The organism is Subtercola boreus (genome assembly GCF_003399635.1).
Lineage (GTDB): Bacteria > Actinomycetota > Actinomycetes > Actinomycetales > Microbacteriaceae > Subtercola > Subtercola boreus_B.
Genome location: NZ_NBXB01000021.1, coordinates 1 through 56,923, shown reverse-complemented (window position 1 = coordinate 56,923; position 56,923 = coordinate 1). Strand labels below are relative to the sequence as shown.

Below are 56,923 nucleotides of genomic sequence, written 5' to 3'. Positions count from 1 at the left end.
GCCTCGTGCGCCGTGTAGAACTCGGTGCGCTTCAGCGCCTCGAAGTCGGCGCCGCACGCGATCATGAACCGGATGGCGCGGTCGATCTCCCGCGCCAGGTCTTCGTAGCGGGCGTTCGCCGGGTTCGACGTGAACCCCTTGTTCCAGTGGTGCACCTCGCGAAGGTCGGCGAAACCGCCCTGCGTGAAGGCCCGGATCAGGTTCAGCGTCGACGCGGAGGTGTGGTATCCCTCGACGAGCCGCGCGGGATCGGGCGTGCGGGATTCCGGCGTGAAGTCGTAGCCGTTCACGATGTCACCGCGGTAGGCGGGCAGCGTCACGCCGCCCCGTGTCTCGGTGTCGCTCGACCGGGGCTTCGCGAACTGCCCGGCCATCCGGCCCATCTTGATGACGGGCATGGAGGCACCGTAGGTGAGAACGACCGCCATCTGCAGCACCGTCTTGATACGGTTGCGGATCTGGTCGGCGGTCGCACCAGCGTAGGTCTCGGCGCAGTCGCCGCCCTGCAGAAGGAAAGCCTGGCCCGAGGCGGCCGTGGCGAGGCGGTCGCGGAGCGTGTCCACCTCACCGGCGAACACCAGCGGCGGGAACTTCGACAGCTGCGCCGAGGCGGCTTCGACCGCGCCGCGATCCGGCCATTCGGGCTGCTGCTTGGCCACGAGGCCCCGCCAGTTGTCGAGACCGTCGATGACCGATGCTTCAGCTTCGACGACACGTTCAGACAGATCTATCACGACAACACTTTTCTCGAATTTTGCCCACAGGTCGGCCCTCGGGCCGTTCACCGTCGCGCCCGCGTGCGCTTGTCCTTCACAGAAGTCGCATACACATCGGAGTATTCCTGACCGCTGATGCGGTGCAGTTCGTACATGATCTCGTCGGTGATCGAACGAAGTACGAACCGGTCGGATTCCATGCCTTCGAACCTAGAGAAATCTAGTGGCTCGCCGAACACGATGCCAATCCGGCGGATGTGGATGCCCGATCCCACCGTCATCACCTTCTCAGTGTCGATCATGGCGACCGGGATGATCGGCACCCCCGCCTCGAGCACCATGCGTGCCACGCCGGTGCGGCCGCGGTACATCTTCGCGTCAGGGCTCCGCGTGCCTTCGGGGTAGATGCCGAGCAGGTCGCCCTTGCCGAGAACCTCGAGCCCCGTGTTCAGGGACGCCTCGGAGGCCTTGCCGCCCGAACGGTCGATCGGCAGCTGCCCGGTGGCTGTGAAAAACAGTTTGACGAGCCGGCCCTTCAGGCCCTTACCCGTGAAGTACTCGCTCTTCGCCAGAAAGCTGACGCGCCGATCCATCATCAGCGGCAAAAAGACGGAGTCGGCGAAAGAGAGGTGGTTGCTCGCGAGGATGGCACCGCCCGTCTGGGGAATGTTCTCGGCGCCCCGCACCCACGGGCGGAAGACGGCCTTCACGATCGGGCCGGCAACTATGTACTTCATGAACCAGTAAAACATCGTCGTCCTTGCGTCTGGCCCCGATTCTACGGGACGCCGACCGGTCAGATGGACTCGGCATACAGCCGCGCGAGGTCGGCGGCACCGACCACTCCGGCGTCGTTGACCAGCTCCGCGATGCGGAATTCGGGTTCCGGGTGGAACCCCCGCGCCGGCAGCACGTCGAGGTAGGCCGAACGGATCGGGTCGAGCAGCAGCTCCCCCGCCTGCGCGACTCCCCCGCCGATGACGAACAGCTGTGGGTCGAGAACGGCGCCGAGACTGGCCGACGCCTGCCCCAACCAGTGCCCGAGGGTGCGAAGAGCCAGCAGCGCACCCGGGTCCCCGCTCTGGATGAGCTCGCTCACGTCGAGCCCGGTCAGGGTGCCGACCCGGGCCCGGGCATCCGCGAGGCCGATGCCGACGCCGCCCGCATCGGCGAGTTCGTTCGCGGTGCGGAGGAGGGCGCGGCCCGATCCATACTGCTCGATGCAGCCGCGCGCGCCGCAGCCGCAGGGCAGTCCGTCGGGGACGACACGCAGGTGGCCGAGTTCGGCGGCAGCACCGAAACCACCGCGGAACAGCTTGTCGCCGGAGACGATCGCCCCGCCCACGCCCGTGCCGATGGTGAGGATGACCATGTCGCTCACGAGCCGGCCCGCACCGAAGCGGAACTCCGCCCAACCGGCGGCATTCGCGTCGTTCTCCACGATGATGTGTTTGTGCAGGCGCCGTTCGAGCTTCTCCCGGAACGGCTCATTCCGCCAGGCGATGTTCGGCGCGTAGTAGACGGTCGACTGCGCGGCGTCGATGAACCCCGCCGCGGCAACACCGACGGCTTCGACCTCCGCACCTTCGGAGAGTCGTTCGACCATCGCGACGACGGCGTCTTCTATGAGCTGCGGACTGCTGGCCGAGGTCGGCTGCCGGTCGGAGCGCAGGATGGTTCCCAGCTCGTCGACGAGCGCGCCCGCGATCTTCGTTCCGCCAATGTCGATTCCTATGGCTTGCACAGAGACATCTTCGCTGTCGCGGGGGGCCTGTGTCGAATCATCCGTGCAGCGAAGGCTGACGATCCGCCCACAGTCGGCTGTGATCGCCCACCGATAGACTCGGCGGGTAAGGAACCGAAGGAGTCACCGTGGACCAGTTTGTCGCCCCCGCCGTCGTCGCGGCCGATCCCGAGGCCAACGCGACCGACCTGCTGGTGAAGCGGGTCGCGCTCACGCCCGACGCGCCGCTGTTCGCCGTGCCGTCGGGCACCGGCGGGTGGACGGATGTCTCGGCCACCGAGTTCCTCAATCAGGTGCGGGCCCTCGCCAAGGGGCTCATCGCAGCCGGAATCGGGCCGGGCGACAAGATCGGCCTGATGTGCCGCACGCGCTACGAGTGGACCTTGATCGACTTCGCGACCTGGTTCGCCGGTGCGGTTCTCGTGCCTGTGTACGAGACGTCCTCTCCCTCACAGGTGCAGTGGAGCCTCAGCGACTCCGGGGCCGTCGCGGTGCTCGTCGAGACCCCCGACCACTTCGCCCGCTTCGACGAAGTCGCGGCCGACCTCCCCCTCGTCTCGAAGGTCTGGCAGGTCGGCCTCGGCGACCTCGACAAGATCGTCGCCGGCGGAACTGGGGTCGACGACGCCGAGGTGGAGCGTCGCCGCTCCCTCGCGAAGGGAAGCGACCTCGCCACCCTCATCTACACCTCGGGCACGATGGGGCGCCCGAAGGGCTGCATCCTGACGCACTCGAACTTCGTGGAGCTCTCCCGGAACGCCGCGGTCAAACTCGCCGATGTCGTGAATGACGGCGCCTCCACCCTCCTCTTCATCACGACCGCGCACGTGTTCGCCCGGTTCATCTCGATCATCTGCATCCACGCGGGTGTGAAGGTGGGGCACCAGGCCGACACCAAGCAGCTGCTGCCCGCCCTCGGATCGTTCAAGCCGACCTTCCTGCTCGCGGTTCCGCGGGTGTTCGAGAAGGTCTACAACTCGTCGGAGCAGAAGGCTGAGGGCGCCGGCCGCGGCAAGATCTTCCGTCAGGCCGCCGCCGTGGCGATCGCGCACTCTGAGGCACTGGATGCCGGCAGCGTGCCGCTCGGCCTGAAGCTCCGCTTCGCGCTCTTCGATCGCCTCGTCTATTCGAAGCTCCGTGCCGCGCTCGGCGGTCGCACGAAGTACGCCGTCTCGGGTTCCGCGCCGCTCGGCCACCGCCTCGGCCACTTCTACCGGAGCCTCGGCATCACGATCCTCGAAGGTTACGGCCTCACCGAGACGACGGCACCGGCGACCGTGAACCTGACCGACCAGTTCAAGATCGACACGGTCGGTCCGCCCCTGCCGGGGGTGGGCGTCCGGATCGCTGAGGACGGCGAGATCCAGGTCTCCGGCATCAACGTGTTCGCGGGCTACTGGAACAACGAGAAGGCCACGGCCGAGGCGATGGACGGTGAGTGGTTCCGCACCGGCGACATCGGTGCGCTCGATGACGACGGCTTCCTCACCATCACGGGCCGCAAGAAGGAGATCATCGTCACCGCCGGTGGCAAGAACGTCGCGCCTGCCGTGCTCGAAGACCCCATCCGCGCGAACCCCCTGGTCGGCCAGGTCGTCGTCGTCGGCGACCAGAAGCCCTTCATCTCCGCGCTCGTCACGCTCGACACCGAGATGCTGCCCGTCTGGCTCGGCAACCACGGCGAGAAGAAGGACATGACGCTCGCCGAGGCATCGCAGAACCCGGCGGTGCTCGCCGAGATCCAGCGGGCGGTGGATGCCGCGAACGCCACGGTCTCGAGGGCCGAGTCGATCCGCAAGTTCATCGTGCTGCCCTCAGACCTCACGGAGGAGAGCGGTCACCTCACGCCGAAGCTCACCATCAAGCGGAGCGTGATCGTCTCGGACTTCTCCGACGTGATCGAGCGCATGTACTCCAGCGCCCCGGCGACCGAGGGCATCTCCGTCGCGCACTGAGTCTTCGCGCACTGAGTCGTCGCCGCGCACTGAGCCGTCGCGCGCGCTGAGTCGTCGCGCGCACTGAGCGCCAGCTGGCGCGACGTGAGACGGTTGCGGCCAAGTGAGACCGGCGTGCGCGTCTCACCTGCGCGCGGGCGTCTCACGAACAACGGGGGGCCGGGGGCGAATGAGGCTGCGGATGCGCGCAGCCGTCTCACGGACGACGGGGCCGGGCGGGAGCACGGGCCGGGGGTGGGGGGCGGGGACGGTCAGAACCAGTCGGACTCGCGCACCTCGCGCATCGCCTGCCGACGGGTCTCCTTCTCGAGACGGTCGAGGTAGAGCATCCCGTCGAGGTGGTCGGTCTCGTGCTGCAGCGCCTGCGCCATCACACCTGTACCTGACACCTCGACCTCCTCGCCGTCGAGATTCAGCCCGACGGCGCGGGCGAACGGGTAGCGGAGCGTCTTGAACCACAGGTTCGGCACCGAGAGGCAGCCCTCGTCCATCAGCACGGGCTCGCCCGAGACCTCCACGAGGCGCGGGTTCAGCAGGTAACCGAGCTCGCCGTCGACGTTGTAGCTGAACGCGCGGAGGTTCACCCCGATCTGCGAGGCGGCCACTCCGGCACGGCCCGGCAGGCGAACCGAGTCGAGCAGGTCATCCACCAGCGCCCGCACCCGGTCGTCGATGACGCCGATCTCGTCGCTGACGGTCTTGAGAACGGGATCTCCGAAGATTCGGATCTCGCGGGCAGTCACAGGGGGCACTCCTCGTTGTAGGGCGGAACCGATTTTACCGGTTCAGCCCCGCCCCGGATGCCCCACCGCGCCCGCTTACCCCTCGACGACCACCAGCAGGTCGCCCGCCTCCACCTGCTGCGTCTTCGGGATCGCGAGCCGCCTGACGGTGCCGCCCACGGGCGACGTGATCGCCGCCTCCATCTTCATCGCCTCGATGGTCGCAATGGCGTCGCCGGCCGCGATGACCGAGCCCTCCTCGACCTTCAGCGTCACCACGCCCGAGAACGGTGCCGCGACGTGGCCGGGACGGGACGCATCCGCCTTCTCCGCCTGGGTAACGGTGACCTTGACGTTCGCGTCGCGCACCTGCACCGGCCGCAGCTGGCCGTTCAGGATGGTCATGACCGCGCGCATCCCCTTCTCGTCGACCTCGCCGATCGCCTCGAGGCCGATGAACAGCTGCACACCGGGTGAGAGCTCGACGACGTGCTCGTCGCCCTGGTTCAGGCCGAAGAGATAATCGGCGGTCTCGACGACGCTCAGGTCGCCGTAGGTCTCACGCTGCTGCTCGAAGGCGGCTGTCGGGCCCGGAAAGAGCAGCCGGTTGAGCGTCGAGCGACGGTCGGCGGATGTCGCGGCGGGACCGATGAGCGCCTTGTCGTCGTCGCTGACCTCCGTCACTCCGATGGTGATCTTCTTGCCTTCGAGCACTTTCGAACGGAAGGGTTCTGGCCAGCCGCCCGGCAGGTCGCCGAGCTCGCCGGCCATGAAGCCGATCACCGAGTCAGGGATGTCGTAGTTGCCCGGATGGGCTTCGAAATCGGCCGGGTCGGCTCCGACGGCCGCGAGGTGCAGGGCGAGGTCTCCGACCACCTTCGAAGACGGTGTGACCTTCGGGATGCGGCCGAGGATGCTGTTGGCGGCGGCGTACAGGTCTTCGATCTTCTCGAAGTGGTCGGCGAGGCCGAGCGCGATGGCCTGCTGGCGGAGATTCGACAGCTGGCCGCCCGGGATTTCGTGCTTGTAGACGCGCCCGGTGGGGCCCGGAAGTCCGGACTCGAACGGACGATACAGCTCCCGCACGGCCTCCCAATAGGGCTCGAGGTCGCTGACCGCCTGGAGGGACAGGCCGGTGTCCCGCTCGGTGTGGGCCAGCGCCGCGACGAGCGCGGAGGCGCTGGGCTGCGAGGTCGTGCCCGACATGGGGGCACTCGCGACATCCACCGCGTCAGCGCTCGCGCGGCTCGCCGCAAGCAGGGTCGCGAGCTGGCCGCCCGCGGTGTCGTGGGTGTGCACGTGCACGGGAACGTCGAAGTTCTCCCGGAACGCCGCCACCAGCTTCTCGGCCGCGTAGGGCCGGAGGAGCCCCGCCATGTCCTTGATGGCGAGGATGTGCGCACCCGCCCCGACAATCTGCTCGGCGAGCTTCAGGTAGTAGTCGAGGGTGTAGAGATCCTCGGCCGGGTCGAGCAGGTCGCCGGTGTAGCAGACCGCGACCTCCGCCAGAGTGGTGCCGGTGGCGAGCACGGACTCGATTGCGGGTCGCATCTGGCTGACGTCGTTCAGTGCATCGAAGATGCGGAAGATGTCCACACCGGTGGATGCCGCCTCCTTCACGAACGCGTCGGTGACCTCCGTCGGGTACGGCGTGTAGCCGACGGTGTTGCGGCCTCTCAGCAGCATCTGGATGTTGATGTTCGGCAGGGCCTCGCGGAGCGCTGCGAGGCGCTCCCACGGGTCCTCGCCGAGGAACCGCAGGGCGACGTCGTAGGTTGCTCCGCCCCAGGCTTCGACGCTCAGGAGCTCGGGCGTCAGGCGCGCGACGTAGGGCGCGACCGTCAGCAGGTCCTTCGTGCGCACTCTCGTTGCGAGAAGGCTCTGGTGGGCATCCCGGAACGTCGTCTCGGTGACGCCGAGCGCCGTCTGCGCGCGGAGGTCTGCGGCGAAGCCGACGGGGCCCAGGGCGAGCAGCCTCTGCCGCGATCCATCCGGAGCCGGCGTCGTGATGTCGATCTCGGGAAGCTTCGCGACAGGGTTCACCGTGCCGACGCGCTTGCCGTTCGGCTGGTTGACGGTGACGTCGGCCAGCCAGTTGACGATCTTCGACCCACGGTCTTTCGACACATGCGTCGCGAACAGTTCGGGCCGCTCCTCGATGAAGGCGGTGCTGAGGTCGCCGGCCGCGAACGACGGGTCTTCGAGCACGGCCTGCAGGAACGGGATGTTCGTGCTGACGCCGCGGATGCGGAACTCGGCGAGGGCGCGCTTCGAGCGGCGCACCGCGGCGGGGAAGTCGCGCCCGCGACAGGTGAGCTTCACGAGCATCGAGTCGAAGTGGGGGCTGATCTGCGCGCCAGCGGCGACCGTGCCGCCGTCGAGCCGGATGCCCGAACCACCCGGTGAGCGGTAGGTCGTGATCTTGCCCGTGTCGGGCCGGAAACCCGCGTTCGGGTCCTCGGTCGTGATGCGGCACTGCAGGGCGGCGCCGCGGAGCACGATGCGATCCTGGGTCAGACCGAGCTCTTCGAGGCTCGACCCTGAGGCGATCAGCATCTGCGACTGCACGAGGTCGACGTCGGTGACCTCCTCGGTCACCGTGTGCTCGACCTGGATGCGCGGATTCATCTCGATGAAGACATGCTCGCCCGCGCGCTCCCCCACCGTGTCGACGAGGAACTCGACCGTGCCCGCGTTGACGTAGTTGATCGACTTCGCGAATTTGATGGCGTCGCTGTGCAGCGCCTCGCGGAGCTCGTCGCTGATATTCGGGGCGGGAGCGATCTCGACGACCTTCTGGTTGCGGCGTTGCACGGAGCAGTCGCGCTCGAACAGGTGCACGGTGTTGCCCTGCGTGTCGGCGAGGATCTGCACCTCGATGTGGCGCGGCCGGAGCACTGCCTGCTCGAGGAACATGGTCGGGTCGCCGAACGCACTGTCGGCCTCGCGCATCGCCGCTTCGAGGGCGCTGCGGAGTTCCTCTTTTGTCTCGACCCGGCGCATCCCCCGCCCGCCGCCGCCGGCGACCGCCTTGGCGAAGATCGGGAAACCGATGTCGTCGGCTCCCGCGAGCAGTTCCTCGATGTCGCGAGTGGCAGGGGTGGATCGCAGCACCGGCACGCCGGCCGCGATCGCGTGCTCCTTCGCGGTGACCTTGTTCCCCGCCATCTCGAGCACATTGTTCGCCGGGCCGATGAAGGTGATGCCCGCCTCTGCGGCGGCGGATGCGAGCTCGGGGTTCTCGCTCAGAAAGCCATAGCCGGGGTAGATCGCGTCGGCGCCCGACTCCTTCGCGACGCGGATGATCTCGCTCACGTCGAGGTAGGCGCGAACCGGATGCCCGATCTCGCCGATCTGGTAGGCCTCATCGGCCTTCAGGCGGTGCATCGAGTTGCGATCCTCGTAGGGGAAGACGGCGACCGTCTTGGCTCCGAGTTCGTACGCGGCGCGGAACGCGCGGATCGCGATCTCTCCTCGATTGGCAACCAGAATCTTGGCGAACATACGGTCCTTCCGAAGCAGTGCAGCACCCATGCGGCATACAGGAGACAGTTAGGTTCTCCCAGCCTAGTGAAGGTAACGTAGTCGATTGTGCATGTACTCAGCGTCAGCTCACTCAAGGGCGGGGTCGGTAAGACAACCGTCACCCTCGGCCTGGCTTCCGCGGCGTTCGCGAAGGGTCTCCGCACGCTCGTGGTGGACCTCGACCCGCAGTCGGATGTCTCGACCGGCATGGACATCAACGTCTCCGGTCACCTGAACGTCGCCGATGTGCTCGCCTCGCCCAAAGAGAAGATCGTTCGGGCGGCCATCGCCCCCTCCGGCTGGACCAAAGACCGGGGCGGCACAATCGATGTGCTGATCGGATCGCCTTCGGCCCTCAACTTCGACGGGCCGCATCCGTCGATCCGTGACATCTGGAAGCTCGAAGAAGCACTCGCCACCGTCGAGAGCGACTACGACCTCGTTCTGATCGACTGCGCGCCGTCGCTGAACGCCCTCACGCGCACCGCGTGGGCCGCGAGCGATCGCGTGACCGTCGTGACCGAGCCCGGGCTGTTCTCGGTGGCCGCTGCCGACCGGGCGCTCCGGGCGATCGAGGAGATCCGACGCGGTCTCTCCCCCCGGCTCCAGCCGCTCGGCATCATCGTGAACCGCGTGCGGTCGCAGTCACTCGAACACCAGTTCCGCATCAAGGAGCTCCGCGACATGTTCGGGCCCCTCGTGCTCTCGCCTCAGCTGCCGGAGCGCACGTCGCTCCAGCAGGCGCAGGGTGCGGCAAAGCCGCTGCACGTCTGGCCGGGTGAGGGTGCGCAGGAGATGGCGCGCAACTTCGACCTGTTGCTCGAGCGCGTCATGCGCACCGGCCGCATCGGCGACTACGCCGACGCCGCGGCCACGGCCGGCCGCACCCCCGCCGACCACTAGCCGTCCGGCGCCCTCGGGCATGCGCCCGCCGACTACTGAGGTGTCCCGCGCCGTCTCGTCGATCCACCGTTTTTTGTCGCTAAACAGTACCCAAACCGACAAGAAACGGTGGATGGATGGCGACCTGCAGGCTACCGGGTCAGAGAACTGTGGCTCAGGCGGAGCGAGCGGCGCGACGGGCCGCGAGTTCGTCCATCGGGTCGGCCACATCGGTGCCGAGCTCGACGAGCGAGGATTCGACCTCGCGGAGCACCTTGCCGACGGCGATGCCGAACACACCCTGGCCGCGGCTGACCAGGTCGATGACCTCGTCGTTCGACGTGCAGAGGTAGACGCTTGCGCCATCGCTCATGAGCGTGGTCTGGGCGAGGTCGGTGACGCCCGACTCCCGCAACTGCTCGATAGCGGTGCGGATCTGTTGCAGCGAGATACCGGTGTCGAGCAGCCGCTTGACGAGCTTCAGAACCAGGATGTCGCGGAATCCGTAGAGGCGCTGCGAACCTGATCCGGCTGCCCCACGAACGGTGGGCTCGACGAGGGATGTGCGAGCCCAGTAGTCGAGCTGGCGGTAGGTGATACCCGCAGCGCGAGCAGCGACGGCACCGCGGTAGCCCGCTGCGTCGTCGAGCTCGGGCAGACCGTCGGTGAAGAGCAAGCCCTGGTCGTAACGAGCTTCCTCGCCGTGGACATGCTCACTCATCGTCTGCCTTTCTCGTACTTCTCGAAGTCCACGCTATCGACGTGAGGTGATGCGGGCAACGACATCCGCCCAATCGCCCCGGCGTGTCGTGTGAACCCTATCCGTTCTACGGAGCGAGCGTGCCGAGAGCCGCCCGGATCAGGCTCCCGCGCACGATCTCGAGCTGGCCGGAGATCTCGGCCGCCCGCTCGGCGATCTGGGCCCGACTGGAGACGGTGTTGCGCCGGGCGATGGGCAGCAGGGCGCTCTCGATCAGCCCGACCTCGCGGTCGGCTGCCGCACGGAAGCCCCGGAGGTGCCGGGGCTCGATGCCGACCTTCTGCAGCTCGACCAGCGCCTTCAGCACGCCGACCGCACCATCACCGTAGGTTTCCGTCGCCGTCACCAACGAGGCACTGATGGCGTCGTTCAGCAACTGCGCCGTGGCCCCCGTCTCGCTCAGCAGGTCGTTCCGGGAGAACCGCCGGGCACCGCCCAGCATCGAGGGAACGGTGGCGGTGGTGCCGCCCGGCATCGGTGGATTGAGCCCGGCGTCGACGTCGTGCAGATACTGCTTGATGACGTTCAGCGGCAGGTAGCAGTCGCGCTGCATCGCCAGCACGAGGCGCAGGCGTTCGACGTCGGCGTTCGAGAACTTGCGGTACCCCGACTGGGTGCGCGCCGGTGAGACCAGGCCTCGCTCCTCGAGGAACCGGAGCTTTGACGGGCTGATGTCGCTGAACTCGGGGCTGAGCTGCGAGAGCACCTGCCCGATACTGAGGAGCCGGGCGGCCGAACCGCCCGAGCTGGCGCCACCCGGCAGGGAGTTGGAACCGCCCGGCAGAGTACGAGCAGGCGAGGCGCCCACTAGGCTTCTGCGTTCGCCGCCACGTCACGACGTGAGGGATAGAAGGTGAGCCTGAACTTGCCGACCTGGATCTCCGAGCCGTCGGCGAGAAGGGCGTCGTCGACCCTCACCCCGTCGAAGTAGGTGCCGTTGAGGGAGTGCAGGTCGCGCACGGCGAAGGTCGTGCCGGAGCGGGTGAACTCCGCATGGCGGCGCGAGACCGTCACGTCGTCGAGGAAGACGTCGGCGTCGGGGTGGCGGCCGGCGATCGAGGAGAGCTTGTCGAGCAAGAACCGCGCGCCCGCGCTCGGGCCCCGGCGGACGATCAGCAGGGCCGATCCAGAGGGCAGCGCAGCGATGGCGTCGAGCTCCTCGGGCGTGACTCCGCCTTCGAGGGCCGCCATCTGCGCGGCGAACTCGCCGGTGAGGTTCATCGTGCTGTCGGTGCCCGCCGTACCGATGGCGCTGGTACCGGGGTCTGCCGCCGTTCCCGGTGTTGCGGAAGCCGCCTCGCCCGTGCCGGGGGTGCGCACAATGCTGTGCGATCGAGTGAACTCTGATTCGCTGTCGTCTGGCATGGTGATGGCCTCCTTACTCGGTGTCCAGCGTAGCCGATAGCCCCTCGTGAGAATGCTGGGTGTGTACAACTCGTGGGGCCAATCTGAACGCCGTTCCGCGTGTCGCGGCGAGCCCACGGCGACCCACCGTGCCGCTCCCGGCCGCTCGTCCGTGGGTCGACTAACGTCGTCCGGGTGACCTTCGACCGCTACAGCTCAGACGTTCTCGCAGATTTCTCACGCCGGCCCGTGCGCGAGAAGCCGCCCACGAGGGAGGCCACCTTCGACCTCGTCGTCGAGGATGTGGCCAGTGACTTCTGCGGTTCCGTCGTGAGAACAGAGGGAAAGATGGTCGAACTCGAAGACCGGCGGGGCCGACGCCGCATGTTCCCGCTCGGCGGCGGCTTCCTGTTCGAGGGCACACAGGTCATCCTCGTCGCCCCGTCTGCGGCCCGGCCGGCCGGGGCACTCCGCACGGCGTCAGGCTCGGTGAAGGCTCCGGATGCCCGTGCAAGGGTCGCCCGGGCCAGCCGCATCTTCGTCGAGGGCCGGCACGACGCCGAACTCGTCGAGAAGGTCTGGGGCGACGATCTCCGCGGGGAGGGCGTGGTCGTGGAGTACCTCGAGGGCGTCGACCACCTCGACGCCGTTCTGAAGGAGTTCAAGCCGACACCGGCCCGCCGCGTCGGAGTGCTCGTCGACCACCTGGTGAGCGGGTCGAAGGAGACCCGGATCGCCGATGCCGTGATGCGGGCGCAGGGCGAGAACGCCGTGCTCATCGTCGGGCATCCCTACATCGACATCTGGCAGGCCGTCAAACCGGGGCGCCTCGGCATCGAGGCCTGGCCGAACATCCCGCGGAACATCGAGTGGAAGCACGGCATCTGCGCCTCGCTCGGCTGGCCCCACGACGACCAGGCCGACATCGCCGCGGCGTGGCAGCGGATCCTCGGCCGGGTGCGGAGCTACACCGACCTCGAACCGGAACTGCTCGGCCGGGTGGAACAGCTGATCGACTTCGTGACGAGCGGCGAGGGGGCACGCTGATGACCACCAGGACGAGTCCTGTTCTGCTGGTGCTCGGCTCGCCCAGCCAGGCGGAGGCCGAACGGCACGGAGCGCCGGCCGACCATTTCGCCGATCCTCTGTCACCGGTCGCGAACGCGCTCGACCTCGGCATCACCCGGGGTGACGGCATCTTCGAGACCATCACGGTGGTGGGCGGAATTCCGCAGGCTCTGGATGCCCACCTCGCCCGTCTCGAACGCTCCGCCTCGATGCTCGACCTCCCGGCTCCCCACCTCGCGGCCTGGCGAACGAGCGTGTTCGCCGCCGTCGACCGGCACACCGAGGTGCCCGAGGCCTTCGTGAAGCTGCTCTACACGCGTGGTGTCGAGGGTTCGGGCCGGCCGACCGGCTGGGTCTGGATGCAGCCGAGCGGAGACTTCAGCCGGGAGCGCACCGACGGGATCGACGTGGTGCTGCTCGACCGCGGGTACCCCAGCACCGTGGCCCAGACGTCGCCGTGGCTGCTGCAGGGCGCGAAGACGCTGTCGTACGCCGTCAACAAGGCGGCCCTCCGCGAGGCCCATCGCCGGGGCGCCGACGATGTGATTTTCGTCTCGAGCGACGGGCTGCTGCTCGAGGGGCCGACCTCCACGGTCATCCTGAAGCTCGACGGCCGGCTGGTGACCCCCCGACCCGACTTCGGCCTGCTGCCTGGAACGACGCAGGAGAGCGTCTTCGAGATCGCCGCCCACAACGGCTACAGGACGGGGTACGAGGCGCTGACGCCCGCGGACCTCCGCCTCGCCGACGCCGCCTGGCTGGTGTCGAGCGTGCGGAATGCGGCGCCGATCCGGTCGGTCGACGGCGCGCCGCGGGCGGTGGATGCCCCCCTGACCGATTCGCTCAACGCCGGCCTCGCCTCGCGGACGACCTGACGGTCGGGGTGACGGTCGTGAAGCGAACGGTCGCCCGGCTGTACTCGATCGCCGACCACGCGGCCACGGCGCTGTTCGCCATCGAGGGGGCACGGGCAGGTGTGGCGGCCGGACTCGACCTGCTGGGCATCCTCGTCGTCGGCTTCTGTACCGCGCTGGTGGGCGGCATCCTCCGCGACCTGCTGATCGGGGACGTGCCGCCGGCGGCGTTCCGCTCCCCCTCGCGCATCGTCGTGGCGCTGGCCGGCGGAGCACTGGTGTTCGTGGGCTCCCGGGTGTTCGACACGTTCCCGGCGGAGGCATTCGTGCTGTTCGACGCGGCGGGGCTCGCCCTGTTTGCTGTGACCGGAGCCCAGAAAGCGATCGAGCACCGATCGAACGGCGTGGTGGTGGTCATCCTCGGCACCCCCACCGGCGTGGGCGGCGGAGTGGTGCGTGACGTGCTGCTGAATCGCGTGCCGGCGGTGCTCGCCGGGGACATCTACGCCACGGCTGCGGCCCTGGGCGCTCTCGGAGTGCTCGTCGCGACGCGCCTCCGCGTCCCGGGCGTGGTCGCGCTGGGGATCGGTTTCGTGCTCTGCTTCGGGCTGCGGATGATCGCCGTGACGCTCGGCTGGCAGCTGCCGCACGTGGCCTGACCCGCGCCCTGCCCTCCCCCTCCTCCTCGCCCCTCCTTCCTCCCCACCTCCCGCACGCGACGAAGGGACCCATATCGCTTCAACACAGAAGGCCTGGCGCGATATGGGTCCCTTCGGCCACCGCCCGGGGGGGTGCAGGGCGCGGGGGTCAGGCCGCGGGGCCTGCGATGAGGGTCGCGGTCACGGTCTGGCTGGTGCCCGCGGCATCCGTGTAGGTGAGGGTGACGGTGTCGCCGACCTTGTAGGTCTTCAGCGTGCTGGTGAGCGCGCTTTCGCTGGCCACGCTCGTGCCGTCGACTGCGGTGATGACGTCGCCCGCGGTGAGGCCGGCGGTTGCCGCCGGGGTGCCGTCGATGACGCCAGCGACCGTGGCGCCCGCAACCGTGCCGGCGCTCGTGCCCGAGCCGGCGCTGCCCGAGGTGCCCGATCCGGGGTACGTGCTGGAGGCGCCGCCGCTGGCGACCTCGATGCCGAGGAAGGCGGGCAGGCCGATGGTGATCGTCGACGTGGCGACACCCGAGTCGATCTGTTTGGCGATCGAGATCGCATCCGTGATCGGGATCGCGAAGCCGGTGACGACGCTGCTTCCGCTCGAGGCGGCGGTGTCGATGCCGACGATCTCGCCGTCAGCGGCGTAGAGGGGCCCGCCGGAGTCGCCCGACTGGATGTCCGCTGCGACCTGGATCATGCCGTCGAGCGTCTCGCCAGCACTCGATCCCTCGGCCTGCGTGGTGACCGACTGGTCGAGACCCGTCACGGTTCCGGCTGCTGCCGAGAGCGTTCCGGTGCCGCCGGCGTTGCCGACACCCGTAATGGCGTCACCGACCGCGAGGCCTTTAGTCGTATCGAGGGTGGCGGGCGTGAGGCCGGAGGCCCCTTCGAGCTTGAGCACGGCCACGTCGTGGGTGGCGTCAGTGCCGACGACCTTCGCCGTGTAGGTCTTGCCGGTGGAGGCGATGGTGACCGAGATGCTGGTCGAGCCCTCGACGACGTGGTTGTTGGTGAGGATCTCCCCGTCGGAGGTGAGGATGACGCCGGTGCCAGCGGCCTCCGCGCCCTCATACTTCAGCACGGTGTTGATGAGCACCACGCCGACCGCCTGGTCTGCCGTGGCGGTGGTGGCCGACTGCGTGGCCGTGCCGGTGCTGCTTCCGGCCGAACCGGATCCGGTGCTGCCCGATCCGGTGCTGCCGCTGCCGGTCGAACCGCTGCCGTAGCCGTAGCCGCCGTAGGGAAGGGTGGCGGTTCCGCTGCCGGACGAACCGGAGCCCGATCCGCGGGTGTCGAGCAGGCTCGACGATGAGCTGGTTCCGGATATGGCGGACGCAGCGTTCAGCGCGAGGGGAACACCCACGCCGAGCGTCACACCGACACTGGTGCAGGCGACCGCCAGGGCTGCGGCGGACGCCCCGAGAATGAGGAAGTTGCGGGGACGCCAGATGCGCCTTTCACGAGTTGCCGTTCCAGCGGCAGCAGGTACTGCCTCGTGGAACTCGGGCTGCGGCTGGCTTTCGGGCGTTTCCATGATTTCCTCTCGGTGCCCCCTGTGGGCAAGATCCAGAGAACGCCCAGAGGCTATGAGGAAGCTATGCGCAGCTTTCGGACAACCTGAGAACTGACTGTCCAGATCCTGAGGGTGTACGCCCCGGGCTTTCTGTAGTCTGGAGACATGACTGACGAGACCCAGAACACCGCCGACGAGGCCCCTGCCCGGGTGCCAGCGGCTGAGACGGGTTACGTGCTCACCCGCCGTGACCGTACAGCCATCCACTTCATCGACTGGGCCGTGCGATTCGGCACTCCCGAGTTCCAGGAACGCTACCGGCCCGTCACCGACGAACTCTTCACGCACGTCTACATCGACCCCACCGCAAAGCCGGCGTTCGTGCCGCCCGCTCTGGCGAGCATCCAGAGCCTCGACGAGGCGAGCGATCCGCTGGAGATCGTGAGATCGCACCTCGCTGCCGTGATCGACGACCGCAAGGAGCGCGACAGGGCGCGGGTCGAGCTCCAGGTGCACTACGAGGAGTCCGAACGGAACCTCGCCGAACTGCGCGAGCGCGCGGCCGACCTGCAGCAGAACCTCACCGAGACCACCGGCAGGCTCGAAGCTGCGGATGCCCGGATCGTCGCACTCGGCGAACAGCTCGAAGCGGAGGTGTCCGGTCTCCACTCGAGCCACGCCGCAGAGCTGGCCGGGGCGCTCGCAGGGCACGAGGCGAGCATTGCCTCCCTCACCGAGGAACGCGATCGCGCGCTCGCCGAACTCGCTGCCGACCGTGATGCGGCCGTGGCCGCCCTCACAGAGGAGCGCGACTCCGAGGTGGCCCGACTCGAAGCGCAGCTCGCCGGCGACACGGCCGCCCAGCGCGCCGAGCACGAACAGCAGATCGAGGCCCTTCGGGCCGAGCACGACCAGTCGGTCGAGGCGCTCGGAATGGCCAACACGCAGGCCGGCGACGAGGTGCGGGCGGAGCACCATCTCGCCCTCACCGCACTCGAGGCCGCCCATGCTGCAGCCGTCACCGCGCTGAACGCCCAGCTCGCCGCCTCGGCCGCGACCGCCGAGGCGACCACGCAGCAGTTGAGAGATGCCCGGCTCGAGGCCGGCAGCCTCACCGCCCAGCGCGACCGGGCCATCGCCGAGGGATCCGAGTGGCGCAACCGCCTGCAGCAGACCGTTGCGGCCCTCGCCACCACGCTCGACGTGGGCGAGTGGACGAACGACAATGCTCCGGATGCCCGCCTCGTGGACTTCATCTCGGAGTCGCAGCTGGCCCTCGCCAGCGAACTCGAGCTTGCCCGCGCCACGATCGACGAGATCGAGGAGGTCGCGACTGCCCAGCTCGTCGATGAGTCCGAGACGGGTGACTACGCGATCGGCGCGAACGATGCCGCTGTGCTGGTGCTGAACTCGCTCTACGGCACCGACGACGCGGAGGTCGGAGACGGCGACGACGACGCTGGCGACGGGGCCGTTGCTGGCGTTGCCGACGCCTCGCCGGATGACGACAGCGCCCAGCTGGCCGAGATCGAGGAGGCGGACGCCGAATTCGCAGCAGAACTCCGCGACGAGGTCGACGTTCCCTTCGAGGAAGCCGCCGAACGCGAGGCCGAGCGTGAGCCCCACCCCCATCACGATGCGGCCATCGGTCACACGGCGGTCATCGAGCACACGATCGTGCGCGACGAGACGCCGGAGATCGACGACGTCGACAAGCTCGGGAGCCTGTTCTCCGACGAGGAGCCCGAGGCGAATTCGCGGGGCGGCCGGGAGCACCGACGAGCATCCTGAGGCGGGGCATCCGGGGGCCTGCCGATGGCTGACGTCACGGCGGCGCGCGTCGACAGCTGGGCGTGGGCGGTGCGACTGTTCAAGACCCGGTCGGCTGCCACCACGGCCTGCCGGGCGGGCCACGTTCGCATCAACGGCGAGAAGGTGAAAGCGGCCCAGCCCCTACGGATCGGTGACGAGGTGCGCGTGCGGAGCGACGGTTTCGACCGCATCGTGGTCGTGAGCCGCCTCGTGGTGAAGCGGGTGGGCGCGGTCATGGCCGCGGAGTGCTTCGTCGACAGGACTCCCCCGCCACCTCCCCGCGAGACTGTCGCGCTGGTCGCCACGCGCGACCGCGGTGCGGGGCGACCGACCAAGCGGGAACGGCGCGAAGTGGACAGGTTGCGCGGGCGCTGACGCCCCGCGGCGGGTGTTGTCAGAGCAGGCGGGCGTGCTCGATGATGTCCACGATGTCGCGGCGCAGCGCATTCGAACGCTCGGCGAACCGGCGCTGCTCAGCGGCATAGCTTTTCTTGCCCTCCGCTGTCTCGATACGAACGGCCTCGAGGCCGAAGGCCGAGACGTCATACGGTGATGCCTGCATGTCGAGCTGCCGGATGTCGCGGGCCAGCTCGAAGCTGTCGAGCAGAACGTTGCCGGGCACGAGAGGGCCGAGTTTGATCGCCCACTTGTAGACGTCCATGCCGGCGTGCAGGCAGCCGGGCTGCTCGAGCTGCGGCTGCGACTCACGGGTCAGCTGCCGGTCGTTCGCGGGCCGCGCCTCCGGGGTGAAGAACCGGAACGCGTCGAAGTGCGAGCACGTGATGCGGTTCTGCTCGACGACCTCATCGGTCTGGGCGGCGGTCAGTCGCAGGGGAAGCGCCTCGTGGCGCACCGCATCGGCTTCGACTTTGTACACCATCGCCCATTCGTGCAGCCCGAAGCAACTGAAGCGTGCCGGTCGTGCGGCTGTGTGGCCCAGCAGGTTCTGGATGAACGCGACCGTCGACGATTTTGTTTCCAGAAACCCCCGGGCATCCACTCTGCTCGCACCCACCGGGATCGCCTGGTCCGCCCCGACTCCGCGGCTGTACCAGCGCCACTCGTGCCGGTCGAGGCCGACGGTGCCGTCGAGAACCACACCCGCGCCGGGATGCCAGCGGCGGAGCAGGCTCGGCCGGAACGGGTAGTACGTGAAGAGAAAGTCGTCGACGGGGTGGGCCTCGCCCGTCTGGCGGCGCGCCCGCCAGGCTGCGCTGAGGGCATCAGCCCGCCGCTGATGATCGCTCTCGAGTGCGGTCCACGCGTCTCTGTCGAGGAGCGTCGCCTCCGTTCGCCCGGTGGGGGGCACGGCGGTAGCGATTGAGGGCATGCTCCGAGCCTATAAGACGGGGGTGGTGGCCCGGTTGAGACGGTGGGCGCGGTGGGTGCGGTGGGCGCGGTGGGTGCGGTGGGTGCGGTGGGTGCGGTGGGTGCGGTGGGGTCACTGTGCCCGGGTCACGGGTTGCGGGTCCGGGCTCACGGCACCCGGAGCTCCCGGAGCGGATCCCGCGTCGAGGCGAAGACGGCCGGCAGCAGGGCAGCGACCAGACTGGTCGTCACGGCGAGGATGGCCACGGCCGCCGCGAAGGCCGGAGGGGGCAGGGGCTGCCGGAGAAGTGCCAGCAAGGCGACTGCCACCCCCGTGCCGAACACCGATGCAGCGCCGGCGGTGAGGCCGACCTGGCCGAGCAACAGGGCGACGATGAGCGACCGGGTTGCACCAAGGGCGCGCCGGCGACCGAAGTCCCGCCGACGCATCATGACCAGAGCGAACAGGATCGCCGCCACCAGCGCCGACGAGCCGGCGAAGGTCGAGAGCACCAACGTGCGGCCGAATTCACCGAGCTGGTTCTCGACCTGGTGACGCACGGCGGCAAGACGCTCGCTCGTCTGCACCGTCACGGTCGTGGGGTCGTCGACCCCGAGCACCGAGGTGACGGCGGCGGCGACCGCCCCGACGATCTGCGGGCTGTCGGCGCGGATGACCAGCGCCGCGACCGGTTTCTCGTGCGACGCGGCGAGGTTCTCGTGCGGCGCGGCGGGATTTTCGTGCGGCGCGGCGGGAAGGAGCACAACGGGCTCCAGGAAACGAAGGTCGGGCGAGAGGTCGACGAGTCCGTCGATGTCGACGGATGTACCGGACTGCCGCGACACCACTGCGCCCACCCCGTCGGCGAGCCCCAGCTGCCCGGCGGCGGCCCGCGAGGCGCGGCCGCCGGGTGCGGAATGGCTCCCCTCGGGGCCGGAGAGAAGGTCTGCCCCCTCGGGGCCGGAGAGAGGGTCTCCCCCGGCGATTCCGACAACGGGTTCAACCCCATAGAAGAGCCGCGCTGACACGGGCAGGCCTCCGTCGATGGCGGCGTTCGTCACGTCGTCCGCCGCTCCGAAGGCCCCGAACCATTCGATGCCGCCGAGGGTGCGCAGTCGGTCGAGCACTTCCGTGTCGAGCCCTGAGCCCGCTTCGGCACGCACGATGATCGACCGCGTACCGGAATCGTCGAGGCTCGACAGCACCTCGTGGGCACTTCCGTCTGCGCGTCCGGCGGTCAGCAGTACGGCCACGCACACGGAGGCGACCACAGCGACCGTCAGCAGCGACGCGAGCCTCTGGGTGACCGCCGAGACGGCCGCCTCCCGTGCCAGTGCCCCTGCACGACACCATCCGCCCGCACCCGCGCCACCGCCCGTCTCGTGAAGCCCCATCAGAGCGTCACGACCCGGTCGGAGCGACTGACGAGCCAGGGGTCGTGGGTGGCGACGAGCACCGCCGCGCCGCCCTCTGCAGCTTCGCGGAACGCCCCGAGAACGACCGCAGCCGACTGCGCGTCGAGGTTGCCGGTCGGTTCGTCGGCGAGCAGGATGCCGGGGCGGTTCATCAGCGCGCGGCAGAGGGCGATGCGCTGGGCCTGCCCGCCCGAGAGCTGGCCAGGTCGCGCCTCAGCACGCTGCTCCACACCGAAGCGCGCCAGGAGTTCGTGGGCGCGGCGCACGGAGACGCGGCGGGACTCCGACCGGTAGAGCGCGGTCTCGAGCACGTTGTCGAGCACCGTGCGCCCCGGGTCGAGCAGCGCATCCTGGAACACGAACCCGAGGAGCCGCGCGCGGAGCTCGGCGCGGCGGTCGTCGGGCAGGGCGTCTGCCGGCACACCATCGACCAGGATGATCCCGCCGTGCGGACGGACCATCAGCCCGAGGAGGTAGAGCAGGGTCGACTTTCCCCGCCCGGAGGCCCCGGTGAGGGCCACCAGTTCTCCCGCCTCGACACCGGTGCCGCAGTGCTCGAAGAGGGGTCTGCCTCCGCGGTACCCGAAGGTCAGGTCTCGCGCTTCGACTCGGAAGACGGTCATGGGCCATCGCCCGCCGGCTCCCCCGCGCTCGAGGGTGTGTTCGGAACGCGCACGACCAACCCGGGATCGACGCCCCGCACCACGGACATGCCGCGTGCCGAGGCGAGCACGGTGACCGGATGCCGCGCCCCGGCACTGTCGACGAGCAGAAGGCCCTGTTGCGCATCCGATTGCAGGGCCATCGACGGAACGACGGAGCCGTGCACACTCTCGACCGTGATGATCCGGGCGGCGAGCAGGGTCTGGCCGGTGGCGGGGATCTCGCTGCACGATGCGCCGCAGATCGGAGCGGGGGCGGAGGGAGTGGGGGCGGAGGGAGTGGCACCGGATGGCGCAGCCACCGTCGGCACGGGATCGAGCGTGAGCACCACCGTGCTGCCCGTCGCCGCCGCGGTTCGGCCCGCGACCACGGCCTTCCACTGCTGTCCCGAGGCCGACGTGAGTTCGACTCGTGCGCCGGTCACGATGCCGGCCGCCTGGGCAGGGCCGACAGGCACGGTGAACTGCGGAGACGATCCGATCCCCACCACGACCTGCTCGCCACCGGCCAGGCGGGCCCCGCGTGTGACGACCCCGTCGAGGGTCAGGCGAGCGGGCAGCGATGGCACAAAGACCACGTCGCCGAGCGCAACCTCGCCCGAGGCTGGTTCGCCGAGGGACTGTTGCCACCGCTCGATGGCTGTGCGGGCATCCGCGCCCAATGCTCCGTCGACCTCCCCGGTGAAGAATCCCGCGTCGCTCAGCAGCTGCTGCAGCTGGCGGGCATCGTCACCGGAATCACCCGTAGAGAGTGGGCGGTAGGCGGGGATCTCACCCCGGGCCACGATCACGGCCCGCCCGTTGACAGAATAGAGTCGGCTCCCCTGCCGCGCGTCGCCGCCCTGCGCGGAGTCGACGCTGGTGACGACCCCGGCCGCCTCGTTGCGGGCCACCGGTGCAGCCTGCCACTCGGCGGCGGCGTTCAGCGACAGCTCCGAGCCGACCTCCCCCAGCATGACCGTCGCCGTGGCGAAACCGCCGGGCTCTGCCGCGTGCCCGGGCGGCGACAGCAGAACCGTCGACGCCCAGGCCGCGAGAGCCAGGCCGACCACGAGCGCGACCACACCCGGCACCGTGAGGGTGGTCATCCGGAGCCTGCGGGTGTGGAGGCCTCCCGTGCGTGCGCCGCCCCGGGGAAGGCGGCGCACCCAGCGCGAACGGGTCCGGCCGTTCACGCGACCTGCCTGCCGGCACGCCGGATGATCGACGCGATCACCCAGACCGAGTCGCCGTCGAGGTCGGCCAGCTCGTCGAGCACCCGGGTGTCGAAACGGCCGAGCGAGACACCGGCCTCGGCGCAGGCGAGCAGAAGGGTGTCGACACCCCTCACCCGCCCGAACGCCATGGCGGTGCGGGCATCGGCCAGTGTTTCGAATGGACCCGTGACCGAGGCCCGACCGTTCGACATTCGTGTTCCCCTCTCAGTTGCCGTTGACGACGTTCCGGTAGCCGGTTCGCCGTTCGCTCGACGGGTCGGTCAGAACGAGCCGTTCGCGCACGAGAAGGCGCGGCCGGTCTCGGTACCCGACGGGTAGGCGATCTGCATGCTGACCACGCCGTTTCCGCTCGAGAACCGGTGGAAGCCCGAGCCGAACGTACGGCTCGTCCAGCTGACACCGTTCGCCTGGTGCTGGTGCACGCTCGTGGCACTGACATAGGCAGTGGATGCGGCCGAGGGACCACCCCAGCCGCAGACCTGCGAACCGAAGTCGACAGTCGTTGCGGAGGCGCCGACGGCATTGGCGAAGACGAGGCCGGCGGCCACGACGAGGGTTGCTGCGGTAGCGGGGAGAGACTTCACTTCTGGCTTCCTTCTCCCACCGGATCCCGTTGACGCGGGAGCCTCTCGGTGGGAATGTTGTCGATGAGTGATTCTCACTATATGCCCCATGCTCCGAGGCCACAACGACCCGTCAGAACTCTCAGAGAAGGAACCCGGATGCCCGTGATCCACCGATCGACGATCGCTCGGCTGGCCGTGCTGGGCGCCGTGGCGCTGGCCTCGCTGGGAGCGCTCAGCGCGTGCAGCGGCGACCCCGGGCATCCGGAGACCACAACCGAAGCGCCCCTCAGCCAGTCCCCCGTCGCCGATGCGCTCTACCGCTGCATCACCGAGAGCGGCTGGGAGGTGACCCTCACCGATGACGGCGGGATCGATGCATCGAGCGACACGATCCCGGCCGAACAGTACGATCGCTACCTCGCCGACACCTGGGCCTGCAATCAGACCGTCTCCGCCCGGTTCCCTGTCGACGACCGGCAGAAGCGGCTGCTGTACGACGCGGAGCTCAGGGAACGCGACTGCCTCGCTGCCCAGGGCTACGCGGTCGCTGACGCGCCCAGCCTCCAGGCCTTCCTCGACGGCTACGAATCAGAACCCTGGTCGGCGATGGCCTCGTCGGGCGTGGCCGACCGAAGCCAGACGATGTCAGACGCCGAGTGGCAGGCGATCAACCATGCGTGCCCTCAACCGGTACCGGGAACGCTGCACTGACCGACAGGGCGGTGGCGCACGGCTGGCAGCGCGTCAGCGACGCGGCATGCGACGGCCTCGTACGCGCGGGCTAGGACTTAAGCGCCACGCCTTGGGCGTTGCCGAAGTCGACGTGCATGTGGGTGCAGGTGTCGGGGAAGGGAGCGAAGTTCGACACGGCGATCGACGGGCGGCACCCGGACTGCCCGAGACCGCTGCCCTTGGGCACGAGGGGGTCGAGCAGGCGAATCAGCTTCAGTGAGTCGGAGTCGGCGCCCGTGAGGCCGTGCCCGTTCAGGATGTAGAAGTCGACCGCGTGTCCGCCGCCGTCTTTGTAGTGCGAGGATGCCGTACCGGCGCCCTCGATCTGGCCGGTGCAGTGCCGGTTGATGTCGCTGACACCCACCTTGTCGAAGTTGTCGACGGCGACCTTGATGGTCTGCAGAACGCGATAGTCGACACCGCATCCGGGAACCGCCACACCGTTGGCCAGGTTGCGGATCTCGACGATGTGGTCGGGCACCGATCCGACCAGTTTGCCCGAGGCGACGTCTGCCATCAGCTCGGCGGCGAGGGCCTGGACGGTCGGGGAGACGGTCGTGCCGGTCGTCGAGTCCATCTCGGCGACGTTGCCGGTGGTGCTGTAGTCATCGCGCGAGGAGGCCTGCCCGTTCACGCCCGAGACGGTGAGGCTCTGGATGCCGAGGTCGCTCACGGCCTGCCGGTTCGCACCCATCGGGTTGTCCGTGTAGGTGTAGGCATAGGCGGGAAGGGCGCTCGTCGCAACCAGTCCGGCCGTCGCCACCATCACGACCGTGCTGGCGATGGTGCGCTTGCGGGCACCGGGGCGGGGGGTTGTCCCTGCGCGGCGGATGCGCGGCATCGTGCGGCGCGGCGGCCCAGAGGCATCGACGGCGGCGGATGCCCGGGGGGGCGTGGTTGCGGAGACGCGGGCGACAGGCGCGTCCTCGTCGGCGTGGCTGAAGGTCATCGTGTGCACGGAAGTGGCGTGCGCCTCGGGGAGGTCTTCGGTGTCGAAGTGGATCGTGGCGGGCTCGGGGGTGGCAGCGGGTGCAGCGGCGGCAGGCGCGAGAGTGGCGGCGGCCGGCGCGAGAGTGGCGGCGGCCGGCGCGGCAGCCGCGCGTGGCTCGGCGGTGGCAGCCAGCGCGGGGGCTGCGATCGGCTCGGGGGCGGGGGCGACCGGCTCGGCGGCGACGTCCGGCTCAGCGGCGGCCGCCGGCTGGGGCTCGGTCTCGACCTCAGCGGCCGGCTCGTCTACGGGGAGCGGCTGCCCGACGGGAGCGAGCAGCAGATGCTCGAGCCCCCGGATGTCGCGGCGCGCCCGGCGGGCACTGGGAACAGTAGGTTCGGCGTCGCCGACCACAATCGGTTCGACAGGGCCGACAACTGCCACGGGTACAACCGGAGCCTCTCCGGCCAGCTCGCGTTCGCGGCGCTCACGGCGGGACGCCACCACAGGCGGAACGGACGACGCGGCGAGGCGTTCGCGCAGGGCCCGACGGCTCAGAGAGGCCGTGACAACAGGGACTTCGTAGCTCGAATCGGGTGCCAGATCAGGGGAACCATCTGGTCGTCCGTTCGAGTCAGTCACGTGTCGTATTCCTCCGGCGCACTGCGGTGCGCACGGGCCGCGCGGCTTTCACGGGCCCGTCAGGATCTGGGTGCTTGGTGTCCAGATCGTCACCGAAACCGCTTCGGGTGGTCGCGGCGACTTTTCGAGGTTACCCAACCGTTACCTTTTTGTCACATCGCTGAGCACATTTTCAGGTTCATTGAAGCTACAAGCTATGCCTCTGCACGCATGCAGCCTCAGCGGCCGCAGGGCGAGGGTCCAGCATCCACTCAGACGAAACGCACGCCCTGCTGCAACCGGGAGCGCAGTTCGAAGACCCGGTCGACGCTCGCGCGCTCACCTCCGCCCACCCCGTTCCGAAGGAGTTGGGGCAGCACGGAACGCCGCACGACGACGGCACCGGCGAGCCTGCCGCGCTCGATCTGGCCGATCGCTTGGTCGAGATCGTCGTCGGGCACAACGATGACCAGGGCGGTGAACTTCACGCCGAGTTCACGCCCGAGAGCGCGGGCGTTCTGGCCAAGCATCCGGAACGGCTCCTCATCGCTCGCGATGCCCTCTCCAACGAGTTCACCCCGCGAGAGCCGGATGACGCCGCCCCAGTCCTCGGACTGGATGGCGAACAGCCCGGCAGGGCCGAGCACGAGCTGGTCTATATTGCCGCCGGTGCGGCCGACCAGCACGTTGTTCCAGATCGTGTAGCCGATGCCGAGGGTCGACACGATGCGCGCCGTCTCCTCCTCGGCCATCGCCTTGGCGAGCCAGCGCCTGATCTCCCTCGGCGCCGAACGCACCAGGGTGGGGTCGTACGGGTCGGGCAGGTCGACGCCCCGCCCCACCCATTCGCGCATCAGAGTGAGGAAGTGCTCGCGTTCGTCGCCCCCGGGATGCCCGTACGAGCGAGCCTTGAGCGAGCTGCCCTCCGGGCGGTGGGGCGTGGATGCTCCCCCGAACCCACCCGCGGCACGGGCATCCGGAGCCGACGACCGGGCGCCCGCACCCGAGTCGTAGGCAGCGCGCTCCGAACTCGTGCCGACCCGTTCCCAGGCGAGCTGCACGGCGTGGAACTCGGCTGCGCTGCCACCCGTGTCGGGATGCGTCTCCCTGAGCAGTCGCCGGTACGCCCTCCGGAGCTCGTCATCGCTCGATCGAGGGCTCACTCCGAGCACCTCGTAGGGGGTGCGCGACAACGGGCTGTCGGGCATTCGGGCTGCTCGCTTTCTCGCCGCGGGGTCGCATGCTCGCAGAGGGTCTGTTCCGCGGCTGGCCCCAGATTAGTTCCCTAAGCTTGAAGCATGACGAACACCGTACCTGAAGACACCCTGAACGACGGCCTCACGATTCCCCAGCTCGGCTTCGGAGTCTTCAAGGTCGATCCGGACAAGACCGGCCGTATCGTGCGCGACGCCCTCGATGTCGGTTACCGCCATCTCGACACCGCTGCCATCTACAAGAACGAAGAGGGCGTCGGGCACGCCATTGCAGAATCGGGCATCGCCCGCGAGGAGCTGTTCGTCACCACGAAGCTGTGGAACAACGACCAGACCAATGGCATCGAGGCGATGAAGAAGAGCCTTGGGCGCCTGCAGCTCGACTATGTCGACCTGTACCTCATCCACTGGCCGGCTCCCGAGAAGGGCACGTTCGTCGAGGCCTACAAGGCCCTCGAGCAGCTGCAGGAGCAGGGGCTCGCGCGCTCGATCGGCGTCTCGAACTTCCTTGTGCCGCACCTCGAGCAGCTGCTGGCAGAGACCGGGATCGTTCCGGCCGTCAACCAGATCGAGTTGCACGTCGACCTGCAGCAGACCGAGCTCCGCGCGTTCCATGCCGAGCACGGCATCGCGACGGAGGCTTGGGGCCCGCTCGGCCAGGGGCGCATCAATTCGTCGCCCGAGCTCGGCACCATCGCGTCGGCGCACGGCAAGTCGGTGGCCCAGGTCATCCTGCGCTGGCACCTGCAGATCGGCAACATCGTGATCCCGAAGTCGAACAATCGCGACCGGATGGCCGAGAACTTCGACCTGTTCGATTTCGAGCTCACCCCTGAGGACCTGGCCGTCATCGCGGGCCTCGACCGCGGAGAAGAGGGTCGCAACGGGTCTCATCCCCTCGGCGTGAACTGACGTTCCGCGCGGATGTCGGCGGCCCGCTCTACAGTGTGAGAAAGGCTCACGCACCGATGCCGGGCCGCCGCACTGCAGAGGAGCATCCCATGGACTGGAAGATCGAACTCATCTTCGTTCCCGTCACCGACGTCGACCGCGCGAAGGCCTTCTATGTCGACCAAGTCGGTTTTCACGCCGACTTCGACAACCAGGTGAGCGACACCCTGCGATTCGTGCAGCTGACGCCTCCCGGTTCGGCCTGTTCGATTGCGTTCGGCGAGGGCATCACCGAGATGGAGCCCGGGTCACTGAAGGCCGTGCAGGTAGTGGTGCGGAGCGCTGCGGATGCTCGCACGGCACTGCTGGCCGCCGGCGTCGAGGCGTCAGAGGTCGAGGAGCTCTCGTGGGGAAAGTTCGTGACGTTCGCCGACCCCGACGGCAACACCTGGACGTTGCAGGAGCTACCCTCCCGGCCCGAGGGATGAGGTGTGAGCTGCGGTGGCGGCCCGAGCAGTCTCCGCGTCAGCGGGGGTCGCGGGCGGCCTCGAGGATCGCCACGGCCTCCTCGAAGCGCTCCGGGCGTGCCCCGGAATAGTTGAGGCGCAGGAACGAGCCGGGCGGCTCGGTCGGGAACCAGTCGTTGCCGGGCGCCACGGCGAGGCCGGCCGCGAGGCAGCGCGCGGCCAGATCCCGGGCATCCGACCGGTCGTCGAAACGCAGCCAGAGGTTCAGCCCGCCCTTGGGCAACGACGTCAGAGTATCGCCGCCCAGGCGACCGGCGACCAGGCCCGCCAGGGTATCCCGGCGGAGCCGCAGCTGCGACCTCAGCTGCGCGAGATGACTGCGCCAGCCCGGATCGGTGACGACATCGACGGCAGCGGCCTGCAGCATGCCGCTGACGTAGAGGTCGGTCACCGTGCGATCCACCTGGATGCGCGCCAACGCCGGACCGCGAGCGATCAGCGCACCCACCCGGAGCGACGACGAGACGCTCTTCGTGAGCGAGCGGAGGTAGACCACGTGAGCGTCGGTGTCGTCGGCGATGATCGGGCGGGCATCCGCGTCGATCCCGAAGTCGTGGGCCCAGTCGTCGTCGATCACGAACGCGTTCCGGGCGCGGGCCACGGCGAGGATCGCGCGGGTCTCGGCAAGGGTCCAGAGTGCGCCGGTGGGGTTCGCGAAGTGCGGCTGGGCGTAGAACAGACGCGCACCACTGCTGGCGAACGCGTCGTCGAGGGCCTCCGCCGAGGGTGCGGCCGCTCCCCGTGCCACGGGCACGATCACCAGCCCGGCCTGGTGGGCGGCCGCGATCGCGCCCCAATAGCTGGGAGACTCCATCACGATCGCATCCCCCGGCTGAGCCAGCGCGCGGAAGATCGAGGTCAGGGCGCTCTGGCTGCCCGGAACCACGATCACGTCGTCACCGGAGACTCCGGAGGACCGCCCGCCCGGCCCCGACCGCACCTCGTTCGCGAACCAGGCGCGGAGGTTGCTGAGGCCCGCGACGGGCGGCCGGTCGAGCGCCGCTCCCCCGCGGGCAGCCCGGGTGAGCGCCGAGCGCACGAGGCGGGTGGGCAGCAGATCCTCGGACGGGTAGCCGCCGTGCATAGCGATAGCATCCGGGGCCGTGAGCGACATCGACGTGCCGACCGTTGCTGCGCCGTTCCGCGCGGGGCCGAGCGCGGTGGTCTGCCAGGAGAAGTCCGAGCGCGCGATGACGCGCGGCCGGGCGACGAAGGTGCCGGATCCTGGCCGCGTCTCGACCAGCCCTTCCTGCACGAGACGTTGCACCACCCGCTGCACTGTCAGCGGACTCGCGGCAAAGTCGCTGACCAGCGCGCGGGTGGGCGGCAGTTTCGCACCGGCCCCACTGGATTCGATGAGGTGACGGAGGTGGCGGTCGAGACGATGGTCGGTGCTATCCTCATCCATGACAGACAAGAGTAGCGCTATCCGGTCCTGGAGAACTCCGCTATCGGCAGGCGAGCTCGCGGGCAACACGCCGGCAGCCGGACGCGGGATGCCCGGGGGGCTGCTCTTCGGCTTTCTCGGCGTGCTCTCCTTCTCGTTCACGCTTCCCTTCACACGGGTCGCGGTGGGCACCCTCGACCCGTTGTTCGTGGGAGCCGGGCGCGCCGTGGTTGCCGCTGTGCTCGCCGGGATCGTGCTGGCGATCATCCGGCCCCGACTGCCTCGCGGGCGACAGTGGCTGAGGCTGCTCATCGTGGCCGCGGGGGTGGTGGCAGGATTCCCGCTGCTGACCAGTTTCGCAATGCACTCCGCGCCCGCAGCGCACGGCGCCGTGGTCATCGGCGTGCTGCCCGCCGCAACAGCCGTCGTTGCCGTGCTGCGGGGTGGAGAACGGCCCAGCCGATCGTTCTGGATCGCCAGCATCGCGGGCCTCGTAGCGGTGGTCGCGTTCGTCGCCGTCAGCGGTGGCGGTTTCAGCGGACTCCAGCCCTCCGACCTGCTCTTGCTCGCCGCCGTGGCCCTCGCAGCCGTCGGTTATGCGGAGGGCGCCCTGCTCGCCCGCGAACTCGGTTCATGGCAGATCATCTGCTGGGCGCTGGTGCTGGCGCTGCCGGTGATGCTTCCGTTGACGCTGCTCGGTGCGTCGCACGGCCCGCTCGTCGCCGGCGTCGACGGGTGGCTGGCGTTCGCCTACGTGAGCGTGATCAGCCAGTTCCTCGGGTTCTTCGTCTGGTACCGCGGGCTGGCGATCGGACCGATCTCGAACGTGAGCCAGATCCAGCTGCTGCAGCCGGTGCTGACGATCGTCTGGGCAGCGCTGTTCTTCGGGGAGCACCTGGAGTGGCTCGTGGTGGTGGCGGCCCTCGTGGTGGTGGCGTGCGCGGGGTTCGCGGTGCGGGCGCGCGGGTCACGCGCGCCCGGGTCACGCCCGCGCAACTGACCGCCCACGGGAACGGACACGGTTTCGGCAATCCCTCGGCATATGCTGCGGCGGATCGCCGCAAGCGTGTCCGTTCTGGGTCGAGGCACGACAAACGGCAGTGTAGGACTCCCGCCGTCCCGTCAGGAGTACGACGGCGGAGCGCCGCGCTCGGCGCGCTCGGCACGCTCGCCGCGCTCGGCGCGCAACAGGTGACGGCGTACCTTGCCTGCGTCGTCGCGCACGGGCTCCGTCGTGAACTCGATGCGGCGCGGGCGCTTCTCAGGGTCGAGCCGCGGCCGCAGCCAGGTGAGCAGCGCTGCCTCGGTAACCGGCTGGCCGACCCCCAAAACCGTGCCGTCAGCGCGCACGCCCGACACCATGCCCGTAGGGTCAGCCGCCGCGCCACCCACGCCCGCAGGGCCAGCCGACACGCCGCCCACGTCGACCAGCGCCACCACCACCTCGCCGAGGTCGTCGTCAGGCAGTCCGAAGACCACGGCCGAGCGGATGCCGGGGTGCTCCTCGAGCACCCCCTCCACCTCCGCGGGGTAGACGTTCACCCCTCCCGTGATGATGAGGTCGTCCGCGCGATCGGCCACGTAGAGGTAGCCGTCGGCGTCGAGGTGGCCGAGGTCGCCGAGGGTGTCCCAGCCGTCCGGGCGCAGCTGCGCCGCGCTACCCCGGTACGAGTAGGTGGGCCCTCCCGACCGCCTCATCATGATGCGGCCGGTCTCGCCGATGGGCAGGGGGCGATCATCCGGCCCCCAGATCTGCATCTCGGATCCGGCTCCCGGACGCCCGACGGAACCCGGATGCTCGAGCCACTCCCCGCCCGTGATAGTGGAGATGCCCTGCGATTCGGTGCCCGCGTAGACCTCCACGACGCGGTCGGGGCCGATCCAGTCGATGAAGGCGCGCTTCAGCCAGGGCGGGCACGCCGATCCGATGTGCAGGATCGATTCGAGCGAGCCAAGGTCCGAGGCATCCTTCACCGCGGCCGGCAGGCGCCAGATGCGGTTCATCATCGTCGGCACGAGCGGCGCCCAGGTGATGCGGTGAAGGCCGATGGCCTCGAGCACGCGGCGTTCGTCGAAGCGCGGCAGGATCACGAGGGTGTGCCCTGTCATCAGCCCCCGCATCGCGTAGGTGAACGGCGCCGAATGGAACAGCGGGCCCGAGACGAGTTGCACGGCCTGCGCCGGCACGAACGAGGCGACGCGGCCCTCGGGGTCGACGTGCGCTGACGCCGCAGCGAGAATCAGCTTCGGACGCCCGGTGCTCCCGCTGGAAGTGGGAGCCTTCCACGAGGCGGCTGCCGCGTCGGGGAGTTCAGCGTCGGAGAGGTCCGCGCGCGGTGCGAAGCCCGGCGGGAGGTGAGGCACGGCGATGGATGTCGCGGCCGACGGTGTTGCGACGCCGCCGGGTTGCGCGGCGGTGGTGGGTGAGGCGGCGGCAGCGGGCACGGCCGTGCCGGGCGCGGCGTCCAACCCGACGACCAGCGCGGGCCGCGCGAGCGCCAGCACAGCGGCCCGCTCTGCGGGTGGCAGACGGTAGGAGAGCGGCTGGGGGGTGGCGCCGAGCTTCCAGGCGGCGACGCAACTCTCGACGAACTCCACGGAGTTCGGCAGGGCCACCGTGACGAACGAATCGACGCCCACTCCGAGCTCGGCGTAGGCGCGGGCGAGACGGTTCGTGCGGAGGTCGAGCTCCCGCCAGGTGAGGGCGGTGTCGTCGTCGCGCGCGGCGATGGTGTCGGGATGCTCCGCCGCCAGCCACGAGATCGCCCGCGAGATCGACATGCGCGCCACGGCGCTAGGCATCCGCTGCGGGAGGCGTGGGTGCCGTGACCGCTGGCCCGCCCGGAGCCACCGGTCCGAACGCCGAGCGGGCGATCAGAGCGCGATACAGGTCGCGGTGGCTCTCGGCGGCGGATGCCCAACTGAACGTCCGCGCCAGCGCCCGCCCGCGCTCGGGATCCCAGCCTCCCTCCCCGGGCGCCGCATCCTCCTCAACCCGTCGAAGGGCCCCAAAACGCTCCAACGATGGTGCGGACGAACGATTTGCGTCCCCTGAACGCGCGGGAAAGGCGGAATCAGGAGTGAGAGAGGTGGCGGCGGGGCGCGCGGCGGCGGGGCGGGCGGGAGGCGCGGGGGCCCCGGGCGCCGGGCGGAGGGCGAGCAGGCGCGCGAGCGCCGCCGCGATGCCCGCGACGTCTGAGGCGTACGAGACCGTGCCGCCGAAGACTTCCCGCAGCACGGGGAGGTCGCGCGCGACCACGGGCACGCCGGCCGCGAGCGCCTCCATCGCGGCCAGCCCGAATCCCTCCTTCGTCGAGACGAACGACAGCACGGCCGCGCCCGCCACGAGGGACGGCAGCTCGTCGTCGTCGACCGTTCCGAGCAGTTCGTACGACACCCCGAGCTCCGCCGCCCGCGCCTCGAACCGCGCGCGGTACCCGGAGTAGTCGAACAACGTCTCGCCGCCCGCGAACACCAGACGGGCATCCGGAACCGCGGTCTGTACGAGCGCGAAGGCCTCGAGCAGGTCGATGCTGCCCTTCCGCGGTTCGATCCCGCCGACCGCGAGCACGTAGCGCCCGAGCGACCGCTGCCAGCGGGCGACGGCGGCAATGGCATCCGGAGTCGCGCCGGCCGCGGCCCCGAAACGAGCGGAGTCGACTCCGTTCGGGATGACCGTGGCGGCGAGCCCCCAGCCCTGCTGCACCTCGGCCGCGACGGCCGCCGAGACGCAGATCAACGCGAGGGGGCGCACGATCGCCCGCTCGTGGCAGGCGACGAGCTCGGGAGTCGTGAACGTGTCGAGGTGGTGCACGGTGCGCACCGAGCGATCCACCGCGTTCGCCGAGATGCAGTCCTGAGCGTGCACGATGTCGTACAGATCGGGGGTGAAGGATGCCCGGAGGCTCTCGATCGAACGGAGAATGCGCTCCCCCACCGTCTCTCCGTCTTGCGCGGTGAACGGCACGACGCACAGACCGACCCGCGGATCGACCCGGCGGAAGAAAGTGCGGTCGCCGCCTCGTCCGAGCGTCCAGACGTCGACCTGCTCGCCCGCAGCGACAAGCGCCTCGGCCAGCGCGAGGGTGTGCACGACACCGCCACGCGGCTTGGTCGAGTAGGTGAGCAGCGCGATGCGCACGGTTCAGACCAGCCCGGCGAGCGGGACGGATGCCCGGGCGGGTGCGTCTCGGGCGACACCGTCGAGCGCCGCCGCGCCCGCGCCTGCCACTCCACCCCCCACGATCCCGGGGTGGTACGCCCCGACCGCCCGCTCCCGCAGGTGGTGGAGCTTCCGCCTCGCGCGTCCGACCTCGTGCTGCACGTCGATGTGCGCCACCGCGAGCGCGCCCTTGTTCCACGTCTTCGCGAGCACGTCGCCGCCCGGCCCGACCACCTTCGCCTGCCCGAGGAAGCGCAGCCCGCCCATCACCCCCGTCTGGTTGGACGACACCAGGATGACCTGGTTCTCGGCCGCGCGAGCGCAGTCGTAGAGGTCGAAGAGCCGTGACTGCCTATCTTGCGGCAGCCGTTCCGCTCGGTTCGTGGTGCTCGCCGGCCATGCCGAGAGGCAGGCGATGATCTCCGCGCCGTCAAGCGCCAGCGACCGGGCAGCCTCGGGGAACGTCTTGTCGTAGTCGATCAGCATTCCGATCCGGCCCACAGGCGTGTCGAAAGCCGTGAACGAGTCGCCGTGGTCGTAGACGAGCGACTCCCCGAGCGGCTGGTGCACCTTGCGATGCACCCCCAGCACGCCGGTCGAATCGACACACACCGACGTGTTGTAAAGGTGCCGGCCATCCGCCATCGCGACCTCCTCGGTGAACGCGAGGCACACCACCATGTCACCGGCCCACTGGATGATCTGGCCGATCTCCGGCCCGTCGATCGAGACCGACGGCGGCAGCTCGGCCGGGTCGGGGCTCGCCAGGCTCGCGAGATAGCCGCCGAGCGTGGCGTCGGGAAAGACGAGCAGGTCGACGTCCTGCGAGCGCGCATCGGAGATGATGCCCTCGATCTTCGGCATCGCGCGCGAGATGTCGCGCCCGAAGTGCGCGGCGACGGCGGCCAGCGTGATTTCTGCCATGGAGTCGAGTGTACGAGCGAGCGGATGCCCGTCAGGCTCCCGCTGCGGAGGGGACCGTCTGCCGCGCCAAAGTGGGCGCCCCCGCGACATCCGGTGCCGCACTCGCTGCCATCGCGCCGCCAGCCACCGCTCCCGCCGCCTTCGCCGCACCCGCCACCTTCGCCGTACCCGCCACCGTCGCGCCGGTCGCCACAGCACCCGACCCGCCCAGCGCGCCACCGATCGCCCCCGCCACGTACTCCGCATCGCGCGCGATGCCCGCGAACCGGCCGGAACCCCACGTGTGCAGCCACGGCAGCCCGAGGAAGTAGAGCCCCGGAATCCCCGTCACGCCCCGCGTGTGCGTCGGCTGGCCGACCCCGTCGAACACGCCGACCCGGATCCAGCTGTAGTCGGCCCGGTAGCCGATCGACCAGATGATGGTCGACACCTCGTTGATGGCCAGGTCGAGTTCGGTGGCTTCGAACGGTGGACGCCACACCGGGACATACCGCGCCTCGGTGGGTGCCTCGATCCCCTCCCGCACGATGTAGCGGTCGATGTCGTTCTTGATCGACTCGGCCACGGAGTCCGCGTAGTCGAGCGACGTCGCCAGGTTGGGCGCGAACTGCAGCGAGGTCCCGTTCGCGCACTTCAGCCGGCCGTAGAGCCTCATACCTTCGAGCGCGAACTGGCGGAGGTCGACGTCCCGCCCGCCGTCGCGACCGGTGAAGTAGTGGTTCGTCTTCTCGCGCGCGGCGAGCCCGCCGGGCTGGAGCTCGACGGGGATGTCGTAGACGCCCATCGCGTCCAGCCAGTCGAGGCTGTCGCGGCCCCGATAGAAGCGCGGGGCGCGCGGGGCGCCACCCACTGCGAGATGCACCTTCCGTCCTTCGAGGTGCAGGTCTTCGGCGATCTGGGCGCCCGACTGGCCGGTGCCGACGACCAGCACGGCCCCGGGCGGCAACGCGGCGGCGTTCTTGTACTCCGAGGAGTGCACTTGGGTGATCCACGGCGGCAGGCGTTCCGCCGAGGCCGGGATGATCGGCCTGTGGTACCCACCGGTGGCGACGATCACGTTGTCAGCCGTCATCGGCCCCGCCGAGGTGCTGAGCGAGAACCCGCCGGCGGCACCCTCGGTGAGCTGGTCGACGGAGACGTTCTCGCGCACGGGCGCGCCGAAGAGCTGTGCATACTCGCGTACGAAGTCGTGGACGAGGTCGCGCTTCATGAACCCCTCGGGGTCGTCACCCGCGTACTCGTAGCCCGGCAGCCTGCACTGCCAGTTCGGGGTGACGAGGGTGAAGTTGTCCCAGCGCCCATCTTTCCATTCGTGCGCGATCGTGCCGCGTTCGAGGAGCACATGCTCGATGCCCTGCTGCGTGAGGTGCCAACTTGCGGAGAGCCCGGCCTGGCCGGCCCCGATGATGACGACGGTGTGGTGCTCCGGCGCTGGCGCAGCATCGGTCGCGCCGGGGGCTCCGGATGACCGGCTCTCCCCGTTCACGGGTTCACCCCGAGCGGCGGCACCATCGCGAGAACCTCGACGCGGGCATCCGGAGCCGCGGCGAAGCGCGACGCAACCACCGCGATCTCGCTCTGCTGCTGCCGGGCCGACGTGCATTCGAATCCGTACTTGGCCCGCACCCGTTCGCTTGCCAGATCGAGAGCGGTATTCGTGCGGTAGACGAACTCGGCGAGCGGGTAGCTCTCGCCCACGAGAAGGTGGTCGTGCATGACCAACGACGGCGAGTAGCAGTCGGCCACGCTACCGTCGGGCCAGCGCACGGTGAACGTCATTTCAGGCATGGGTGACCTCCGGCTCGGATACGAACGCGTCGGTGTCCCGTGCCTGAATAACGGTCCGCTCGGCAGCGGCGGGGGTGGCGGAAACGGCCTCGGCGTCGGTGGGTGTGGCGGCGCCGACGGGCGGGGAGGCGGCGGGCGGGGCGGCGGCAGGCGGCTCGACGACGCGGTAGGTCGCGGGCATCCGGTCGCGCAGGTGGAACATCGAGCGGCGCGCGGTGCCGAGCAGCTCGGCCACGTCGACGGAGGCCACGGCCATCCCGCTCGCCGTGCCCGTGGTGGCGAGGATGTCGCCACCCGGCCCGACCACCTTCGCGTTCGACACGAACCGCAGCGAACCGAACGTGCCGCTCTGGTTCGACGCCACCCAGACGATCTGGTTCTCGAGTGCGCGGGCCTGGTCGAAGAGGTTGAAGCGTTTCGTCCAGCGGTCCTCGCTGAGGTCGTCGCTCGAGGCGGTCTGGGAGGCCGGCCAGGCCGAGATGCACACCACGATCTCCGCGCCGTCGAGGGCGAGCGATCGGGCGGCCTCGGGGAACGCCTTGTCGTAGCAGATCAGCAGGCCGATGCGGCCGACGGGAGTGTCGAAGGCCTCGAAGTCGGTCCCCGCGGCGTACGACATGTTCTCACCGAGCGGCTGGTGCACCTTGCGATGCACCCCCAGCACGCCCGTGCCGTCGAGCGCCACAGCGGTGTTGTAGCGGAGGTCGCCGTCTGCCTCGCAGAACCCGACGACCACGACGACGTCGCCGGCCATCGCGATCACCCGGGCGAGCTCCGGCCCGTCGAGACGGAGCGCCGGCGGCAGCGAGTCGGGACGACGTTTCAGTGTTGCCGCAACATCCCGCCCCCCGCCGAGGCTCGACAGGTATCCGCCGAGTGCGGCTTCGGGCAGGGCGAGCAGCGCGACGCCCAGGGCCCGCGCCTCAGCGAGCAGGGCCCCGATCAGGAGGTAGTTCTGCTCGAGGTCGCGGCCGAAGTTCTCGGCCACCGCCCCGACGCGCACTGCGTTCGTCATGCTCGTCCCAATCCGGTGACCGTGGAGTCGACCACCGTCGTCAGTTCGCCGTCAGGCCAGCGCAGGCGGACGCCCCGCTGGTGTGTCATGGTGCCGCACTCGGCCGAGGTGGCGAGGGGTGGATGCTCGGCGGAACCTGCACGACCCGCGCTGCCCGCACCCGCGCCCGCAGCCCGGTCACCCGCGGCAGTGAGCGCCGCCGCCATCCGTCCGGCGCCGGGCGCGTCGGCCGTCACCATCCCGAACCCGGGGAAGCACGTCATCCAGTCGGCCATCCCGGCAGCTTCCGGCCGCGGGATGTCGGCAACGCTCACCTCGGCCCCGACACCGGATGCCTCAGCCATCATGCCGATCGTGCCGACAAGGCCGGCCATGCTGATGTCCTTCGCAGCGGCGGGCCGGGCGGTCGGCACCAGCGCGCTGAGTGCACGGAGCTCAGCGCCCGAACGGCCCGACGTCGAATCCCACTGGGAACCTTCGTACCCGCGCCGCCAGCCTCCGCTGAGGTCGGCGGTCACCGTCAGGGCGTGCCCGGCGCGGGCGCCCCCACCCCGCACGGGAGCAGAGGTGCGGCCAAGCGCCGTCACGCTGAGCGACGCGGGCACCCCGAGCTGCGTGTGCCCACCGAGCACCGGCACGCCCCACGCTTCGGTCGCGTTGCGGAGGCCTGCCATGATGCGCCGGGCGAAGGAGGCGTCGCGGGCACCGAGCGAGTCGAGCACGCCCACGGGCGTCGCCCCCATCGCGCTGATGTCGTTCAAATTCACCAGGATCGCGCACCAGCCCGCCCACTCGGGGTCGCGCTCCACCATCGCCGGCAGGATGGCGTCGCACGCGGCGATCACGTCGGTGCCGGGTACGGGCGCACCGTCGTCGCCCACGTAGTCGGGCCCGCCGAGGGAGAGAGGATGCGCGTTCACCCAGCCGCCGAACGGGTCGAGCAGCGCCTCCAGGTGCGCCTTCGCGGAGTCGGATGCCCGCTGGATCCGCCCGATCGGCCAGCGGAGTCTCACGTGCGGGGCGCCGGCGACGGTCGCTTCACCGATCCGTTCCCAACCGAGTCTTGCGAACATCCGCTCGGCTGCCGGCTGCACCGTCGCCTCGAACCGGAGCACCCCACGGGCCTCGGCGTGAGCACACGCGGCCTGCACGAGCGCCGGGCCGATGCCGAGCTGACCCCGTGCGGCACGGGCGACGACCAGGCGGGAGCCCGTCCACCAGCCGAGGTCGACGTCGGGCGTCGCCGGGGCGAGCCGCACCCCGCCGAGCACCGTGCCGTCGGCGGCCCGCGCGACCAGCACGACGGTGCGCGCATCGAGATCGAGCTCGTCGAGATCGTGCCCCTCGAACAGCCCCTGCTCCTCGACGAACGTCTCGCGGCGGAGCAACCGGTACGCCTGCACCTCGGCGGCGTCGGCCTCATGCACCAGGTAGGGCACCGGAGCGGCGGCGACCCCGGAGGGCACCGCCCGCGGCGCCCCCGTCAGGAACGGGACGTCGACGCTCATCAGGCGCCAGCCGTCTTCAGGATGCTGCACGCACCGCAGGCCGCACAGCCGGCCTGCTGGTCGGCCCCGTGCATCCCGGCCGCCACCAGCGACGCCCCGACCCGGCGCGAGATGTCCTCGAGCACGAGCCGGTTCGGCGCGGGAACGTGGTCGACATCGGTGGCGAGCGTGCCCTTCAACGGTCGGAACGGCACGACGAACGGATACACCCCCATGTCGATGAGCTCCTGCGCGCCGGCCACCATCTCGTCCGGATCCTCACCCATCCCCACGAGCAGATAGGTCGACACCTGGTTGTGGCCGAACACGCGCACGGCCTCACGCCAGGCCGCGCGGTACTCGTCGAGGGTGACCGAGCTCTTGCCGGGCATCCACTTCGCCCTGACGTCGTCATCCATCGACTCGACGTGGATGCCGATGGACCGTGCCCCCGCCTCGTAGAGGTCGGTGATCGTCGCGAGGTCGCCGGGCGGCTCGCACTGCACCTGGATGGGCAGGTCGGGCAGCACCGCGCGAACGGCGCGAACGCAGCGGGCGAGATGTTTTGCACCCCGATCCTTGCCGTTCGAGGTGCCCGTCGTCATCACCATCTGCTGGATGCCGTCGAGCTCGTACGCGGCGAGCGCCACCTCGGCGATCATCGCCGGCGTCTTGACCGCGATCGTCGAACCCGAGCGCAGCGACGCCTCGATCGCGCAGAACCGGCAGCGGTCGGTCTCGCCGTATCGGATGCACGTCTGCACGACCGTCGTGGCGAGCACGTTCGCGCCGTGGAGCCTGGCGATCTGCTCGTACGAGACGCCATCGGCGGTCGAGAGGTCGTAGAACTTCGGCCGGGTGACCGGCACGACGTCGAGACCCATGTCCGCACCATCCAGAAGCAGCCGACCGTTCTTCACGAGATACGGGCTGTTCGAATTCTGCGGGATGGCCGCCTGCTCGCCACCGAACATGACGTGCGCGTCGTCGCTCGGGCCGGCACCGGCCTGCCGTGTGACAGGAGCATCGACCCGGATGCCGCGGATCGCGACATCCACTCGGGTGGAGAGGGCGTTGGACATGCTCGGCCTAGAAGTTGTAGGTCGAGTTGATGATGGCGCCCTTTCGGGCGTAGTGGATGAGGGCGTCCTGAACATCGAGCGGGTGGGCCGGAATGGCGCCCTCGATCAGGTCTTCCTCGCGGAGGCCGTGCAGCGACAGGCCGAAGCGGCAGACGAAGACCCGGCCGCCCTCCTTGATGAACGTCTCGAGCGAGCCGTTGATGTTCTGCTCACCCGGGAAGGCGCTGTCGCCGGTGGTCGGGAAGCCGCGGGTGGCCATCGCGTTCATCGCGCCGGGGCCGTAGAAGTAGATCGCCGACTCGAACCCCTTGCGAAGTGCACGGGTCGCCTGCAGGATCGCCACGAAGCTCACGGATGACTCGTGCGCGATGCCGTGCACGAGCGTGAAGTACGACTGGCCGGGCTCGGCCTGGTAGTCGGGGAAGATCTTCGTCGACCCGTAGATGTTGCTGCCCTTCGGGAGCGACGGGTGGGCGATCTCGCCGATCGACGTGGCGATGTTCTCGGTGATGGTGGTTTCGATGTCGTCTGACACGGTGTTTCTCCTTCGGGGTTGGGTGGAGCTTCAGGCGTGCATAGTTCAGGCGTGCGGTGTTCGGGCGTGCGGTGTTCAGGCGTGCGGTGTTCAGGCGTAGAGCGTTGCGAAGTTCTCGCGCAGAAAGAGGTCTGCGAGTTCGGTGTCCTTCACCGCGGCGTGCATGCGGGCATACTCACCCTCGTGGTCGCCCCACGGGGCGTCGCTGGCGAACAGGATCCGGTCTTCGCCGAACCCCCGTCGCTCGATCTCCTGCACCAGCCAGCGTGGGGCGAATCCGATCGTCCAGCTGGTGTCGGTGTAGACCTTCTTGCCGGCCGCGATCCAGTCGAAGAGGCGGCCGCCGATGAGCTTCAGGTTGCCACTCATGCCGCCGCCGAGGTGCACGAGGTGGATCTTCACATCGTCGCCGTACTTCTCGACAAGTGTGCCGACCTGATCGATGTCGGATGCACCGCCCGGCGAGGTGTGCACGTGCACCACGAGGTCATGCAGCTTCGCGGTTTCGAAGATGCGGTCGAGTGCGGAAGCGCAGGCCTCATCGGTGGCGCTGCCGCCCAGCAGAAAGCTCGTCTTCAGTGCCCGCACGCCCTGCTCCCCGGCCAGCTTCAGGGCGTTTTCGGTAAGCAGGATGTCCTCGGGCCGGGGTGACACCCACAACCCGCAGACGATCCGCTCGTTCTGCTGGGCCGCCTCGATGGCGAGCGGGTTCAGATCAAAGGCCGCCGACGCGAGCGGCACCCCGTAGTTCGGCAGCACCAGGGCGCGATCGGTCTGTTCGGCATCCACATCGGCCATGAACTCGGAGATCGTCGCCCGCGCCGTCGTATCGGGGTTGATCGCCGGGCCACCATAGAATGGATACGCCGGGAGAACACCGATGTGCCGGTGGGCGTCTGAGGTGGTGGGGGCCATGCAGTCAAGTCAAAGTCGCGGCTGTTTCGGCTTGGTTTCATGCGGAATACGGTCGTGTTTCGGGGAGGCCCGCCGTGTGAACACTGGGTGCATCGGCGATCGGCGACAATGGAGATGAACCGGATGCGCAACCGCGCGGCCCCGGCAGGTCGCCCCTCGAGGAGAGATTCATGCCCCAGAGAACAGTCGTCATCACGGGTGCAAGCGACGGCATCGGTGCCGCGGCCGCCCGGGCCCTGAAACGGCGCGGAGACGACGTCGTGATCGTGGGGCGCTCCCCCGCGAAAACGAAGGCCATCGCCGACGAGCTCGCAGTGCCGTTCTACGTCGCCGACTTCGCGAAACTCGATGACGTGCGCTCACTCGCCGCCTCGCTGCTCGCGAACCACGACCGTATCGACGTGCTCGCCAACAACGCGGGCGGTCTCCTGTCTGAGCGAGAGGTGACGATCGACGGTCTCGAGAAGACGATGCAGGTCAACCACTTCGCTCCCTTCCTGCTGACGAACCTCCTGCTCGAGCGCCTCGAGCACTCTAAGGGTGTCGTCATCAACACCGCGAGCATCGCGAACAGCCTCTACGGCAAGATCGACATCGACGACCTGAACCTGGAGAAGAAGTACCGGCCGAACCTCGCCTACGGCAATGCCAAGCTCGCGAACATCCTGTTCACCCGGGAGTTGCAGAAGCGGCACGGGAGCGCGGGCATCCGAACCGCGGCATTCCACCCCGGAATCGTCGGCACCAGCTTCGCGGCCGGCTCGACGTCGAACCTCCGTTTCGTCTACCGCACCGTGCTCGGTCGCCTGATGATGAGCCCGGAGAAAGGCAGCGACACGCTGGTCTGGCTGGCGACCACCGAGCCCGGCGCCGACTGGGTGCCCGGTGAGTACTACGAGCGCCGCAAGATCCAGAAGGCGACGAAGCAGGCGTATGACCCTGCCTTGGCGGCTGCCCTCTGGGACGCGAGCGAGCGGATGGTCGGGCTGGCCTGACCCGGCCAGGGGCGTCTTCCGCCTCTGCGTGAGCTACCCGGCTGGTGAGCTAACCGGCTGGTGAGCTAACCGGCTTCAGACTCCGACCGCATCCACGGGCGTTCCGGTGTTCACGCTGATGAGCGTCCTGGCTGCACACGGCTCTCAGTTCCCCGAAGGCGTTGATGACTTCGAGGAAAATGCTGTACCGACTCTTGAGCGACACTCCAGACGCCTGGCGCAGGTCGTCCATCCCGACGGTCTGGATGCCTCGCGCGTCCGCTTCCCGTAGGCCATCTCATCAACAGCAGGGTCTTGGCTGGAGGCGGCTGAGGCTGGTGAGGAAGTCGGTGAGGCTGGTTAAGTTTGTCGTTTCGGTTGTGATGTGGGTGCCGATTTCGTTGTTGAAGGCTGACCCGTACGGCGCAGCAAGATGTTCATGGAACGCGGCGTCGTCCGTGTATCGTTCCAGGACGAAGTATTGCCGTGGATTGGTGGCGAGGGTGTACGGGAGGAACAAGAGATTGCCGGGCTCAGCACGCACGTTCTTGGTGAGTTCATGCATCATGGTGGCGACCCGATCCTCGTGGCCGTCATGGACGGTGAATTCTGCGTAGAGGTCGACTGTCATGGCTTTTCTTTTCTGAAGTACGGGGCTCGGCGCAGCTTGGTGGTCACACGCTTCCGAGCATGGTTGACAGGGTTTTGGTAGTTCCGTCGCGCGCGATGCTGGCGCGAAGATGAATGTACGACGAAACAAATGAGGGGCTGTTCGGCAAATCAAGGGTGCTGAACGCGGCGACTCTGAGGAGTCCGAGTCCGTCGGCCGCATCGAGCCCGTCCCGGTCGTTTCTGCTGAGTGAGGGCTCGGTGGTGCCCAAAGGTTCGCCGTTGTCGTCGGTTCCGGCAAGGTAACGGTCGTAGCATGCGAACAGGAACGCTTCGCGTTCTAGCACTTTTCCTCCGTTGATCAGCTCGGTGATTGTTTGGCTGTGAAAGACCGGGATTTTGGCTGACCCGTCGGTGGCGATGCGGATCAGTTGATCGCCGACTGCGGGGTTCGCGAACCTGTCAAGGATGAGGTTTTTGTAGTCCGGAAGTGACACGCCTTCTGGTTCGATCAACAGGGGCAGCACGTCGTGTTCCATGAAAATGTCCAAGAGGCCCCGCAGCCCCTGGTCGGCCATCGCGTCGTGCACGAGGCGGTAGCCCATCAAAAGTGCCGGGTAGGACAACAAAACGTGCGAAGCGTTCAGCAGGCGGCCTTTGACAGTCTCGAAGAGGGTGACGTCTTCACGCAGTTGCACGCCGACATCACCCAGGTCTGGGCGGCCTGCTGGGAAGTGGTCTTGCAGCACCCATTGCAGGTAGCTTTCGCTCATCACAGGGATGAGGTCCTCAACCCCGGTCGCGCTGTTCAGCCTGTCCCGGTCTGTTGCACTGACGTAGGGGGCGATCCGGTCAACCATCGCGTTCGGGAATGAAACATGCTCAGCGATCCAGGCGGCCAGGTCCAGATCGATGGCGGCAGCGTAACCGAGGATAGCCTTTCTCGCAGTATCGCCGTTGTGGCGGAGGTTGTCGCAGGAAATCACTGCGAACGGCTCTATGCCGTTGGCGCGGCGGCGGGCGAGCGCGGTGGCAATGAATCCGAAGACGGTGCGGGGCGGGTTTCCTGCGAGATCGGCTTGCACGTCCGGGTTGGTGAGAACGAATTCTTTGGTCGATTCGTCGAGGTTGTATCCGCCCTCGGTGATTGTCAGTGAAACGATCCGCACGTTTGGCTCGGTGAGCTGGTCAAGAACTGCTTCAGGGTTGGTTGGGGCATGCAGGTAGGAAACGATCGAGCCGATTACCCGGGAGTGCGAGCTCCCGTCGGGGGCGAATTCGGTGAGGGTATAGAGGCCATCTTGCCGGTGGAAGGCGGCCGCTTTCTCGCGTGATGCGGCGGTGTCGCTGATCCCGATGCCCACAATGCCCCAACCTTCGTTACCGGGAAGGTGCAGGCAACGATCGACATAGACGGCTTCGTGGCTGCGATGAAAGTTGCCCACCCCGAAGTGCGCGATCCCGACCCGCACGGCGCTTCGGTCATAAGTTGGTATGACGGTTTCTGGAGCGAGCTGATGCAAAGTTTCGGTAGACAGGTGAGTCACAGCTGTTCTTTCCAATCGGATCTTCTAGGGGCGGGTGCGGGAGCATCGTGGTTGTTTCGTGACCCGTTACTGTCACGTTTAGGTGGATCGCCATTCGCTCTCGATCTGTCGGGTGAGAACGACTTTCACCTCTTCGCCTGCGGCGGACGCGGCGAAGGCTTCGGCGACGTCAGCGAATCGGTATTGGGCTGTGATGAAGTCCTCGACGCGAACTTTTCCGGCCTGGATGATTTCGGTGGCCAAGGCGTAGTCCTCGGGCATGTAGGTGGCGCTGCCTTGGATGCGGACCTGCAAGTCCTGGATTTGAGGCAGCGCAACGCTGACTGGTTTGGCCGGCACCCCGACGATCATCACCGTGCCGGCCTTCAGCGCCAGCTGAATGGCCTGGTCGACGGTGGATTGAATCGAGACGCAGTCAAAGACCACATCGGCGCTCTCGCCGAGTTCCGCGCGGATCGCCGACACGACATCAGCACGGGCGGCGTCGATGACTGCGTCAGCGCCAAGCCGAAGCGCCCGGACCCGTTTGCTTTCTAACATGTCGGTCATCACGATGGTTTCTGCTCCGGCGTAGCGGGCCGCTGCGAGCACGAGCAGACCGATCGTTCCTGCGCCGATGATGGCGACTTTCTTTCCTGCCACTCCCCCGCTGAGCCGCACGGCATGCACCGGGGTGGAGAGCGGTTCGATCAGTGCTGCCTGCAGGTCGGACATCCCGCCAGGCACGACGTGGATGCGGTTCGCGGGAATGGTGAAGAAGTCGGCCATCCCGCCCTGCTCATAACCGCAACCGAAGAAACGCAGGTTTTCGCACAGGTTGCTGCGATTCGTGGTGCACATTTTGCACGTCCAGCACGGCAGCGTGGGTTCCACTGTGACATGGTCACCGACGGCGACCCCGGTCACCTCCGCGCCGATCTCGCGCACGATTCCGACAACTTCGTGACCGGGGAAATAAGGCAACGGCACAAACGGATGATGCCCGGCCGCAGCATGCGTGTCAGACCCGCAGACACCGGTGACTGTTGTTTCCACCAACACCTCCGCAGGCAAAGGTGCAGGTTTGTCGGTTTCGATCAACGCGATCTCACCGGTTCGCACGACGACACGCTGCATGGTTTCATGGCTCATTGGTTTGGTTCCTTCTAAGAGATCGGCCGCCTGGCGTTGCGCTGTAAAACGACTGGAATTCGGACCCTGGGTTGCCAGGAGACACTCCTGCTCCTGGGCCGAGAAGCGATTCAGCATCATCACTGAGACTGGATCTGACGTGTTCCGATGCTAGACGCAGAATGACATCGATGTCAATTGCTGTTGTCATCGGTGTCAGATAGAACTGAGATCAATTGGTGTCGCGACGGGTATGTTTCAGCAGCACCCGCCGCCGGTGCCGAGTTGACGGGAAAGGTCACAGCATGAGTACGATGCAAGATGTTGCCAAGCTTGCCGGGGTGAGCGCGAAGACAGTGTCCAGGGTCTTCAACGACGAATTGCATGTCTCTCCGGCGAAACGGGATCGAGTAAATGCGGCCATGGCCGAGTTGAACTATGTTCCGAATATGCTGGCACGCACGTTCCGGGAGGGGAAAGCGTCGGTGCTCGCCATCGCGGTTCCCGATCTTGGTGATCCTTTTTTCGCATCGATCATTCGGGCGATTGACCAGGTGGCCCAGCGGAACGGGCATGCAATCGCGGTGACGAGCTTGGGGCACGATGCCGACCGCGAACAACCAATCGTCGAAGCGTTGCTGCGCCGTCAGATGGACGGGTTCATCATCGCGCCGATCAGCAACGATCAGAGCTACTTGGCGAAATGGTTAGTGAATGTCCCACTGGTCTTTGTGGACCGGGAGCCAGCAAATATTGCCGCCGACCTCTTCGTCGAAGATGATAAAGGCGCCGCCCACGCCGCCGTGCAGCACCTCTTGCAGCACGGCCACACCGATATCGCGTTCATCGGCGACTCAGAGAACGTCATAACCACGAGGCGTCGGCTCGAGGGTTATCGGGAAGCATTGGCGGCTGCGGGAATTCCGCGAAGGCCCGAGCGGGTGTTACTGACGGAACCGGAGAACGCGAGCGAGCTGATTGCTGCGTTGCTGAGTTCCAACGATTCCCCGACCGCGGTGTTCTCGTCCAACTCCCGAACGTCTCAGGAGATCTTCCCCACCTTGCAACAACTGAACCAGCCCAGGGTGGCGTTGGTGAGTTTCGGAGATTTTCCCATGGCGGCTGCGCTGCAACCGTCGGTGACGGTCGTTGATCAAAATCCCGAACGTCTCGGCCGGGCAGCCGCCGAACGGCTGTTCGCCCGCCTTGACGAGCCGACGAAACGGTACCGCCGCCGAAACGTGTTCACCGCCGATCTCATCGAAAGGGCATCGTCAGCAGAATTTGTGGGCGAGGCGGCAGCGGCCCGCGGCCGCTAGCTCCGGGGTTGTGCCCGAACAACTCGGGGGCGGTACATCGCAGCTTATGTTGTCAGTCGGGTGAGGGCGGCAGCAACGGTCTGGCAGAGCTCGTCCCAGGATGCGGTGAATTTCTCGATTCCCTCTTGTTCCAGCGTCGCGGTGACGTCGTCGTAATCGACGCCGACGGCAGCGAGGGCGCCCAGCACGGCGCGAGCATTGGTGTAGCCGGCCCGGATGGTATCGGTTCGCACATCGCCGTGATCAAACGTGGCATCAAGCGTGGCCGCGGGCATGGTGTTCACCACGCCGGGCGCGATGAGTTCGGTGACGTAGGCGGTATCGGCCAGATGCGGACTTTTGACCCCGGTAGAAGCCCACAGGGGGCGCTGCCGGTTCGCACCGGCCTTCAGCAGCCGTACCGCTCCAGGCTCCGAGAAAGAGTGCTCGTACACTTCATAGGCGAGACGGGCGTTCGCGATCCCAGCCAAACCGGTCAACTTCAACGCTTCGGCGGTGCCGAGCTGGCGGAGCCTACTATCGATCTCGGTGTCGACGCGGGAAATGAAAAAGGATGCCACCGAGTGAATCTCGGCCAGATCCAGTCCTGCAGCTTCGGCTTTCGCCAAGCCCGCGAGGTATGCCGCAATAACGTCTCGATAGCGTTGCAGGCTGAAGATCAGGGTCACATTCACGCTGATTCCGACGGCGGTCACTGCGGTGATGGCGTCCAACCCTGCCCGCGTTGCCGGTATCTTGATCAGCAGGTTCGGCCGACCGATTTTCGCGTGCAGTTTCGCAGCCTCCCGGGCGGTTCCTGGCCCGTCATGGGCGAGCGCGGGTGCGACCTCGATCGAGACCCGGCCGTCGACTCCTCCGGTCTTGTCATAGATCGGCCGGAACGTGTCACAGGCGCTGACGACATCATCCGTCGTAATCTCGAACACCGCCTCTTTCACCTCGCTGCCTCGGTTGGCAAGAAGCTGCAACTGTCGGTCGTAGGCGCTACTTCCCGACAACGCTGCGGCGAAGATTGTGGGGTTCGTCGTCACCCCGGTGACGTTTCGGGTAACGATCAACGTATCCAAGGTGCCGGCGTCAATGGCGTGCCGGGAGAGGTCGTCCAACCAGATACTGACTCCCGCCTCGGTCAATGCTTGGGTGGGGCTGGCGGTGAGAGGCATCAGGTGTTGTCCTTCAAGATTTGGCCAGCATTGCAGGCACGGGGCGGTGCGTCCAGCACGGGGCGGACGAGAAGTAGAAGAACGAGTGTTGTCGGTGTCGCTCCGGATGTGAGGTGCGATGGTTTCCGCCGCAACGCTGGCTATTCGAAGCAGCAGAGTCACTGGGCAGCCGTTCCAAGCTCACCGAGAGCGTAGTGAACGCCGCCGCTCTGGAGTCGGCCGCGGGCAAGGAGGTAGGCGGTGCGGAATCGCTGATTCTCACCGAGATCAGCGAACACCTCTCGAACATCCAGCAATGCGCCTGGGGTTTCGTGCTCGGCTCGTGCCGCGGGGACGACAACCAGCGCCCGGTGGTCTTGGACGGGCAGCGGGCGCCCGTCTTCATCGTTGCGTTCCAGGAACCGGCTCCAGCCTGCGATGATCAATGCGAGATGGTCGATGCTGCCGCCAGCTTCGAGTTGGTCCCGGAGCACGGGCAGTAAAAACTTTTGGATCCGCTCGGACCCGTCAACGACTTGGCGGGCCAGAGTATCTGCGACCGCGGGGCTGGAAAATCGGGTGATCAGCTGGCGTCGGTATTCCGCGAGGTCGACGCCGGGTACCGGATGAAGCGTGGGGGTGGCTTCTGACAGCATGTAACCGGAGACGAATTGTGAAAGCGCCGGGTCAGAGAGTGCATCGTGCACGAAGAGGTGCCCGGCGAGGATCCCGAGATAACTCATGGCCTGGTGGCTGGCGTTCAAGAGGCGCAGCTTCATCCGTTCGTAGGGTTCGACATCCGTCACCAGTTGCACGCCGACACGCTCAAACGCGGGCCGACCGGCGGGGAAGGAGTCTTCGAGGACCCATTGCTCGAACGATTCGGCGACCACCGGCCATTCGTCCTCGATCCAGTATTCGCGGGCGACTTCGGCGCGCACCTCATCGGTAGTAGTGGGCGTGATCCGGTCGACCATTGAACTCGGAAACGATACTGATGCTTCGATCCACTCGGCAAGCTCCGGGTTCTTCAGTCGGGCGAAGGACACCAACGCAGTCCGCGCAATCCGGCCATTTCCTGGAATGTTGTCGCAGGACATCACCGTGAACGGTGCGGTTCCGTTCTCCCTCCGCAGGCGGAGAGCTTCGGTGAGAAACCCGAACACCGTGACGGGCGCCGCGCCTTCCCGAAGTTCCGCGCGGGTATTTTCACCAGTCGCGTCGAACAGACCCGTCGCGTCGTTCACGCTATACCCGGCTTCGGTGACCGTCAGCGAAACGATCCGAGTGCTCGGTGCGACCAGTGTGTCCAGAACTTTCCCCGGGTCATCGGGCGCGAACAGGTACCGGGTGATCGAGCCGATCACCCGCGCCGTCACCGCGCCTTCCGGTTCACGAAGGAGCAGCGTGTACAGGCCGTCTTGCCGCGTGAGCACGTCGCGCATCCGGGCATCCTGCGGCAACAGTCCCACCCCGCAAATTCCCCAGGACGGGTCTCCCCCGGCATTGAAGAACCGGTCCAGGAACATTGCCTCGTGCGAGCGATGAAACGATCCGACGCCGAAGTGCACAACGCCGATGCTGATGCTTGCCCTGTCATACGCGGGTGTTGCGACTCTCGAACCAATGCGGGCAAGGGTGGAGCCCGTCAACCGTATCGACGACGATGTCGGCGCCGTCATCGAAGCACCTCCCCGAGTGTGGAGAGGAAGGAATCTGGGGATGTCGAAAAGGTGGTCATGGGTGCTCTGTTCCGGTCGAGGTGAGTGTTTGGTTCGGATGCGCGGGTTCGGCTAGCCGACCAGGTCGATGATGAGGTCGGCGCGCTCTTTCGTGGCGCCAATCTTTTCGCCGTTTTTTTGATCCACCGTCTGCACCCAGCGCTCTGCGTCTGCGGGCGAACGCCCGAAGGCTTGATGGCGGAGCACCAGTCGGGCCGCTCTGACGTCATCAGGTACGTCCAGATACCAGATCTCATCAAGGGCAGCGCCCGCGCTCTGCCAGCCGTCGTCCTGGAAGAGGAGGTAGTTGCCCTCGGTGATGATCAACGGCACCCACGGGTCAACAGGTACGGCGCTACCGATCGATTCCTCGATCCCGCGGTCAAAGTACGGGGCGTATACGGTCTCCGTAGCGCTCCTGAGCCGGACCAGTAGCGCCGCGAAACCGAAAGAATCGAACGAGTCCGGGGCACCTTTCCGGTCCGCCCGACCCAAACGCTCCAATTCGGCATTGGCCAGATGAAAGCCGTCCATTCCCACCAGCACAGCATCGCCTGCCAACGCACCAACCAGCCGAGCGCAGACCGTCGACTTACCTGCCCCGGGCGAGCCTGTGATTCCCAATATCCGCCTCTGCCCCGGCACGATCATCTGCCGGGCCCGGACCGCGAGCTCCTCCACGTTCAACCGCGCCGATACCGGCCCGTGCCCAACAGGGCGCTGGCTCATCCGAGCTTCCATGGTATGTGTCTCCGTCATCTCGTCGTCGCCGATGCTCACGTCAGCAGTGACGTGCGTCGGTCAGAATGCCGAAGCAGAGATGCTGCCGCAGACCTTCGAACCAACCCGACGGGTCGACGCTAAACCCAAAATGTCATCGATGTCAATTTGATCCGATTTCTGAGTACACTAGCACCCGGCTGGCGCCCGACCACGCAGCGCTGTCCACGAACCATCAGTCCAAACGACGAAAGAGAATCACCATGACAGATTTCAACGGACGCAGCATTCTAGTGACCGGCGCCAGCGGCGGTATCGGCGGAGCCACCGTCAGACACCTGGTTGCGGCCGGCGCGAACGTCATCGCGAGTGGCCGATCGATCGAAGCACTCGACGCGCTGGCCGAAGCGACCGGCTGCCAGACCCTACCGTTCGACTTGACATCCGAAGACAGCGTCAGAGATGCCCTCGACGGGCTGGACCTCTGGGGAGTCGTGAACTGCGGGGGGTACGGCGGTGAAATCGCCAGCCCGACCGACACGAACATTGATGTGTTCGACAAGGTCATCAGTATCAATGCCCGCGGCAGCCTGCTGGTGACCAAGTACGCGGCCGCCTCGATGATCCGACTCGGCAAAGGCGGAGCGATTGTGAATGTGTCCAGCCAAGCCAGTCTCGTGGCGCTGACCGGACATATCTCCTATGGCTCATCCAAAGCGGCGCTGGATAACATCACCCGCGTGTCCGCGCTGGAACTCGGGCAGTACGGCATCCGCGTAAACAGTGTGAACCCCACCGTAGTGATGACCGACATGTCCGCGTTCTATTGGGGCCTACCCGAAATCGAAGGACCCTTCCTTTCCCAAATGCCGCTTGGCCGATGGGCGACCGAAGACGACATCGCGGCCCCCATCGTCTTCCTGCTCAGCGACGCCGCCGCCATGATCTCCGGAGTGTCGTTGCCGATTGACGGCGGATACACCGCCCGCTGATCGACCCACGGAGATCGATTCGGCGCGTCGCAGCCTGCTTCGCAACCCGAACCGCAACCAGCCACCGTGGCCGCCCCGGCGCTCGATCACGATTCGTGAAAGTTTCTGAAACTGAATTGACTCAATCGAAAACGTAGGGTAGACCTGTCATTTGACATCGATGTCATTTTCATTGATGTTCCACACACTGAGGGAGTTCAATGTTGAATCACACCATTTTCCGCAGCCGCCGCAAAACGATCTTTGCGCTCGGCGCCGTCAGCGCCATCGTCTCCTTGACGTTAGCTGGATGTTCCAGCGGCACGGGTACCGCGGGCGCCACAGGAACCGCTGACTCTGGACCAGTTGGGATTTCGTTGATCGTGAAAACGACCACGAACCCGTTCTTCGTCGCCATGGAAGACGCGGCCAAAGCTGAAGCGACCAAGAGCGGCAACGTGTCGTTGACGCTCGCCGCAGGCACCAAAGACGGCGACTCAGCGACACAGATCCAGGCCATCGAAGACGCCGTCTCCCGGGGCGACAAAGGCATCCTGATCACCCCCGTCGACTCCACCGTCAACAGCGCGATCGAGAAAGCCCGAAGCGCCGGGCTCTATGTCATCGCTCTGGACACTCCGCCTGACCCGGCAGACACGGTCGATATCACCTTCGCTACCGACAACTTCGCTGCCGGCAAAGCAATCGGGGCGTGGACAGCTGGGCAGCTCGGCGGCAAGAAGGCGGTCATCGGTCTGATCGATGATCTCGCCAACCAGGTCGTCTCGGTGGACTACAACCGCGATCAGGGCTTTTTGACCGGCATGGGAATCCCGGTCAACGATGCGAAGAAGAACGGTGATGAGGCGCCCACCGGTACGTACACCGGCGGTACCGGCGGCGACTACGTCATCGCGGGCAACGCAGCGTCCAACGGTGACCAGGCTGATGGCCGTACTGCGATGGAGACGCTGCTGTCGAAGAACCCGGATATCAATGTCGTGTACGCCATCAATGAACCCGCGGCGTACGGCGCGTACCAGGCCTTGAAAGCGGCCGGCAAAGACCAAAGTGTTCTGCTGGTCGCCATCGACGGCGGGTGCACGGGAGTGGGCCAGGTCACTCAGGGCATCATCGGTGCAACCAGCCAGCAGTACCCGTCGCAGATGGCGCAGCTCGGCATGGACGCTATCGTCAAGCTCGCAACCACCGGGGTGAAGCCCACGACCACAAATGGGCTGGACTTCTTCGACACCGGATCCAAACTCGTCACCGACAAACCCGTCGCCGGGTTGCCGAGTATTACCAGCGCCGAAGGCACCACCACCTGCTGGGGCAAGTAATCAAGAGGAAGGGCCAGGCCGCCCGTGTGCACCTGGCCCTTCCCCCTCATCGCACGAACAACGCAGTTCAGGAGCAACAGTGTCTAACGCCACCCAAACCGGGCCAAACCCCACCGCCGAGCGGAAACCGGTCGATCTGGCCGCCGAATTCCTTGACCGCAGCACCCCCCTCAGCCGGGTCAGAAACGCTCTACATCGTTACCCCGCGCTCAGCCCAGCGCTGGTACTGGTCATCGCCGTCATCGTTTTCGGCATCATCAGCCCCCGATTCTTCCTCGCCAACAATCTTTCCCTGATCACCCAGCAGGTCGCCGTCGTCGGCACCCTCGCTATCGCCCAAACCCTGATCATCCTCACCGCCGGCATTGATCTCTCAGTCGGCGCGATGATGGTGATGGCCACCATGGTGATCGCGCAAACAGCCACCCAAAACAACGTACCCGCCCCGCTGGCCCTCCTTCTCGGCCTAGTCGTAGGACTCGCCGCAGGCACCCTGAATGGGCTACTCGTCACCAGACTGAAACTTCCTCCCTTCATCGTGACTCTCGGCACACTGAACATCTTCGTCGCTTTGAACTTGCTGTATTCACACAGCGCCTCGGTTGTTGGCCAAGACCTCCCCAATCTGATCACCGCAACCGGAAACACCTTCAAAATCGGTGGAATCGGTATCACCTACGGCGTTGTCACGATGCTGATCTTGTACGTGATCATGGCGTTCATTATGAGTAAAACGGCGTGGGGCAGGCACGTATACGCGGTCGGCGACGATAAGGAATCAGCACGTCTCGCGGGCATTCGGGTGAACAGAGTACTTCTGAGCGTCTACATCGCCGCAGGCGCAATCGTTGCCGTTGCTGCGTGGATTCAGATAGGCCGCGCAGACGCCGCCAGCCCCAACGCCGGCGTAGACCTCAACCTCGACTCCATCACCGCCGTTGTCATCGGCGGCACCAGCCTGTTCGGTGGTCGCGGAACGATCTGGGGATCACTGCTCGGCGCACTGATCGTCGGCATATTCCGAAACGGTCTCGCCCTCGCTGGGCTTGACGTGCTCTATCAAACCCTCGCGGTCGGCGTTCTCATCATTGTCGCCGTCGCGCTTGATCAGTGGATCCGAAAGGTACGCAAATGACCCTCACCAGCCACGGCATCCCCGCCGGACGTTCCACCGCAGCAGAACCGACCCTTCGCGCAACCGGACTGGTGAAAACGTACGGCCGGGTCGTCGGCCTAGACGGCGTGGACCTTGAACTGTTCCCCGGCGAAGTACTCGCCGTGATCGGAGACAACGGTGCCGGAAAATCGACCCTGATCAAATGCATCACCGGCGCCGAAGTGCCCGACGAAGGACACCTGAACCTTCAGGGCAACGACGTACAGTTCAAACGCCCCCAAGACGCCAAACTCGCCGGCATAGAAACCGTCTACCAGAGCCTCGCCGTGTCCCCCGCCCTCGATATCGCATCCAACCTCTACCTCGGCCGAGAACTCCGAAAGGCGGGCATCCTCGGCAGCTTGTTCCGGATGATGGACACGAAGCTGATGCGCGCGAATTCCAAAAGCGAGCTCGACAGGCTAGGCATCTCCACCCTGCAAGACGTCACCGTACCTGTAGAAAACCTCTCCGGCGGTCAACGCCAAGCGGTCGCCGTCGCCCGCGCCGCCGCGTTCGGCTCCAAAGTCGTCGTCCTCGACGAACCCACCGCAGCCCTCGGCGTACGCGAATCCAACCAAGTGCTCGACCTCATCAAACGCCTGCGCGAAGAGGGAATCCCCGTCATCCTGGTCAGCCACAACATGCCCCAGGTCTTCGACGTCGCCGACCGCATCCACATCCAACGCCTCGGCAAACGCGCCGCCGTCATCACCCCCCAAAGCCACAGCATGACCGACGCCGTCGCGATCATGACCGGCGCCGCCACCAGCTAACACGAAGGCACCACCCGACACGGGGCCTGAAACCAACCCGCACACCGCAGTGCCGGGCCCCGAAGACGTCCGTTCCCGCACGCCCGCACCGATTCAGTTTCAACGACGAAAGTGAGAATGACAATGCGCCGAACCATCCAACCCAGGCACTACCGAAGGGCCGTCGCATTGCTGGCCTGTCTGGCCATGCTCCTCACCCTCGTTGTCACGCTCGGCGGCGGGGCGCAACGTGCTTCAGCCGGCGCGAACATCGACTACCCGGAATACCCGTACGCTGCAACCGACTACACCGAACCTCTACGCGGGCAGTTCCACTTCAGCTCTCAGAACGGCTGGATGAACGATGTGAACGGGCCCGTCTACTACCGAGGCACCTACCACCTCTTCTACCAGAACAACCCCCACGACCTCACCCACGGCACCATTCACTGGGGCCATGCCACCAGCACCGACCTCGTTCATTGGACCCAGCAACCCGTCGCCTTAGAACCGGGCGTCCACCCGGCCACCGACCTCGCCTCCGGCTCCGCATGGGTCGACGTCAACAACGTCACCGGATTGAAAAACGGCAGCGATGACCCCATCCTGCTCTTCACCAACACCAACGGTGTCAGCATCGCGTACAGCACCGACGGCGCGAAAACCTTCCAGATGTATAACGGCGGCCAAAGAGTCATCACTACCACATCGACCAGCCGCGACCCGAAAGTGCAATGGGACCCCGCCCACAACCGGTGGGTACTCACCGAATACGACGAAAGCAACGGTCACGGCGCCACGTTCTACACCTCAACGAACCTGCTCAGCTGGACCCCAGTGGGACGGTACGCAGGCTCCTGGCTGTACGAATGCCCCGACCTCTACCAGCTCCCCGTCGACGGCAACACCGGCAACCAGAAATGGGTGCTCCAAGACGCCAGCGGCCGCTACGTGATCGGCTCACTCGACGCCAACAGCGTCTTCGTCTCCGACTGGGCCACCCCGCAAACAATGGACAAGGCACAAACCGGCTACAGTTCACCGTCCACCTGGTATGCCGCACAGACCTTCAACCAGATGCCCAACAACCGCATTGTCCAAATGGCGTGGCAGCCCGGGAACCAAGGCGTGACCTGGAACGGCAACGCCTCCTTCCCCGTCGACATCGCACTGAAAACTTTCTCCGAAGGCATCCGCATCACGAGGAACCCCGTCGCAGAAATCAGCACCATTCACTCCAGCAGCCAGACCTGGGGCGCCAGCACCATCACCGCGAACGGCGCGAACGACCCGTTCGCGGGCATCAGCGCTGACACCTACGAAATTCAAGCAGAATTCGACCTCACCGGCACCACCGCAACCGACTTCGGATTCCAACTGCACAAACGCGCCGACGGAAGCAGCGACCACACCGTCGCCTACTCTGTCGGCGCCCAAACACTCTACGGCCAATCCATGCCGCCCACCAGCAACAACCACATCAAAGTACGGATGCTCGTCGACCGCGGACAACTCGAGGTCTACGGCAACGACGGCAAAATGGTCGTCAGCGACAACGTCAACTTCAACTCCGCCCCCACCAGCCAAGGCATACATCTCTATTCCAACGGCGGAACCGTGAACCTCGTCTCGCTCGCGTTCTACCGAATCGGGTCGACCTGGACCCCCGCACCCGAGGGCCGGGCACCCAGCAACGAAATCGTCTCAACCACGCAGCAATCCAAATGCGTCGACCGCGACACCGCCACCAACAAAGTACAAATCTACGACTGCCAAGCCCATCCCAACCAGGCCTGGTTGCTGAACAGCGACGGAACCATCACCACCGGCGGGACCTGCCTGCAACTACCACCCGGCCAAACAGCCAACGGCACCCTCCTGCAAACCGCGACCTGCGCCGGCAGCAGCAACCAGAAATGGTCCAGAGGGAACTTCGGCTCACTCATCAACCAAGCATCCGGACGCTGCCTTGACCTACCCAGCAGCAACTTCACAAACAGCACCCAACTGCAAGCCTATGACTGCGTCGGATCAGCAAACCAAAGCTGGGTCGGCCCGACGAGCGCATCTGCCGGAAGTACCGGGCGAATCACTTGGAACAACACCAGCAAGTGCGTAGACCTTGATGTCGCGTCCGGTCGCATCCAACTCTGGGACTGCAACGGTCACGCCAACCAGTCCTTCACCCTGAATGCGAACGGCACCCTCACCACCGGCAGCACCTGCGTCGAAACGCCCGCCGGCCAAACTGCCAACCACACCCTCGTCGACGCAGCAACCTGCACCGGCAGCACCACCCAGATCTGGAGCAAAGGAAACAGCAACACCATCATCAACCAGGCCACCGGCCGATGCCTGGACCTCGACAGCGGAATCACTACGAACGGTAGACAACTCCAAATCTACGACTGCGTCGGAGGCGCCGACCAAAACTGGAACGGCCCCGCCTAACCAGAAGCCCTGCGACGGAGACGGGACACCGACATCCCCACCTCCGTCGCAAAGGCGGGTCTGTAACGTTTTCGGTGTTTCCAGCATTTTTGGTTAGTAGGTTTCTGCTGCCGGCCAGCGGTCGGCGAAGGTGATCGCGAACGCGTTCAGCGCGGGTTTCCACCGCACTGTCCAGCGTGTCCT

52 protein-coding genes (1 of these 52 cut by a window edge) are annotated in these 56,923 nt (G+C 67.2%); 18 read left to right on the top strand and 34 right to left on the bottom strand.

Translation table 11 applies throughout. From position 1 onward, the window contains the following. The 3 genes in view from B7R22_RS07240 to B7R22_RS07230 are tightly spaced (at most 47 nt apart) and all read right to left on the bottom strand, a layout consistent with a single transcriptional unit that may run on beyond the window. A protein-coding gene (locus tag B7R22_RS07240; protein ID WP_116411129.1) for a class II 3-deoxy-7-phosphoheptulonate synthase crosses the window boundary here: on the bottom strand, positions 1-734 show its 5' portion. The gene continues 649 nt to the left of window position 1, outside the view; only the first 734 of its 1,383 coding nucleotides appear in the window; its start codon is at positions 732-734; its stop codon lies beyond the left edge, outside the window. Between the two features lie 47 nt (positions 735-781). Beyond that, positions 782-1,468 carry a lysophospholipid acyltransferase family protein gene (locus tag B7R22_RS07235; protein WP_116411106.1) on the bottom strand — a complete coding sequence of 229 codons (687 nt, stop codon included), beginning with the start codon at positions 1,466-1,468 and terminating at the stop codon, positions 782-784. 44 nt (positions 1,469-1,512) lie between these two features. After that, the gene (locus B7R22_RS07230) at positions 1,513-2,460 is read right to left on the bottom strand and encodes an ROK family glucokinase (protein ID WP_116411105.1); all 948 of its coding nucleotides are present in this window, start codon (positions 2,458-2,460) and stop codon (positions 1,513-1,515) included. Positions 2,461-2,588: 128 nt separating this feature from the next. Between B7R22_RS07230 and B7R22_RS07225 the strand changes: the two genes are divergently transcribed. Next, the gene (locus B7R22_RS07225; protein WP_116411104.1) at positions 2,589-4,415 is read left to right on the top strand and encodes an AMP-dependent synthetase/ligase; all 1,827 of its coding nucleotides are present in this window, start codon (positions 2,589-2,591) and stop codon (positions 4,413-4,415) included. 251 nt (positions 4,416-4,666) lie between these two features. On the opposite strand, the gene B7R22_RS07220 is transcribed toward B7R22_RS07225, so the two are convergent. Further along, entirely contained in the window at positions 4,667-5,158 is a 492-nt protein-coding gene (locus B7R22_RS07220; protein ID WP_116411103.1) for a peptide deformylase, read from the bottom strand. Between the two features lie 75 nt (positions 5,159-5,233). After that, complete coding sequence (locus B7R22_RS07215) at positions 5,234-8,641, bottom strand: pyruvate carboxylase (protein ID WP_116411102.1); 3,408 nt, start codon at positions 8,639-8,641, stop codon at positions 5,234-5,236. Between the two features lie 87 nt (positions 8,642-8,728). Here B7R22_RS07215 and B7R22_RS07210 point away from each other — a divergent pair, with 87 nt between their 5' ends. Further along, a complete protein-coding gene (locus B7R22_RS07210; protein ID WP_116411101.1) occupies positions 8,729-9,565 on the top strand; it encodes a ParA family protein in 837 nt (278 codons plus the stop codon). A gap of 154 nt (positions 9,566-9,719) precedes the next feature. On the opposite strand, the gene B7R22_RS07205 is transcribed toward B7R22_RS07210, so the two are convergent. The 3 genes from B7R22_RS07205 to B7R22_RS07195 all read right to left on the bottom strand — a co-directional run bounded on the left by B7R22_RS07205 (position 9,720) and on the right by B7R22_RS07195 (position 11,525). Continuing rightward, the gene (locus B7R22_RS07205; RefSeq protein ID WP_116282725.1) at positions 9,720-10,265 is read right to left on the bottom strand and encodes a MerR family transcriptional regulator; all 546 of its coding nucleotides are present in this window, start codon (positions 10,263-10,265) and stop codon (positions 9,720-9,722) included. A gap of 106 nt (positions 10,266-10,371) precedes the next feature. Next, positions 10,372-11,067 carry a transcriptional regulator FtsR gene (ftsR, locus tag B7R22_RS07200; RefSeq protein ID WP_116411128.1) on the bottom strand — a complete coding sequence of 232 codons (696 nt, stop codon included), beginning with the start codon at positions 11,065-11,067 and terminating at the stop codon, positions 10,372-10,374. A gap of 44 nt (positions 11,068-11,111) precedes the next feature. Beyond that, a complete protein-coding gene (locus B7R22_RS07195; protein WP_253258939.1) occupies positions 11,112-11,525 on the bottom strand; it encodes an FHA domain-containing protein in 414 nt (137 codons plus the stop codon). A gap of 318 nt (positions 11,526-11,843) precedes the next feature. On the opposite strand from B7R22_RS07195, the gene B7R22_RS07190 reads away from it, so the two are divergent. From B7R22_RS07190 to B7R22_RS07180, 3 genes are read left to right on the top strand one after another with little or no spacing between them, the layout of a single operon-like run. Further along, positions 11,844-12,695 carry a DUF3097 domain-containing protein gene (locus tag B7R22_RS07190; protein WP_116411100.1) on the top strand — a complete coding sequence of 284 codons (852 nt, stop codon included), beginning with the start codon at positions 11,844-11,846 and terminating at the stop codon, positions 12,693-12,695. Next, a complete protein-coding gene (locus B7R22_RS07185) occupies positions 12,695-13,591 on the top strand; it encodes an aminodeoxychorismate lyase (protein ID WP_116411099.1) in 897 nt (298 codons plus the stop codon). The genes B7R22_RS07190 and B7R22_RS07185 overlap by 1 nt, the downstream gene beginning before the upstream one ends. 8 nt (positions 13,592-13,599) lie before the next feature. Further along, entirely contained in the window at positions 13,600-14,229 is a 630-nt protein-coding gene (locus tag B7R22_RS07180) for a trimeric intracellular cation channel family protein (RefSeq protein WP_253258934.1), read from the top strand. Positions 14,230-14,377: 148 nt separating this feature from the next. Here the strand turns inward: B7R22_RS07180 and B7R22_RS07175 are convergent, their stop codons facing one another. Next, complete coding sequence (locus tag B7R22_RS07175) at positions 14,378-15,754, bottom strand: S1C family serine protease (protein WP_116411098.1); 1,377 nt, start codon at positions 15,752-15,754, stop codon at positions 14,378-14,380. Between the two features lie 144 nt (positions 15,755-15,898). On the opposite strand from B7R22_RS07175, the gene B7R22_RS07170 reads away from it, so the two are divergent. Then, entirely contained in the window at positions 15,899-17,524 is a 1,626-nt protein-coding gene (locus B7R22_RS07170; protein ID WP_116411097.1) for a hypothetical protein, read from the top strand. A 24-nt stretch (positions 17,525-17,548) separates the two neighbouring features. Further along, positions 17,549-17,920 carry an RNA-binding S4 domain-containing protein gene (locus B7R22_RS07165; protein ID WP_116411096.1) on the top strand — a complete coding sequence of 124 codons (372 nt, stop codon included), beginning with the start codon at positions 17,549-17,551 and terminating at the stop codon, positions 17,918-17,920. Between the two features lie 19 nt (positions 17,921-17,939). Here B7R22_RS07165 and B7R22_RS07160 read toward each other — a convergent pair whose 3' ends face one another. The 6 genes from B7R22_RS07160 to B7R22_RS07135 form a co-directional block, all read right to left on the bottom strand. Then, complete coding sequence (locus B7R22_RS07160) at positions 17,940-18,875, bottom strand: 3-methyladenine DNA glycosylase (protein ID WP_116411095.1); 936 nt, start codon at positions 18,873-18,875, stop codon at positions 17,940-17,942. A gap of 146 nt (positions 18,876-19,021) precedes the next feature. Further along, a complete protein-coding gene (locus B7R22_RS07155) occupies positions 19,022-20,248 on the bottom strand; it encodes an ABC transporter permease (RefSeq protein ID WP_116411094.1) in 1,227 nt (408 codons plus the stop codon). Next, a complete protein-coding gene (locus B7R22_RS07150; RefSeq protein WP_116411093.1) occupies positions 20,248-20,892 on the bottom strand; it encodes an ABC transporter ATP-binding protein in 645 nt (214 codons plus the stop codon). The genes B7R22_RS07155 and B7R22_RS07150 overlap by 1 nt, the downstream gene beginning before the upstream one ends. Continuing rightward, positions 20,889-22,019, bottom strand: a complete 1,131-nt coding sequence (locus B7R22_RS07145) for a peptidoglycan-binding domain-containing protein (RefSeq protein ID WP_147305332.1) — start codon at positions 22,017-22,019, stop codon at positions 20,889-20,891. The genes B7R22_RS07150 and B7R22_RS07145 overlap by 4 nt, the downstream gene beginning before the upstream one ends. An 83-nt stretch (positions 22,020-22,102) precedes the next feature. Beyond that, complete coding sequence (locus B7R22_RS07140; RefSeq protein ID WP_116411091.1) at positions 22,103-22,339, bottom strand: hypothetical protein; 237 nt, start codon at positions 22,337-22,339, stop codon at positions 22,103-22,105. Positions 22,340-22,408: 69 nt separating this feature from the next. Beyond that, positions 22,409-22,732 (bottom strand): hypothetical protein, encoded by a 324-nt coding sequence (locus B7R22_RS07135; protein ID WP_116411090.1) that lies wholly within the window; start codon positions 22,730-22,732, stop codon positions 22,409-22,411. Between the two features lie 138 nt (positions 22,733-22,870). Here B7R22_RS07135 and B7R22_RS07130 point away from each other — a divergent pair, with 138 nt between their 5' ends. Further along, a complete protein-coding gene (locus B7R22_RS07130; protein ID WP_116411089.1) occupies positions 22,871-23,425 on the top strand; it encodes a hypothetical protein in 555 nt (184 codons plus the stop codon). A 70-nt stretch (positions 23,426-23,495) separates the two neighbouring features. Here the strand turns inward: B7R22_RS07130 and B7R22_RS07125 are convergent, their stop codons facing one another. Beyond that, positions 23,496-25,016 carry a hypothetical protein gene (locus tag B7R22_RS07125; RefSeq protein WP_116411088.1) on the bottom strand — a complete coding sequence of 507 codons (1,521 nt, stop codon included), beginning with the start codon at positions 25,014-25,016 and terminating at the stop codon, positions 23,496-23,498. Positions 25,017-25,267: 251 nt separating this feature from the next. Further along, positions 25,268-26,203: a DnaJ domain-containing protein gene (locus B7R22_RS07120; RefSeq protein ID WP_116411087.1), complete on the bottom strand. Its 936-nt coding sequence runs from the start codon at positions 26,201-26,203 to the stop codon at positions 25,268-25,270. 90 nt (positions 26,204-26,293) lie between these two features. Here B7R22_RS07120 and B7R22_RS07115 point away from each other — a divergent pair, with 90 nt between their 5' ends. Both B7R22_RS07115 and B7R22_RS07110 read left to right on the top strand, forming a co-directional pair. Next, on the top strand, positions 26,294-27,121 hold the full coding sequence (locus B7R22_RS07115) for an aldo/keto reductase (protein ID WP_116411086.1): 828 nt from the start codon (positions 26,294-26,296) through the stop codon (positions 27,119-27,121). An 89-nt stretch (positions 27,122-27,210) separates the two neighbouring features. Then, the gene (locus tag B7R22_RS07110) at positions 27,211-27,588 is read left to right on the top strand and encodes a glyoxalase superfamily protein (protein WP_116411085.1); all 378 of its coding nucleotides are present in this window, start codon (positions 27,211-27,213) and stop codon (positions 27,586-27,588) included. 37 nt (positions 27,589-27,625) lie between these two features. Here the strand turns inward: B7R22_RS07110 and B7R22_RS07105 are convergent, their stop codons facing one another. Next, a complete protein-coding gene (locus B7R22_RS07105; RefSeq protein WP_116411084.1) occupies positions 27,626-29,035 on the bottom strand; it encodes a PLP-dependent aminotransferase family protein in 1,410 nt (469 codons plus the stop codon). A gap of 88 nt (positions 29,036-29,123) precedes the next feature. Between B7R22_RS07105 and B7R22_RS07100 the strand changes: the two genes are divergently transcribed. Next, a complete protein-coding gene (locus B7R22_RS07100; protein WP_116411083.1) occupies positions 29,124-30,014 on the top strand; it encodes a DMT family transporter in 891 nt (296 codons plus the stop codon). A 122-nt stretch (positions 30,015-30,136) separates the two neighbouring features. Here B7R22_RS07100 and B7R22_RS07095 read toward each other — a convergent pair whose 3' ends face one another. The 10 genes from B7R22_RS07095 to B7R22_RS07050 all read right to left on the bottom strand — a co-directional run bounded on the left by B7R22_RS07095 (position 30,137) and on the right by B7R22_RS07050 (position 40,922). Further along, entirely contained in the window at positions 30,137-31,816 is a 1,680-nt protein-coding gene (locus B7R22_RS07095; protein ID WP_172582256.1) for an AMP-binding protein, read from the bottom strand. Further along, positions 31,809-33,155, bottom strand: coding sequence for an MSMEG_0565 family glycosyltransferase (locus tag B7R22_RS07090; protein WP_116411081.1), 1,347 nt, complete (start codon positions 33,153-33,155; stop codon positions 31,809-31,811). The genes B7R22_RS07095 and B7R22_RS07090 overlap by 8 nt, the downstream gene beginning before the upstream one ends. A gap of 3 nt (positions 33,156-33,158) precedes the next feature. Beyond that, a complete protein-coding gene (locus B7R22_RS07085) occupies positions 33,159-34,100 on the bottom strand; it encodes a carbon-nitrogen hydrolase family protein (protein WP_116411080.1) in 942 nt (313 codons plus the stop codon). A gap of 31 nt (positions 34,101-34,131) precedes the next feature. After that, positions 34,132-35,586, bottom strand: coding sequence for an MSMEG_0569 family flavin-dependent oxidoreductase (locus B7R22_RS07080; RefSeq protein ID WP_172582254.1), 1,455 nt, complete (start codon positions 35,584-35,586; stop codon positions 34,132-34,134). Next, positions 35,583-35,888 (bottom strand): MSMEG_0570 family nitrogen starvation response protein, encoded by a 306-nt coding sequence (locus B7R22_RS07075; protein WP_116411078.1) that lies wholly within the window; start codon positions 35,886-35,888, stop codon positions 35,583-35,585. Before B7R22_RS07075 ends, B7R22_RS07080 begins: the two co-directional genes overlap by 4 nt. Next, positions 35,881-36,903 (bottom strand): carbon-nitrogen hydrolase family protein, encoded by a 1,023-nt coding sequence (locus B7R22_RS07070; RefSeq protein WP_116411077.1) that lies wholly within the window; start codon positions 36,901-36,903, stop codon positions 35,881-35,883. Before B7R22_RS07070 ends, B7R22_RS07075 begins: the two co-directional genes overlap by 8 nt. Beyond that, a complete protein-coding gene (locus B7R22_RS07065; protein WP_116411076.1) occupies positions 36,900-38,411 on the bottom strand; it encodes an MSMEG_0567/sll0787 family protein in 1,512 nt (503 codons plus the stop codon). Before B7R22_RS07065 ends, B7R22_RS07070 begins: the two co-directional genes overlap by 4 nt. Continuing rightward, the gene (locus B7R22_RS07060) at positions 38,411-39,472 is read right to left on the bottom strand and encodes an MSMEG_0568 family radical SAM protein (RefSeq protein WP_116411075.1); all 1,062 of its coding nucleotides are present in this window, start codon (positions 39,470-39,472) and stop codon (positions 38,411-38,413) included. The genes B7R22_RS07065 and B7R22_RS07060 overlap by 1 nt, the downstream gene beginning before the upstream one ends. A gap of 7 nt (positions 39,473-39,479) precedes the next feature. After that, complete coding sequence (locus tag B7R22_RS07055; protein WP_116411074.1) at positions 39,480-40,007, bottom strand: MSMEG_0572/Sll0783 family nitrogen starvation response protein; 528 nt, start codon at positions 40,005-40,007, stop codon at positions 39,480-39,482. A gap of 90 nt (positions 40,008-40,097) precedes the next feature. After that, positions 40,098-40,922: an amidohydrolase family protein gene (locus B7R22_RS07050; protein ID WP_116411073.1), complete on the bottom strand. Its 825-nt coding sequence runs from the start codon at positions 40,920-40,922 to the stop codon at positions 40,098-40,100. A 170-nt stretch (positions 40,923-41,092) separates the two neighbouring features. Between B7R22_RS07050 and B7R22_RS07045 the strand changes: the two genes are divergently transcribed. Continuing rightward, a complete protein-coding gene (locus tag B7R22_RS07045; RefSeq protein WP_116411072.1) occupies positions 41,093-41,917 on the top strand; it encodes an SDR family NAD(P)-dependent oxidoreductase in 825 nt (274 codons plus the stop codon). Between the two features lie 280 nt (positions 41,918-42,197). Here B7R22_RS07045 and B7R22_RS07040 read toward each other — a convergent pair whose 3' ends face one another. The 3 genes from B7R22_RS07040 to B7R22_RS07030 form a co-directional block, all read right to left on the bottom strand. Further along, positions 42,198-42,527 carry a putative quinol monooxygenase gene (locus B7R22_RS07040; RefSeq protein ID WP_116411071.1) on the bottom strand — a complete coding sequence of 110 codons (330 nt, stop codon included), beginning with the start codon at positions 42,525-42,527 and terminating at the stop codon, positions 42,198-42,200. A gap of 43 nt (positions 42,528-42,570) precedes the next feature. Beyond that, positions 42,571-44,052 (bottom strand): mannitol dehydrogenase family protein, encoded by a 1,482-nt coding sequence (locus tag B7R22_RS07035; RefSeq protein ID WP_216363417.1) that lies wholly within the window; start codon positions 44,050-44,052, stop codon positions 42,571-42,573. Positions 44,053-44,130: 78 nt separating this feature from the next. Beyond that, the gene (locus B7R22_RS07030; protein ID WP_253258938.1) at positions 44,131-45,303 is read right to left on the bottom strand and encodes a zinc-dependent alcohol dehydrogenase; all 1,173 of its coding nucleotides are present in this window, start codon (positions 45,301-45,303) and stop codon (positions 44,131-44,133) included. 164 nt (positions 45,304-45,467) lie between these two features. Between B7R22_RS07030 and B7R22_RS07025 the strand changes: the two genes are divergently transcribed. Next, positions 45,468-46,481 (top strand): LacI family DNA-binding transcriptional regulator, encoded by a 1,014-nt coding sequence (locus B7R22_RS07025; protein ID WP_116411069.1) that lies wholly within the window; start codon positions 45,468-45,470, stop codon positions 46,479-46,481. 44 nt (positions 46,482-46,525) lie between these two features. Here B7R22_RS07025 and tal read toward each other — a convergent pair whose 3' ends face one another. The 3 genes from tal to B7R22_RS07010 all read right to left on the bottom strand — a co-directional run bounded on the left by tal (position 46,526) and on the right by B7R22_RS07010 (position 50,124). Further along, on the bottom strand, positions 46,526-47,644 hold the full coding sequence (gene tal, locus B7R22_RS07020) for a transaldolase (protein ID WP_116411068.1): 1,119 nt from the start codon (positions 47,642-47,644) through the stop codon (positions 46,526-46,528). Positions 47,645-47,802: 158 nt separating this feature from the next. Continuing rightward, a complete protein-coding gene (locus B7R22_RS07015; protein WP_116411067.1) occupies positions 47,803-49,305 on the bottom strand; it encodes a mannitol dehydrogenase family protein in 1,503 nt (500 codons plus the stop codon). Between the two features lie 111 nt (positions 49,306-49,416). Beyond that, a complete protein-coding gene (locus B7R22_RS07010) occupies positions 49,417-50,124 on the bottom strand; it encodes a nucleoside/nucleotide kinase family protein (protein ID WP_253258933.1) in 708 nt (235 codons plus the stop codon). A 203-nt stretch (positions 50,125-50,327) separates the two neighbouring features. On the opposite strand from B7R22_RS07010, the gene B7R22_RS07005 reads away from it, so the two are divergent. The 5 genes from B7R22_RS07005 to B7R22_RS06985 all read left to right on the top strand — a co-directional run bounded on the left by B7R22_RS07005 (position 50,328) and on the right by B7R22_RS06985 (position 56,740). Continuing rightward, the gene (locus B7R22_RS07005) at positions 50,328-51,056 is read left to right on the top strand and encodes an SDR family oxidoreductase (protein ID WP_116411066.1); all 729 of its coding nucleotides are present in this window, start codon (positions 50,328-50,330) and stop codon (positions 51,054-51,056) included. A gap of 200 nt (positions 51,057-51,256) precedes the next feature. Next, positions 51,257-52,378, top strand: coding sequence for a substrate-binding domain-containing protein (locus tag B7R22_RS07000; RefSeq protein WP_116411065.1), 1,122 nt, complete (start codon positions 51,257-51,259; stop codon positions 52,376-52,378). A 79-nt stretch (positions 52,379-52,457) separates the two neighbouring features. After that, positions 52,458-53,513, top strand: a complete 1,056-nt coding sequence (locus tag B7R22_RS06995; RefSeq protein ID WP_253258932.1) for an ABC transporter permease — start codon at positions 52,458-52,460, stop codon at positions 53,511-53,513. Beyond that, positions 53,510-54,310, top strand: coding sequence for an ATP-binding cassette domain-containing protein (locus B7R22_RS06990; protein WP_116411063.1), 801 nt, complete (start codon positions 53,510-53,512; stop codon positions 54,308-54,310). Before B7R22_RS06995 ends, B7R22_RS06990 begins: the two co-directional genes overlap by 4 nt. A 123-nt stretch (positions 54,311-54,433) precedes the next feature. Further along, positions 54,434-56,740 carry a ricin-type beta-trefoil lectin domain protein gene (locus B7R22_RS06985; RefSeq protein ID WP_216363416.1) on the top strand — a complete coding sequence of 769 codons (2,307 nt, stop codon included), beginning with the start codon at positions 54,434-54,436 and terminating at the stop codon, positions 56,738-56,740. Positions 56,741-56,923 lie beyond the last annotated feature (183 nt).

What these genes read in the sequence shown, in the direction of transcription:
- B7R22_RS07235 (WP_116411106.1), bottom strand. Translation starts at nt 1,468, where the DNA reads ATGTTTTACTGGTTCATGAAGTACATAGTTGCCGGCCCGATCGTGAAG.
- B7R22_RS07215 (WP_116411102.1), bottom strand. Translation starts at nt 8,641, where the DNA reads ATGTTCGCCAAGATTCTGGTTGCCAATCGAGGAGAGATCGCGATCCGC.
- B7R22_RS07205 (WP_116282725.1), bottom strand. Translation starts at nt 10,265, where the DNA reads ATGAGTGAGCATGTCCACGGCGAGGAAGCTCGTTACGACCAGGGCTTG.
- B7R22_RS07195 (WP_253258939.1), bottom strand. Translation starts at nt 11,525, where the DNA reads ATGAACCTCACCGGCGAGTTCGCCGCGCAGATGGCGGCCCTCGAAGGC.
- B7R22_RS07185 (WP_116411099.1), top strand. Translation starts at nt 12,695, where the DNA reads ATGACCACCAGGACGAGTCCTGTTCTGCTGGTGCTCGGCTCGCCCAGC.
- B7R22_RS07175 (WP_116411098.1), bottom strand. Translation starts at nt 15,754, where the DNA reads ATGGAAACGCCCGAAAGCCAGCCGCAGCCCGAGTTCCACGAGGCAGTA.
- B7R22_RS07170 (WP_116411097.1), top strand. Translation starts at nt 15,899, where the DNA reads ATGACTGACGAGACCCAGAACACCGCCGACGAGGCCCCTGCCCGGGTG.
- B7R22_RS07165 (WP_116411096.1), top strand. Translation starts at nt 17,549, where the DNA reads ATGGCTGACGTCACGGCGGCGCGCGTCGACAGCTGGGCGTGGGCGGTG.
- B7R22_RS07160 (WP_116411095.1), bottom strand. Translation starts at nt 18,875, where the DNA reads ATGCCCTCAATCGCTACCGCCGTGCCCCCCACCGGGCGAACGGAGGCG.
- B7R22_RS07155 (WP_116411094.1), bottom strand. Translation starts at nt 20,248, where the DNA reads ATGGGGCTTCACGAGACGGGCGGTGGCGCGGGTGCGGGCGGATGGTGT.
- B7R22_RS07150 (WP_116411093.1), bottom strand. Translation starts at nt 20,892, where the DNA reads ATGACCGTCTTCCGAGTCGAAGCGCGAGACCTGACCTTCGGGTACCGC.
- B7R22_RS07145 (WP_147305332.1), bottom strand. Translation starts at nt 22,019, where the DNA reads ATGACCACCCTCACGGTGCCGGGTGTGGTCGCGCTCGTGGTCGGCCTG.
- B7R22_RS07140 (WP_116411091.1), bottom strand. Translation starts at nt 22,339, where the DNA reads ATGTCGAACGGTCGGGCCTCGGTCACGGGTCCATTCGAAACACTGGCC.
- B7R22_RS07130 (WP_116411089.1), top strand. Translation starts at nt 22,871, where the DNA reads ATGCCCGTGATCCACCGATCGACGATCGCTCGGCTGGCCGTGCTGGGC.
- B7R22_RS07120 (WP_116411087.1), bottom strand. Translation starts at nt 26,203, where the DNA reads ATGCCCGACAGCCCGTTGTCGCGCACCCCCTACGAGGTGCTCGGAGTG.
- B7R22_RS07115 (WP_116411086.1), top strand. Translation starts at nt 26,294, where the DNA reads ATGACGAACACCGTACCTGAAGACACCCTGAACGACGGCCTCACGATT.
- B7R22_RS07110 (WP_116411085.1), top strand. Translation starts at nt 27,211, where the DNA reads ATGGACTGGAAGATCGAACTCATCTTCGTTCCCGTCACCGACGTCGAC.
- B7R22_RS07105 (WP_116411084.1), bottom strand. Translation starts at nt 29,035, where the DNA reads ATGGATGAGGATAGCACCGACCATCGTCTCGACCGCCACCTCCGTCAC.
- B7R22_RS07100 (WP_116411083.1), top strand. Translation starts at nt 29,124, where the DNA reads ATGCCCGGGGGGCTGCTCTTCGGCTTTCTCGGCGTGCTCTCCTTCTCG.
- B7R22_RS07095 (WP_172582256.1), bottom strand. Translation starts at nt 31,816, where the DNA reads ATGCCTAGCGCCGTGGCGCGCATGTCGATCTCGCGGGCGATCTCGTGG.
- B7R22_RS07085 (WP_116411080.1), bottom strand. Translation starts at nt 34,100, where the DNA reads ATGGCAGAAATCACGCTGGCCGCCGTCGCCGCGCACTTCGGGCGCGAC.
- B7R22_RS07075 (WP_116411078.1), bottom strand. Translation starts at nt 35,888, where the DNA reads ATGCCTGAAATGACGTTCACCGTGCGCTGGCCCGACGGTAGCGTGGCC.
- B7R22_RS07070 (WP_116411077.1), bottom strand. Translation starts at nt 36,903, where the DNA reads ATGACGAACGCAGTGCGCGTCGGGGCGGTGGCCGAGAACTTCGGCCGC.
- B7R22_RS07065 (WP_116411076.1), bottom strand. Translation starts at nt 38,411, where the DNA reads ATGAGCGTCGACGTCCCGTTCCTGACGGGGGCGCCGCGGGCGGTGCCC.
- B7R22_RS07060 (WP_116411075.1), bottom strand. Translation starts at nt 39,472, where the DNA reads ATGTCCAACGCCCTCTCCACCCGAGTGGATGTCGCGATCCGCGGCATC.
- B7R22_RS07050 (WP_116411073.1), bottom strand. Translation starts at nt 40,922, where the DNA reads ATGGCCCCCACCACCTCAGACGCCCACCGGCACATCGGTGTTCTCCCG.
- B7R22_RS07045 (WP_116411072.1), top strand. Translation starts at nt 41,093, where the DNA reads ATGCCCCAGAGAACAGTCGTCATCACGGGTGCAAGCGACGGCATCGGT.
- B7R22_RS07040 (WP_116411071.1), bottom strand. Translation starts at nt 42,527, where the DNA reads ATGACAGTCGACCTCTACGCAGAATTCACCGTCCATGACGGCCACGAG.
- B7R22_RS07030 (WP_253258938.1), bottom strand. Translation starts at nt 45,303, where the DNA reads ATGATGCTGAATCGCTTCTCGGCCCAGGAGCAGGAGTGTCTCCTGGCA.
- B7R22_RS07025 (WP_116411069.1), top strand. Translation starts at nt 45,468, where the DNA reads ATGAGTACGATGCAAGATGTTGCCAAGCTTGCCGGGGTGAGCGCGAAG.
- tal (WP_116411068.1), bottom strand. Translation starts at nt 47,644, where the DNA reads ATGCCTCTCACCGCCAGCCCCACCCAAGCATTGACCGAGGCGGGAGTC.
- B7R22_RS07015 (WP_116411067.1), bottom strand. Translation starts at nt 49,305, where the DNA reads ATGACGGCGCCGACATCGTCGTCGATACGGTTGACGGGCTCCACCCTT.
- B7R22_RS07005 (WP_116411066.1), top strand. Translation starts at nt 50,328, where the DNA reads ATGACAGATTTCAACGGACGCAGCATTCTAGTGACCGGCGCCAGCGGC.
- B7R22_RS07000 (WP_116411065.1), top strand. Translation starts at nt 51,257, where the DNA reads ATGTTGAATCACACCATTTTCCGCAGCCGCCGCAAAACGATCTTTGCG.
- B7R22_RS06990 (WP_116411063.1), top strand. Translation starts at nt 53,510, where the DNA reads ATGACCCTCACCAGCCACGGCATCCCCGCCGGACGTTCCACCGCAGCA.
- B7R22_RS06985 (WP_216363416.1), top strand. Translation starts at nt 54,434, where the DNA reads ATGCGCCGAACCATCCAACCCAGGCACTACCGAAGGGCCGTCGCATTG.